The organism is Melaminivora jejuensis, assembly GCF_017811175.1.
Taxonomy (GTDB): Bacteria; Pseudomonadota; Gammaproteobacteria; order Burkholderiales; family Burkholderiaceae_C; genus Melaminivora; species Melaminivora jejuensis.
This window is the reverse complement of record NZ_JACWIJ010000002.1, coordinates 3,480,172-3,537,842: the sequence shown is the minus strand read 5'-3', so window position 1 is coordinate 3,537,842 and position 57,671 is coordinate 3,480,172. Positions and strand designations below refer to the sequence as shown.

The following is a 57,671-nucleotide window of genomic DNA, read 5'->3' as shown; positions in this document are numbered from 1 at the left end:
GACGCCAACTACCTGGCGCACGAATACTTCAACCGCAACTGGTGCCCCATGTACTTTGCCGACATGGCGCGCTGGCTGGAGCCGGCCAAGCTGCAATACGCCGGCAGCGCCCAGTTCCTGGACATCGTGGACGCCTTCCACCTCACGCCTGAGCAGCAGGCCCTGCTGCGCGACATCGCCAACCCCATGTTCCGCCAGAGCGTGCGCGACTTCATGGTCAACCAGCAGTTCCGCCGCGATCTGTGGGTCAAGGGCGCACGCCGCCTGAACCCGCTGGCGCAGGCCGAGGCCCTGCAACAGCAGCGCGTCATGCTGGTCACGCCGCGCGGGCAGGTCTCGCACACGGTGCCCGGCCTGGGGCGCGAGGCCACGCTGCGCGCCGAAGTCTATGACCCGCTGCTCGACCTGCTGGCCGACCACAAGCCGCGCACCCTGGGGCAGATCGCCCAGGCGCTGCACTCCGTCAGCCCGGTCTTTACCCAATGGCTGCAGGCAGTGCTGGTGCTCAGCGGCGCAGGACACCTGGCCCCGCTGGGCACCGAGCAGCCCAGCAACCAGGCCAACGAAGCCACCCGGCGCCTCAACGCCTGGGCCACGGCACACGCACGCGGCAGCGCCGAGGTCAACTACCTGGCCAGCCCGGTGACCGGCCAGGCCATCCCGGTGGGGCGCTTTCAGCAACTGTTCCTGCACGCCCGCAGCCAGGGCGCGCGCACGCCGCAGGACTGGGCCGCCTACGCCTGGCGCGAACTGGCGGCGCAGAACCAGCGCCTGGTCGGTCAGGACGGCAAGCCCATCGAAAGCGCCGAAGACAACCTCGCCGAGCTGACCCGCCGCGCCGAAGCCTTCGCCACCGACATGCTGCCCATGCTGCAGACGCTGCGCATCGCCTGAACAAGCCGCCTCGGCGGCTCCTGCCTGGCGTCCCCCGGTACTGATTCGCCCGCGTAGCGCTGGGCCGCGCCAACCACGTGGTCAGATGAAATCGCTGGCCTGGATGGTGCCGGTGCTGCCCACCAGCTTGACCATGAAATCGTCAGCCGACACGCCGTCGCCAGTCACGTCCTGCACCAGATAGATGCCGGCCAGCGAGCCGCCGGTCACCGTGACTTTGATGACATCGGTGGGTACAGCTGCGCCTACGTAGCCCGGCAGGCTGGCCAGCGCCGCGTTCACGTCGTCCATGAAAGAGAGCAGATCAGGCGCGCTGATGGTCACTGCGTAGTGGTTGCCCCCCGCGTGCGCCGTGCCAGTGCTCAGCTTATCGGCGCCTGAAGCATTGAAATCTTCGATGCTGTCCATGTACGCCAGGTAGTCAACCGTGTTCGTATTGCTGAGCACCAGTTCATCGTCGGCCGCGCCCAGCACATAGTGGTTGGACACAAAATTCGGAGCCAATTTGACCGTGCCACCACCCTGCGCGGCCCGGTACTCGATCTGGCCAACCAATGAGGTGAAGTCGAAATCCACCCGCGCCGTCGAGCCGGAGGCATCGATGAGGATGGACTCGCCCGACGACACCAAGGTGTTGACCGGCGCGTAGCTGCTGACCACCGCGTGGCTGATGTGAATGACCTCCACATCGTGAACGCCATCGAGGTCGTCGGATGCGCTATAGCCCGTGACATACAGCGTGTCCGTGCCAGCGCCGCCGTCGATCCCGTCATGCGCCTGCAGGAAGGTGCCCGCGTGGATGGTGTCATCGCCCTCGCCCGTGCTCACCGCCCACTTGGTGTCATGGCCCAGCGTGATCGTATCGTTGCCATTTTTCGTGCGGATGATCTGGAAGGCGTAAGGCGCGCCTGGCGTGATGGCCTCAACTTCCAGATCGTCGGTGGACGAGCCGGTGACCATCAGGCTGGAGTCTTCGATCAGGATTTTCAGCGCGCTACCGTTGTCCAGGTCGTTGCTCAGCGTCAGCGCTGCAGAGGCCACCAACTGCGTGGCGTTGATGGTGCTGAAGCCCTGGATGTTTCCGATCTCCACACTGCCCGTGCCCGGTACGAAGGCCAGCGTGCGGTTGCTGCCGGTGGCGATGAAGGTCTCGAAATACTGGCCATCCGTGTTGGCATCGATGGTCAGATCACCGGCCACCTCGATGGCGCTGAACCTGCCGTTGATCGTCTTGCCCGCCAGGCTTACCGTGTCGTTGACGGCCAGCGTGGGGTCTCCCGTGACGTTGAGGTAGTCCACATCCGCCAGATCGGCCGCATCCATGCGCAGCGCGAAGGCATCGTGGACATACAGCTCGTGGATGCCCGTCATGGCCACGCCGGAGAAATCAAACGCCATCGCCGGGTTGGTGCTGGTCAGCTCCAGCCTATTGACGTTGCCGGCATCGCCCTTGATGGCGGCAAACGACGAAAAGCTGTGCTCGTCGATCACCACGCCCGCGCCCCGCACCCGCAGCGTCTCGATGTCCGTGACGCGCACCCCGGCCAGGGAGATGCCGCTGGCTTCCAGGGTCTGCGCCACCCCTGCCGCGCCGCTGAGGTGCTCGACATCGTGCAGGCCGCCGCTGCCCGGCGCGAGCACCTCCACCGAGCCGTCCAGGTGGACGGTCTGCACGTTGCGCATATCGTCCAGGTAGGCCACCTCGCCCGGCGCCGCCGTGCCCCGGATGTACAGCGCGTTGCGCCCGCCCACGCCGTCGATGTGCGCGCCCCACAGTTGATCGACGTGGGCGTTGATCGTGTTGTCCTGCGCGCTGGTGGCAATGCCTTCGATGCTGTCGGCGGGGTTGGTGGTATCAAAGGCCGGCTTGTTGGCAGTGAACACCACGCCGGGGGGTGGCGGCGGCGGCGGGGGCGGGGGCGGCGGGGGCGGTATCACCGGGCCAGGCCCGGTGCCTGGGTCGCCACTGGGCGGGGGCGCGGGGGGCTGGTGGTAGTCCTCGAAAAACTCGGTGATGGCGCTGTTCCAGGCCAGCGCCGGGGCCTGGAAGATCTGCTGCTCGCCGCTGGCGTGCTCCAGCGTGGCCAGCAGCCGCGCCAGGTTCAGCACGATGGCGCCGCGCTCTGACGCCGGATAGGCCTCCAAGACCTCCACCCCGACCGTCAGCAGCGCCTCGTTGGGCAGCAGGCCCATGTGGCCCAGCACGCGCTCGGCCAGCGCGCGCGCGGGCGTGCTGGCAAAGGGCGCGGCGAACTCGTTGGCAAAGCGCGCATAGTCCTGCTCGGTGCTGCCGGCGGCGTGCATCTGGTGGGAAAAGAACTCCTGCGGGGGCGGCGCGTCGTAGAACGCGCGGTGCAACATGATGACCACGGCGGGGGCGCCGAACACTTGCTGGGGCATGGAAACCGTCTCCTGTGTAGTGCTGCGTCAAGGACGCAAGAAAAGCGCAACATGGAAAACGCCAAGAGCGCTGGCAGGCGGCCATGCTAGCGGCACGGGCGGCCCTGCGCCAATCGTTTTGGGCCGGTGCAGGGCCGCGCCACGCCGGGCAGGGCGGGTTTTCATGGGTCAAATCGGCCTCAAACCCTTGCCAGACAAGCGCTGACAGCTATCATTTTTGAAAGCCGCCAGCAGCGGGCTGTGGCGGTTCAGCAATCCTGAAATTCAGAAATTCAGCTTGACGGTGCCGTTGCCCGTGCCCAGCAGCGAGTCGATGTCCAGGCCCTGCAGGTCGGCGCTGGCGGCAGTGACGGCTGCCGGGTGCATGGCGTCCTTTCTGGCCAGCAGGCCGTTCTGCGTTCTGTGTAAATAAAAGTGAATAAAAGTGGGTGTCCTTTCATTCGGCGAGAGGCGGGTGGCCCACACCGCCTTGTGTGCTTGCCTTGCCGACCTCCAGATCCGCAGCCCAGACCGCCACACCCTCACTGCAGCCGGCTCCAGTCGATGCCCGAGAAGTCCAGTGCGTTGTCGCTGATCTGCACTTCGGCCGCACCTTGGTTGATGGCGGCCAGCAGGCCGTCTTCCAGGTTGGTCATGGACGCGAGCTGGGCATAGGCCATCTGCAGTGCGCCGCTGCGGTTGAGCTGCTGGAGCTGCTCGGCGCTCAACTGCGCCAGGGCAGCGGCGTTGACCACGCGCAGGCCTTCCAACTGCGCCGAACGGCCCGCAGGCAGGCGCAGGCGCAGGCTTTGGGCCTGCAGCAGCCCGGCGTCTTCGAGCTGCTGGCTCAGCACCTGGGTGCGCTGCAGGTCGGCCTGCAGGTTGGCCAGCACCTTTTGCACCTGCGCCAGCACGGGCGTGGGCTGGCCCTCGTCGTCGAACAGGCGCTCGCCGGTCTCGCTGCCCAGTTGCGGCGCGTCGGCGTCGATGGCCACCAGCAGTTGGCGCGTGCCAGCGGCATCCGTCGGCGCAGCCTCGTCATGCGGCATACCCACGAGCTGGAAGGGGTAGCGGCGCACGTGCGCCGGCACGTAGCGGCCCAGCCAGCGGCCATCGGCGCGCACGTGGGCGTTGCTGCCGCGCTGCCAGCCGACCAGCGCCGAGGGCGCCTGGCCCGGCAGGGTGGAGAACACGATGGGGTATTCGCGCGCGGCCATGGCGAGTTCGGACGCCACCAGCGGGATGGCCATCTCCTGCGCGGCGTACTGGTAGCGCTGGCGGGTGTCGAAGCGCAACTGGCGGTGTTGCACGCTGTCGAGCGGTTGGAGGTTCTTGAACATAGGTGTAGTGCTTAAAGGGAAGGCAAATGAAAAAGGCCGCATCCGGTTCAGGGATGCGGCCTTGGCAGGCTGCCAGCCGGTGGGGCCGTCAGGGCTGATGGTGTGCATCAGCCCCTGGGCCTTGGGCGCAAGCCGATCAGAAGTTGCCGAAGTTTTCTTCGGTCAGCTCGGCCTGGGTCACGCCGGTCAGCACGATGGTGAAGTTCTTGCCCTCGTTGGAGGTGATCACCAGGTCGTTGGCGGTCAGGGCACCGATGAAAGCGCCATTACCCTGAGCTGTATAGGCTGCAGCGTCGTACGTGGGGTCAGCCAAGAACGCGGTACCGGTCTGGATCTTCAGGTCGGCAAAGCCGTCCACGCCCAGCGCATCCAGGTTCAGGATCGACAGGTTGCCGGTGGTGGTGTCACCGCTGACCGCGTCGAAGGCCTGGAAGTCGTTGATCTGCCAGACGATGCCCTTGGCATAGGCGTCCTCGGTGAACGTGAACGAGGTGATGAACTGGGACACATCGTTGGCACTAGGCACACCGTTGGTCACCTCAGCCTGGACCGGAGCCACGTTTGCCGCATCTGCCGTGGCCGTGATCACCGCATTGGCAACATCGCCGTTGCTGCCGTTGGTCAGGCGCACATTACCAGCAGCACCGCTGATCGTGAAATTAGCAGGCTGGTTACCCAGCACCACGGTGTCGTTCAGGATGGCCTGGGCGATGTCAGCTTCCGCAATGGCCGCTGCCGTGTTGTTGGTGAACGTGTAGGTGTCGCCGTCGAACGTGATGGTCACCGATTCGCCACGCTGCAGATCGCCAAAGCCGACCCACGAGGTGATGGTCTGGACTTCAGGCGCGCCACCCGGATCAGGCAAACCGGCTGTGGTTTCATCAACCGTCACCAAAGCCGGAGCGTTGGCCAGGTTGGTGAACGCCGCAGCGGCATCGCCGGCTCCCGAGACTTCCACGTCATCCGTGGTCGTGAGCGTCAGCAGACCAGCGCCGTCCGAAGCAGCCGTGAACTCGGCAGGCAGATCGGCTGCAGCAGCGATGGCATCCACCAACTGAGCAGGGGTCATGTCAGCCGCGCCAGTGTTGGTGTAGGTGTAGCTGCCGCCAGCGTACGTCACCGTCACGCTGTCGCCGGGCTGCAGAGCGCCAGAAGCTGCGAAGTTCAGCGTCTGCTCTTCAGCCTTGCCAGCCACAACCAGCGCCGGGTTCAGCACATCCCAGGTCAGGTCATACTCGTTGACCACGATGGTGCTGTTCACGCCAGTGGTGCCAGCCCAACCGCCCTTGACGTCGCCATTGAAGCCAGAGAAGTCGATGTTGGTCAGCACGGTTTCGACCAGGCCCAGGTCGAGGGAGTCCACGCTGTGGTTAGCGCGGTTCTGATCCACGCCGCCGATCACGTTCAGCACCTTGGTTGCGACCTTGGTAGCGTCGTAGCCTGCATCACCGACTGCCTTGTCTTTGTTGTCAAGGAATTGCAGCGTCTGCTTGTTGGCCCAGCTGGCATCAGCACGGCCACCCAGATCCAGCGTGACTTCGCGGAAGTTCTGGATTTGCAGGTTGCGACCGCTGAAGTCGGTGTTGACAGCCGGATCAGTTGCGGCGTCCAGATCGCGGTACTCCACCGTGACCGAGCTGGAAGCGCCACCGCTGGCTGCGGCGAGCTTGAGGGTGTTGCCCTGCGTGCCCACCTTGTCGTCGTTGTTCACGCGCACCACTTCCGTGCTGCGCAGATCGATCAGGTTCAGGGTGCCGGTCTGGGCTTGCACGTCGTACAGGGTCACGCCCGAGACGTTGGTGGCGTCAAAGGTGCCCTGGCCGTTGAAGGTCACGGTCTCGAAGCCGCTGATGCTGGTGTCGTTGTCGGTCGTCACGCCGCCCAGAACGCGCAGCACGTCCTTGTCGCCAGCCGTGCCCTTGATGTTGACGAGCTTGTCGTCAGCGTTCAGGCTGGTCAGGATGGCACCGGTGATGCCGATGTCGGCCTTGCCGGTCAGCGCCGTGGCGTCGATCGACAGGCTGCTCTTCTCGGCGGCCTTGCCGGTCGAGTTGGCGGCAGAGGCGATGTTGCCAATCGTCAGGTCTTGCGTGCCGGTCAGGTCAAAGGTGTTGACCATGTTGCCGTTCAGCGTGTTGACGGTGTTGGTGGTGTTGCGCGCGCCGTTGGAGGCGATCTCCAGCGTGCGGATGGCGCTGGCGTCCTTGAAGCCATCAACGGCAACGGTGGCGTCATCTACTGTCAGGGTGGTGACCGTCAGCTTGCCATCCAGGCGCGCCGTGTTGTCCAGCGTGACCCTTTGCGAGGCGGCGTTGGAGCCAGCCAGGCGGACGGTATTGAAGGTCTGCGCATTGTTGGACTCGCCCGCGCCGCTGGTCTGGTTCTTGCCCGACACGGTCAGGCCAGCGCCATCAGCCAGGTCGAACACGGTGGTGGATTTGTTGGCTTCCGTGGCCACCACGACCTGCTCCAGGCCATTGACGTTGGTCACCTTGTGGTTGGTGTCGGCATTGGCCTCAACCTCATAGACCTGGAAGTTGTCGATGGACTTGAAGGTGTTGGCCTTGGTCGTGCCTTGGCTTTGCGACAGGGCCAGGGTGTTGGTGCCCGTGCCGCCATCGACAGAGACGTTACTCACGGTCTGAACGTTCAGGTTCAGGCGGTCGTTGCCGGCGCCCAGATCGACGTTCATCGCGAAGTCCTTGTCGGCCGAGATGCCGCCAGCGTCCACGATGGTGATGTTGTCAGCCTTGGCGCCGCCTTCGTAGGAGAACACCACTTCGCCAGTGGCACCCTTCAGGTAGCGATCCACGGCGTCAGCGGTCAACACCACACCGTAGTTCAGTGCGCCCTTGAAGCCCGAGGCCTCGACGGTTTGCACGTCGGTCAGGCCATTGAGCATACGGCCATCGACGTGGTTCTTGTCCAGAGTACCGATCTTCAGGTCGCCGTTGGCGCCCTTGCTGGTCAGGTTCAGGGTTTCCAGGTAACGCTCGCCCGTGCCATACACGCCCTTCGAGTCGATGCTGCTCACCCAGCTAGCGCGATCCACCGTGGTGTTGAGCGTCTGGAGGCCGCCTGCGCCCATGGAGCCGATGTCCACGGCACCGCTTTCGCCGGTGCGGCCAGCGTTGTCCAGCTCCAGGTTGCCGGTGACCACGCGGTCTTGCATGGCAGGCTCGCCCACCATCTGGAAGAAGACGATGGCGCCGTCAGCGGGCACTTCGTCGTTGATGAACTTCCAGCCGCCCTTTTCGAAGGCGCGGCCCTGGGTGTCCTTCAGCACGATGCTGTTGGTGCCTTCCATGCTGGCGGTCACGCCGGCCAGTGCGGGGTTGGCGGCCAGCAGTGCCTGGATTTCAGCCAGCAGCTCGGCATGGTCGGCAGCAGCGCCCAGCTCGTCGGATTGCAGCGTGTAGCTGGCACCGGCCAGCTTGAAGGTGATGCCGTTGACGGGCACGGTGGACAGGTTGCCGGGGTCGGCGCCGTTGTCCAGGGTGACGGTCAGGGCAGAGTCAGAGGCCGTGGGCGTGTTGCTCAGTTGGTCGGGGTCGAAATAGACGCGCAGATCCACATCGCGGTCGGGGTCGGTGTTGCGCACACCCAGCAGGGTGTCTTCGGGGCGGGTGCGAACGTCTTCGATCACCAGCGCGTCGCGGCTGTTGACCGTCCACCATTCCCTGACGCCGGCGTTCTTTTGTGCATCGATGTGGGATTCATGGGTAACAACACCGTCAGCGGCTTCCTGCACGCGCAGCTCGACCACCTGGATGTTTTCAGTCGTGGAGCTGATGGCGGTGCCACCCGTCAGAGCACCATCCAGGATGGGCTTGAGGTCGGCCACCAACTTGTTGCCAGTGCCAGTGCCACGGATGACGTCGCCGGTTTCCAGCGTGTTGGCGATGCCGCCGATGGCGGATGCCTGCACCACAGGGGCAGTGAAGGTGGTGCCAGCCGTGTCGCTGAACAGGTTGTCCGTGCCCAGGCTCAGTTCGGTGCGGCCAGGGGTAGGAACGTGCTCGCCTTCGTGCGGGAGGGTGTTGGCGGGGTTGCTGGAGTAGTTGTAGGCGGCGCCCACTTCCTTGTTCCAGGCCTTGGCGGCGTCGCGGAAGATTTCCTGCTCGCCGGTGGCGTTTTCCAGGGTGGCGATGAGCTTGGCAAAGCTCAACACCACAGCGCCGTACATGCCTGGGCCATAGGCTTCCAGGGCTTCGACGCCGGCTTCGACCAGGGCGTCGTTGGGCAGCAGGCCCATGTTGCCGAGCACTTGCTCGACCAGCTCCTGGGCGGGCACGTTGGCAAGGCCAGCGGCGAACTGGTTGGCAAACAGGATCTGGCTTTCTTCGGTAGTGCCGATCTGCTGCACCTGGTTGTTGAAAATGGCGTTGCTGGGCGATGCGTTGTAGAACGCACGGTTCAGCATGCTGACTGCGGCAGCGGCGCCAAATACTTGTTGAGGCATGAGGTCTTCCTTTGCAAAGAATGAAGAAATGACAAGTTGTACAAGCGGCGCGCTGACGCGTCATGCACCAGCCGGCCCTCTCTACAAGTTTGCTCAATGATTATTGCATGTGGCTTCGTACCAACGACTCATGCAACCCGGACACCGAGCCAACTTGGAGGCAAGTGTAGCGATGGCACCACTGCAAATCGCGTGATGCGCGTCACAGCTTGCTAGCGTTTGCGCTGCGGGTTGCCGCTGGTTACCAATCCGGCTTGCCGGCTGGCTCACCAGTTGGCGTTCAGGCCCAGGTACAGGCCGCTGCTGCGCAGGCTGAACAGGGGCAGGTTGGATTGCTGCAGCAGGGTTTCGGTGCCGGCCAGCCATTGCAGGCCGGGGCGCAGGCTGCCACGGTATTCGGCACGCAGGGCCAGGCGCGAGACGTGGCGGCGGGCGTTGTAGTCCAGCAACGCACTGTAGCCGGTGGCGTCGCGGGTGTGGTTGAGCTCGCCCTCCAGGCGCCAGGCGCTGGCGCCGTCCAGGGGCTGGCTGTACAGGGCGCGCAGGGAGTATTCGTCCTGGGCGCCGCCGGGGCGGTCGGCGTGCCGGGGGGTGTCGCGCCCGGCGCGCAGGGCGATGCGCCATTGCGGGTCGAGCGCCTGGCCCAGGCAGTGCCATTGGCCGGACAGGCCGGCGTAGCTGCCCGACAGCAGGGGGTTGCTGTGCAGGGCGCGGCTTTGCAGCTCCAGGCCGGTGCGCCATTGGCAGGTGCGCTCGGGCGCGGCGGGGGTCAGCCATTGCAGGCCGGCACCAGCGGCCAGGCTGCGGTAGCGGGTGCCGCCCCGGGTGTCGAGCACGGCGGCGCCAAGGTTGAGGTAGTGGCCGATGCCGGCGCTGCCGGGGGGGGCGTCCTGGCTGCGCTCGATGGCGGCTTCGGCCTGGGTGGAGCCGGCTTCGTGCAGGCTGGGGGTGGTGCGCTGCTGCAGGCCCAGGCTGTAGTCCCAGCGCGAGCCGTCGGCGCGCACGCGGGTGTGGTCGATGCGGGCGTCGGCGCGCAGGTAGGCGCCGGGGCGGGGGCGGTGGCTGTCGTCCAGGGGCAGCAGTACGTCGCCGCTGGGCAGGGTCAGCCACAGGCTGCCGATGCGCGGGGCGCCGAGCAGGTTGTTTTCAAAGCCCCAGCGCAGGCCGGCCTGGGCGCTGGTGCTGGCGTAGGCGCGCTGCGCGCCGCTGGCCCAGCGGGCGCGGGCCTGCATGAGGCTGGCGCGCTGCTCGGGCGGCAGGTCGCGCCGGGCCAGCAGGGCGGCGACGAGCTGCAGGGCCGACAGCGCGTCGCCGCTGCCGGCCAGGGCGATGGCGTAGTCCATCTGGGCGGCGGTGGCGTCGGGGTCGAACAAGATGGCGCGTTCGAGGTGTTCGGTGGCTTCGGCGTAGCGCTGTTCGGTGTTGAGCAGGCGGCCCAGGCGGGTCAGGTAGGCCGGGTCGTCCTGGCACTGGTGCAGGTGGGGCAGGAGCTGCTCGGGCGTGGCCTGGGCGGGCAGCGCGACGGGGCACGGGGTGGGCGGGCGGGCGATGGCTGCGGCGGGGGCGAGGGAGGCGGCGGCGAGGAGCAGCAGGACGCGCAGCGGGCGACCGGCCAGCGCGGCCAGACGGTTGCCGGCCTTGCTCCTTCCCCCCCTGGGGGAAGGCTGGGATGGGGGCCGGCTGGCGGTGGGCGCGATGGGCTGGCTGCTGCGGCTTTCGCTCCTTCCCCCCCTGGGGGAAGGCTGGGATGGGGGCCGGCTGGCGGTGGGCGCCGTGGCTGGGTGGTGGGCCGCGCTGGCCCCCACCCCAACCCTCCCCCAGAGGGGAGGGAGTAAGAGGCAGCCTTCCCCCAGAGAGGAAGGGAGTAAGAGGCAGCCTTCCCCCAGAGAGGAAGGGAGTAAGAGGCAGCCTTCCCCCAGAGGGGGAGGGAGTAAGAGGCAGCCTCCCCCCAAAGGGAACAGGAGAGTGCCCCCGCGCTGGCAGGGAGGGCGCAGGAAGCACAAGGCTGGCTGCTGCGGCTTTCGCTCCTTCCCCCCTGGGGGAAGGCTGGGATGGGGCCGGCTGGCGGTGGGCGCCGTGGCTGGGTGGTGGGCCGCGCTGGCCCCCACCCCAACCCTCCCCCAGAGGGGGAGGGAGTAAGAGGCAGCCTTCCCCCAGAGGGGGAGGGAGTAAGAGGCAGCCTCCCCCCAAAGGGAACAGGAGAGTGCCCCCGCGCTGGCAGGGAGGGCGCAGGAAGCACAAGGCTGGCTGCTGCGGCTTTCGCTCCTTCCCCCCTGGGGGAAGGCTGGGATGGGGGCCGGCTGGCGGTGGGCGCCGTGGCTGGGTGGTGGGCCGCGCTGGCCCCCACCCCAACCCTCCCCCAGAGGGGGAGGGAGTAAGAGGCAGCCTTCCCCAGAGAGGAAGGGAGTAAGAGGCAGCCTTCCCCCAGAGGGGGAGGGAGTAAGAGGCAGCCTCCCCCCAAAGGGAACAGGAGAGTGCCCCCGCGCTGGCAGGGAGGGCGCAGGAAGCACAAGGCTGGCTGCTGCGGCTTTCGCTCCTTCCCCCCTGGGGGAAGGCTGGGATGGGGCCGGCTGGCGGTGGGCGCCGTGGCTGGGTGGTGGGCCGCGCTGGCCCCACCCCAACCCTCCCCAGAGGGGGAGGGAGTGAGAGGCAGCCTTCCCCCAGAGGGGGAGGGAGTGAGAGGCAGCCTTCCCCCAGAGAGGAAGGGAGTAAGAGGCAGCCTTCCCCCAGAGAGGAAGGGAGTGAGAGGCAGCCTCCCCCAGAGGGGGAGGGAGCGAAAGAACACCCCCGCGCAAGCGGAAAATTCAAGCCAAATCGGCCGCAAACCCTTACCAGGCAAGCGGTACCAGCTATCAAAATGTGATTGAGACACCCGGCGCGTCAAGGGGATAGGCGTAGATGTGGTGCGGCACGCGCAGGCCGTCGAGCAAGAAGGTGCCCATCGATTGCAAGGGCGCGCCACCAACCTGCCCGGCCAGGCCTTCGCCCGCCAGGATGGGGTGCGCAAGATCGGCGGTCATCTCGACCAGCCGGGAGGCGATGGTAACCGTTCGTCCCATGACCATGTGCGTGCGCCGGCTGGCCAGGCCGAAGCTGCCAGCCATGGCCGGGCCAGTCTCGATGCCGATGCCCAGGCCCAGCGGCTCCAGCCCGGCAGGGGCTGGGTCGGGCAGCACGCGGCGGCTGGCGGCCAGCAGTTCGACGGCGGCGGCCAGCGCCTGGTGGGCGTGGTCGGCCGTGCGCGTGGGGTCGTCGCCCTGCTGCAGCTCGGCGTTCCAGGCGGCCAGCACGGCGTCGCCCTGGAAGGCTTCGATGACCCCGCCATGCGCCTGCACGATGCGCGTGGCCTCGGAGAAGAAGGCGTGCAACACGGCAGCAGACTCCTCGGGCGGGCGGGCTTCGCAGTAGGCGCTGAAGTTGCGGATGTCGGCAATCAGGATGCTGACCAGGCGGTTTTCTGCGGCAATGGCGTCGCTGGGCGCCTGCAGGGCCAGGGCGGCGGCCACGGGCGCGGGCAGGTAGCTGGCCAGGTGGGCGTAGATGCGGTCGCGGTCGAGGCGGCTGCGGGCGTGCGCCAACATGCCCATGAACAGCCCGGCCAGCAGCAGCACCAGCGCCGGCGCCAGCCAGCCGATCCACAGGCTGGCCTGCAGCAGCAGCACGGCGTGCACGATGAGCAACGCCAGCGCCAGCCCCAGCGCCACCACGGGTAATAGATAGACGGGCAGCGCCGCCGCGCCGCCGCGCCGGGCCTGGCCGGCCTGGCCGCGCGAGGCCGGCAGGGGCGCGCGGGCCAGCGCCGCCAGGATGAGCAGGCCCAGGCCGGCCAGCGCCATCTGCAGCGCCGGGGCATACAGCGGGGTGTAGGGCGTGCGCCCGTCGAGCAGCGCGGCGATCAGCTGGGCATGGACTTGCAGGCCGGATTCGGTGCCGCTGTAGGGCGTGGCAATGCTGTCGTTGAGGCCGAAGGCGCTGCTGCCGACCAGCGCCCAGGCGCCCTGCAGCAGTTGCGCCGGGATGCGCCCGGCCAGCACGTCGGCGGCGGACAGGCTGATGAACTGGTCGGGGTGCAGGCGCCAGGACACGCGCAGGTCACCGCGCTCGTCCAGCGGGATGCGGCCCAGGGAGCCGGCGCCGAGCAGCCACGGCGCTTCGTGCCAGTCGCCCCGGGTCAGGGTCAGGGCGCGCTCGTCGGCGCCGTGCAGCAGCGCGGCAATGGCCAGGGCCGGGTAGGCCTGGTTGTCGTGGCAGATGATGGCCGGCTGGTGGCGCACCACGCCGTCGCCATCGACGCGGGGCGTGATGTGGCCGACGGCGGCCTGCGGCGGTACCAGGGCGCCCTGGTTGGCCAGGTAGCCGCCGGCCTGCTCGAAGGGCGCCGGGCAGGTGTTCCAGTCCAGCGCGCCGGCCAGCTGGCCGACTGCCGGGCTGCCGCCTTGCTGCAGGGCGAAGATCTGCGACAGCACGGGGCGCAGGCGCTGGATGGGGGCGGCCAGGGCGGCGTCGTCGGGCTGGGGGCTGGTGAAGACGATGTCCAGGATTTGCTGGTCGGCGCCGGCCTGGGCGAGTTGTTCGAGCAGCCGCGCCTGCAGCGGTCGCGGCCAGGGCCAGGGGCCGATTTCGGCGAGGCTGCGCTCGTCGATGTCGATGACGATCAGCCGGCGCTCGTCACCCCGGCCTGCGCCCAGTGTCCAGGCCCAGTCGCCCACGCGCTCCTGCACGGCGCCCAGGGTGGGCGCGGCCAGCAGCGCCAGCGCCAGCCAGGCCAGCACGGCGGCCAGCGCGCCGGCCAGGGCCACGCCGTGGCGCTGCAGCAGCAGGGCCAGCGGCGAGGCCGGTGCAGGGCGGTGGGGGGGTGGGGCGGCTGCCGAGCTGGGGCTGGCCGCAGCGCCTGTCTCCAATCAGCGCCCCCACAGGGTGATGCCACGCAGGCTGCCGGCGGCGTGCTGCTTGTCGAAGGCGTAGGCGGCTTCGCGGGCGTCGGCAGACAGGGCGCCGTCGATGGCGGTGCCGCCCTGGCTGGCGCGCAGGATGCCGCTGGCGCTGATGCTGCCGCTGGCGCGCAGTTCGTCGCGCCCGATGCTGGGGCTGCTCAGGTCGAGCATGGTGGCGAAGGTGGCGCGGGAAAAATCCACGCTCAGGTTGCCGCCCTGCACGGCCACGGCCTCGATGGGCGCGCCGCCAGCGGGCTGCAGGTGGGCGGTGGCGCTGGCCAGGCGGAAGCTGGCCTGGCCCTGGGCGGGCAGCTGGATGCCGTCCGCCGGGGCGCGCGGACGCAGCACGGCGTAGGGGCCGCTGCCGGCGACGTGCTCAAGGCCGGCGACGACGGCCTGCTCGAAGCGCTGGGTGAAGCTGTCGCCGGGCAGTGCCGGGGTGGCGCCGGTGCGTGCGGCCACCAGTTGGCCAGCCTGGGGCGTGGGCTGCTCAGGGACGATGCCGGGCACGGGGCCGGGGGCGCTGCCGGTGCTGGTGCCGGTGCTGGCCCCGGGCAGCGCTGGCGAGTCGCTGGCGCTGGGCGCGGCGGCGACGACGACGGTGGCGCCGCGCGCGTCGTTGACCAGGTTTTTGTCGGCCCCGCCGGCCACGGTGGCGCCGGATTCGCTGCGCGCGCCGTCCAGGGCGACGGCCTTGTCGGTGCTGGCGCTGGCGATCTTGTCGGCGCTGGCGCTGGCCTCGCCGGCAGCGCTGCGGGCTGCTGCCGCCGAGGCCACGGCGGCCTGGTGGCGCGCCCATTGCTCGATGGCGGGCAGCACGGCGGCGGTCTGGCTGTGGCGATCCAGCGCCACGATCAGGCCCTTCATGTCCTCGCTGAGCAGGCGCTCGCTGCCGTTGAGGCAGGGGCCGACCGAGGCTGCGCAGCCGCCAGTGAGCGGGGCGACGGTGATGGCGCCGCTGTAGATGGAGGCGGAGGTGGTGTCGCCGGCGGCGCGCACGATGAAGTCCGTGCCCTTGACGCCGATGGCGGCCACGGGGGTGTTCAGGCGAAAGCGCTCGCGCGCGGCCTCGCCCCAGGTGCCGGTGATAGAGCGCGCCACGCCTTCGTCGAGGCGGAACTTGATGGCGCCGAGCTGGGGCTGGGCGCTGCTGTGGCTGTAGCTTTCGATCTGCAGCCGGCTGTCGGGGCGCACGCTCAGGCGTCCGCCATCGACGAAGCGCAGGTGGACGTGGCCGCCGGCGCGGGTTTCGATGCGGTCGCCCACGCGCACGGCGTCGCCGCGCGCCACGCTGCGCGACTGGCCGTTGGCGTCGCGCACGGTGGCCGCGCCGATGACCAGGGTGGCCTCGCCGATGATGGCGCCATCTGCGGGGGCATGGGCTGCACTGCACCGCACGCGCCTGCAGCCAGGACGGCGGCGATGCCGGTGCCGATGGAGTGGGATAGTTTTCGCATAACAGGGATTGTCGCGCAGCGCGTCGCCCCCCGGCTGTGCCTGGGGTCACACCGGGCGGGCGCAAGGCGCCCGGCAAACGGGCTGCGGCGGCCCGGGCGTGGTCACAATGGCGGTCTTTGCGCGCCGCGCCTGCAGGGGCTGCGGCAGCGCCGCCTGCCTGCCCTGTCCACACTCCCTGCCCGCTTGCCTGCCTTTTGCCTGTTTTCCTGTTGGTTCGATGCCCGTTTCGGTTCAGTTGCTCAACCAGTTCTCGCTGCTGCAGCCGCTGCCGCAGGAGTTGCTGGCACCGCTGTCGGCGCGCATGGTGCTGCGCTCGTTTGCGCGCCGGGCGATGGTGGCGTCCAAGGATGCGGCGGTGCAGGAGCTGGGTTTTTTAGTCGATGGGCGGCTGCAGGGGGTGGATTTCACGGTGGATGGGCGCAGCGTGGGGCTGTATTTCGTCGATCCGGGGGATTATTTCGGCGAGTTGTCGCTGGTCGATGGCAAGCCGCCGTCGGAGCATGTGGTGGCGGCGGTGAAGTCCACGGTGGCCTTTCTGGACGGCGCGGCGGCGCGCGAGCTGATCCTGACGCATCCGCCGTTGGCGCAGGCGGTGATGGCGCGCCTGGCCCAGCGCGTGCGCGCCGGGGCTGCGCAGCGCACGCTGCTGAGCCTGCCCAACCCGTTCCAGCGGCTGTGTGCGCTGCTTCTACAATTGCCGACCCGCACCAGCGGCGGCGTGACGGAGCTGGAGCAGGCACCCACGCACCAGGAGCTGGCCATCATGATCAACGCCAGCCGCGAGACGGTGACGCGGGCGTTCCAGGTGCTTTTCCTGCACAAGCTGCTGGTGCGCGAGGGCAACAATCTGCTGTTGATGCAGCCGCAGTTGCTGCGCGACATCGCCGAGGGCCGGGCCGAGGCGCCCAAATGAGGTTTTTTCTCTTGCCTGCCGTGTTTTCTGCTGGAGGGCTGCGCTCCTTGATGGGCGTGGCGCCCGAACTGCCCCCTCACCCCACCCTCTCCCCCCAGGGGGCGAGGGAGCGAAGACCCCAGCGAGCAGCGCGGGAGCGCTTTCTGGCTCCCTCCCCAGCAGCGCGGGAGCGCTTTCTGGCTCCCTCCCCCTCTGGGGGAGGGCTGGGGTGGGGGCCAGCGCGGCCCGCAACCCAGCCACGGCGCCCACCGCCAGCCGGCCCCCATCCCAACCTTCCCCCAGAGGGGGAAGGAGCAGGGCAGGCAGCGCCCTACTGCTCTTTTCTCGGCAGCGCAGCGCCCTCCCGCGCCCCGGCCCGGCCTCCCTCTCCCACGTGCGGGAGAGGGCTGGGGTGAGGGTGTGCCCACCATGAAAGTCTCCCCTTGACCTCCCTGCTGTCCTACCTCTGGCCCTGGCGCGAGCGCGGCCTGATTGCCCGGCTGGCGGCGCGTGAAGTTCACGCCCGCTACCGCCAGTCCTGGCTGGGCCTGGCCTGGCTGGTGCTGACCCCCCTGGCCATGCTGTCGATCTACACCCTGGTGTTTCGCCACGTCATGCGCGTGCGCTGGCATGGCGTGGATGAGGGCAACCTGGCCTTTGGCCTGCGCATCTACGCCGGCCTGGCCGTGTTCAGCTTCTTCGCCGAGTGCGTGAACCGCGCCCCGGGCCTGGTGCTGGAGCAGCCCAATCTGGTCAAGAAGGTGGTCTTTCCGCTGCAGATACTGCCCTGGGTCAGCGCGGCCAGCGCGGCGCTGGGGCTGGCGGTGTCGGGCGCGCTGCTGGTGGGGCTGGCAGTGCTGGCCAACGGCAGCCTGCCGCTCACCGCCCTGGCGCTGCCGCTGGTGTGGCTGCCGCTGCTGCCGCTGGTGCTGGGCCTGTCGTGGCTGCTGGCCGGGCTGGGCACCTATGTGCGCGATGTCGGGCAGGTGCTGACCATGGCGGTGAGCGCGCTGATGTTCCTGAGCCCGATCTTCTTTCCGGTCGAGGCGCTGCCGGCAGCGGTGCGCCCGTGGCTGCTGCTCAACCCGCTGGCCTGGGTCATGACCGGCACGCGCGATGTGCTGCTGGCCGGGCGCTGGCCGGACTGGGGCGCCTGGGCGCTGCTGATGGCCGCGTGCCTGCTGCTGGCGCTGGCCGGCGCGGCGTTTTTCCGCAAGGTGCGGGTGGGGTTTGCCGATGTCGTCTGAATCTACACATCACGACGGCCTGGCCATCGAGGCGCGCGGCCTGGGCAAGCGCTTTTCGCTGTTCGAGCGCCCCAGCGACCGGCTGCTGCAACTGCTGTGGGGCGGGCGGCGCCAGTTCGCGCGCGAGTTCTGGGCGCTGCAGGATGTGAGCTTCGACATCCGCCGCGGCGAGGTGGTGGGCCTGGTCGGGCGCAACGGCGCGGGCAAGTCCACGCTGCTGCAGCTGGTGTGCGGCACGCTGGCGCCGACCACCGGGCAGCTGGCGGTGCGCGGGCGCGTGGCGGCGCTGCTGGAGCTGGGCGCGGGCTTCAGCCCGGACTTCAGCGGGCGCGAGAACGTCTATATGAATGCCGCCCTGCTGGGCCTGCCGCGCGCGCAGATCGACGAGCGGCTGGACGACATCCTGGCCTTTGCCGACATCGGCAAGTTCATCGACCAGCCGGTCAAGACGTATTCCAGCGGCATGTTCGTGCGCCTGGCGTTTGCCGTGGCGACCAGCGTGGAGCCGGACATCCTGGTCATCGACGAGGCGCTGTCGGTGGGCGACGGGGCGTTCGCGCGCAAGTCGTTCGACCGCATCATGGCGCTCAAGGAGCGCGGGGCGACGATCCTGTTTTGCTCGCACGCCATGTACCACGTGCAGGCGCTGTGCTCGCGTGCGCTGTGGCTCGACGGCGGGCGCGTGCGCATGTGGGACGAGGCGGCGCGGGTCACGGCGCAGTACGAGACCTCGCTGGTCATGGACGAGCAGGTGGCGCAGATCGGCGGCGGCACGCGGCCCCGGGAGGATGCCTCTGCTGCTCTTGGCGCTTCTGAAAGCATAGCTGATACCGCAGGCCCAGCAACGGTTTCAGCCAGTTTTGATGCTCAAAACATCACCCCGGCAGGGCGCCGGGCGCCGGGTGGCACGGCGGTGCTGACCGGCATCGAGGCGCGCGCCGATGGCGTGGCCGGGCGCGAGTTGGCGATTCACTCGGGCCAGACCACGCTGGAGCTGCGCATCGCCTTTGCCAGCGACCCTGCCCTGCCCTGCCCGTCCGTGGGCATCGGCATTGCCCACGCCAGCGGCATCACGGTGGCCAGCGCCAGCAGCGCGGGCGACAAGGCCGAGCTGACGCGCGATGCCGACGGCAACGGCGTGGCCCTGCTGACGCTGCCCCGGCTGCCGCTGCTCAAGGGCGACTACACGGTGACGGTGATCCTGGTGTGCGAGCGCGGCCTGCACCCGTATGAAATCGTCGAGCGCGCCATCACCTTGCGCGTGGTGCAAAGCAGCCTGGAGCAGGGCCTGGTGACCTTGCCGCGCACCTGGCAGGCGCTGGCATCGCCAGGGCAGGTGGCTGCGGGCGCTGGCGTGGCTGTGGCGAGCGCCGGGGAGGCAGGCCAGGCATGAAGGCAGACACAACCGCCGAGATGGCCCACGCCGTGGAGGCCGCCCCCGCAGCGCCAGCGGCGCGCTGGCTGCCCGCCGAGCTGACGGCTGCCGACAGCGCCGATGTGCAGGCGCTGTTTGCCGAGGTCTTCGGCGCGCCCTTGCCGCCGGCGCTGTGGCACTGGAAGTATGGCGATGGCCGGGGCCGCGCCATGGGCACGCGCGCTGCGGGCGATGGCCGGCTGCTGGCGCACTATGGCGGCACGGCGCGCGTGCTGCAGGTGGCGGGGCAGCACCGCCTGCACAGCCTGCAGGCCGGCGATGTCATGGTGACCGAGAGCGCGCGCGGCATCCTGGCGCGGCGCACCGGGCCTTATGGCACGGCGGCGCTGGGTTTTCTGCAGCGCTATGTGGCGACCGAGGATGGCTTTGCCTGCAGCTTCGGCTTCCCGAACGACCGGGCGGCGCGCCTGAGTGAGGTGCTGGGCCTGTACGAGCGCACGGGCCGGGTGCTGCTGCTGCAGTGGCCGCGCCTGCCAGCCGAGGGCGCTGCCGAGGCTGGTCATCCCCATGCCGGGCGCTGGCATTGCGCGCCGCTGGATTGGGCCGATGGGCGCACGGCGCGCCGGCTCGATGCCCTGTGGCAGCGCCTGCGCTGCAGCGCCGAGGTGGCCGACTGCGTGCTGCCGCAGCGCGATGCGGCCTGGTGGCGGCACCGCTTCGGCAACCATCCGACGGTGGGCTACCGGTGCTTCTGGGTGCGCACGCGCTGGACGCGGCGGCTGCTGGGCGCGCTGGCGCTGCGCCCCAGTCCTGACGCCGGACAGGGCTGGGAGCTGCTGGACTGGCTGGCCCCGCTGGCCGATGCGCCGGCGGTGCTGATGGCGGCGCGCGGCTTGTGTGCGCGCCTGGGCCAGTGCGGCATGTCGGCCTGGGCCAGCGAGCCGCTGGCGCAGCGCCTGCTGGCCATGCCGGCGCTGGCCGACGCCAGCACGCAGACGGCCTGCGCCTTTGGCGTGAGCGTGCGCCGGCGCACCGAGCCGGTCGATCCGGGGGATCGGCGGCTGTGGTGGTGGCTGACGGGCGGGGATACGGATTTCCGGTGATGGCGCTGCCCGACCAGACCGGTGGCCGCGTGCCGCTGCTGCACCCGGCATCGCCCTTCAGCCGCTGGCTGCAGGGGCCGGAGTTCGACTGCTTCCTGCCCGCCCTGGGTCAGCTGCCGCAGCGGCTGGCCTACGCGCTGGCGCACGGGCGCGGACGCATCAATGCGCGTCACGACCGCGATTGGGTGTCGCTGGCCCATGCCCAGCCCCATGTGGCCGAGCAGACCCGCCGGGCGCTGGCCGAGCTGGTGCCTGCCGATCAGGTGGAAGGGGCGCTGCGCGAGCGCTACCGCACCCTGGCGCGCGAGGAGTTCGAAACCCGGCTGCTGGCCCGGCGCGGCCTGGCAGCGTTCGACGTGCAGTCCGATGCCGCGCTGGACGCGCTGGCGCAGCGCCCTGCCGGCTGCGGCCTGCTGCTGCTGACGGCGCATTTCGACAATTACCTGCTCGGCGTGGCGGCGCTGGCGGCGCGTGGCGAGCGGGTGCATCTGGCGGTGTCGGACGTGGTGAGCGACCCGCGCCTGCACCCGGCCATCCGCCGGCACTTCGAGCTGAAATACGCCGGGGCGCAGCAGCTGCTCAACGGCGGTCGCATCTGGCGCATCGAGCAGCACACGCGGCACTGCTACCGGGCGTTGAAGGCAGGCGAGGTGGTGGTCATGCTGACCGACGCGCCGGCCTTGTCGCCCGAGGCTGGCGTCTGGCTGCCCTGGCTGGGCCGGCGCCGCGCCGTGGCGCAGGGTGCGCTGCGCATGGCGGCAGGCACGGGCTGTGCGCTGGGCGGCGTCATCTGCCGGCACCTGGGCGGCAGGCGCCACGCGCTGGAGCTGTCACCGCTGCACCCGCCTGCTGCCGATGAGGCGGCGCTGGAGGCCGACCATGCCGTGGTGTTCGCCTTTCTGGAGCAGCACATCCGGCAGGCGCTGGGGCATTGGTGGGGGATGCACCTGCTGCCACACTATCCGCTGGCCCCTGCCGAGGCAGCCGCCGCAATGCCTGCCGGGACTGTTGTGGAGCATCGATAACCATGAGTAGCCTGTCGCCCGTGACGGCATCCGATCTGCTGTTCGTCAGCTGCGTGAGCAACTGGGACGTGGCGCGCCAGCGTCTGCTGGCTTCGCCCTGCCTGCAGCCGGGTGCATTGCCGCTGGTGCTGCACGCCAACGTGGCCAGCGCCGCCGAGGCCGTGAATGCCGTGCTGGACAGCGGCCCGCGTGCGCGCTGGCTGGTCTGGCTGCATCAGGATGTGCATCTGCCCGAGGGCTGGGAGGCGCTGTTCGTCCAGCGTCTGAACGAGGCCCTGCAGCGCTGGCCGCAGCTGGCGGTGGCCGGCGTCTATGGCCTGAGCGGGGCGCCGGGGCAGGAGGTGCGCGCCGGCCATGTGCTCGACCGGGGCCGGCTGCTGCGCGAGGCCGCCGCCCTGCCCCATCAGGTGGACAGCCTGGACGAGCTGCTGCTGGCGCTGCGGGTCGATGCCGGCCTGCGGCTGGATGCGGCGCTGGGCTTTGACTTCTATGGCACCGATCTGGTGCTGCAGGCGCAGCAGGCCGGCTGGGTGGCGGCGGCGCTGGACGCCTGCTGCGAGCACTGGTCGGGCACGCCGGCGCAGGGGCCGGTGGCGGATCGGCTGGTCGAGCGGATCGCGGCGAGCGCGGCGGTCTTCGAGCACAAATGGCGCCACCGCCTGCCGCTGGCCACGCCGTGCTTTGCCATCCGTCAGCCGGGCGACACGCTGGCCTTCATGGAATGGGCGCGCCGCCTGCCAGCCCTGCCGCCGGGGGCGTGAGGATGCGCCTGGGCATGGAGGCTGGACTTGTCAATTTTGATAGCTGCCCGCGCTTGACTGGCGTCCCGGCCTCGCCCCTTGGTGCTGGCGTCCTCCTCCTTCCCCCTCTGGGGGAAGGTTGGGATGGAGGCCGGCTGGCGGTGGGCGCGGCACTCGAACACAGATCATTGTGACGGCATGACTCCCCTCCCCACCCCCACAACCGAATTCGACTTCGTGCTCTGCGCCGGCCCCGAGCCGATCGCGCCCTCCGCCGAGTTCGCCGAAGGCCTGGCACGGCTGCACCAGCAGACTGGCCGACAGGCGCACTGGCTGTTCGCTGCGGCAGATACGCCGCCGCTGCCTCCCTGGCAAGCCCTGCGCCCCTTGCTGGAGCAACTGCTGCAGCGCGCCGACCAGTGCGGCGCCAGCGCGCAGGCCAGCGTGCTGCTGCTGGCCCATGCCCAGGTGCAACTGGTCGATGCGTCCATGCAGTGGCTGCGCGAGGCGGTGACGCTGCCGGCCCGGCTCCCCGGTCGCGACCAGGACAGCAGCACCGGCGCCGGCACAAGCAGCACCGGGCGCGGCAGCCCCCACGGCCTGTCCGACATCGCCCTGTGCTGGTCAGCCGCCCACCCGCCCCCCGGCCTGCCGCCGCACTACGCCACGCTGCGCGGCATGGAGCGCTATGTGCAACTGCTGCGCCAGGCCCTGCCCGCGCAGCCGCTGGCCCTGGCGCAGCCAACCCTGCCCGCCGGCGCGTTGGCCGCCGCCACCACAGTGCAGGCCGTGCGCCGCTGGCTGCAGGGCGAAGGCCTGTCCGGCGCCTGGCTGCCGGGCGGCTATGCGCATGATTTCTCCAACTACCACCAGGGCCACGAGGGCCGGCGCGACATGCTCGACTGGGTGCCGGCCACGGCGCGGCGGGTGCTGGACGTGGGCGGCGGCGAGGGGCATTTTCTGGCGCTGCTGCGTGCCGAGCGCGGCTGCGAGACGCATCTGAGCGAGTTCTCGCCCGCTGCCTGCGCGCTGGCTGCCGCGCGCGTCGATCACGCCTGGCCGGGGGATTTTCTGCAGCTCGCGCCCGCCAGCCTGCCCGAGGGCGGACGCGGGGCGTTCGACTGCATCACCTTCCTGGATTCGCTGGAGCACGCGCCCGAGCCTGGCCTGTGGCTGGACAAGGCCCATGCGCTGCTGGCGCCGGGAGGGTGCATCGTCGGCTCGGTGCCCAATGTCGGGCACTGGTCGGTCATCGCCGATCTGCTGGAGGGGCGCTGGGACTATTGCCCGGTGGGCATTCATTGCAATACGCATCTGCGGTTTTTCACGCAGCGCACGCTGACCGACCTGCTGGCGCGCCACGGTTTTGCCGTGCAGGCGCTGCAGGCCGTGCCGGTGCCGGCGCCCGAGCACTGGCGCGCCCACTGGCTGGCCACGCCGGGCCTGCAGACGCAGGGGGCGCAGCTCGATGCCTATGCGTTCGTCTTTCGGGCGGGCAAGGGGACGGGGCATTCCTCGCGTGCTTCCTCTCCCTTCGAGGGCGGGTCGTGATGGGGCAGATCGCCGACCGGGACGCTGCGCCCGAACTACCCCCTCACCCCCACCCTCTCCCCCAAGGGGGCGAGGGAGCAATAGTCCGCCCTGGCCTGGAGGGCGAGGGAACGATAGTCCGCCCTGGCCTGGAGGGCGGGGAGCAACACCACCAGCGCCGCTGGCCCATTCAACGCCGCCTGCCCTTCCCCGCTCCCTCTCCCGCGTGCGGGAGAGGGCTGGGGTGAGGGCGCTCGCCATGGACACCACATCCAAACTCCCCCCGCCCCCCACCCACCCCGTCTGCGCCATCGTCCTGGTCAACTGGTTCGGCGCCGAGGACATCGCCCAGGCCGCCCGCGCAGCGCAGCTTGATGCGCCGCAGGCGCGGATCATCGTCGTGGACAACAGCGCCAACGCCGCCGAGCACCAGCGCCTGCACGCCCTGCTCGGCCAGCACGCGCCCGGCACGCAGCTGCTGGACGCCGGCGCCAACCTGGGCTTTGGCCGGGCCTGCAACCTGGCTTTTGCCAGCACTGCTGCGCCCTTTGTCTTCTTCGTCAACCCCGACGTGCGCCTGCAGCGCGGCTGCACGGCGGCACTGGTGCAGGCGCTGCAGGCCGATGCCGGCCTGGCCGCCGTGGCGCCCCGGCAGTTTCTGGACAGCCGCTGCCAGTGGTACATGCCGCCGGCCTGGCTGCCGACCGCCGTGCGCGCCTGGGTACACGAGCACGCCCTGCGCGACGCCTGCGCCTGGCAGCGCCTGGGCCGCGCCGTGCGCGCCGAGAACCTGCGCCTGTGGACGGCGCGCGCGCCCGTGCCGCAGCGCGCCCTGTCGGGCGGGGCGCTGATGCTGCGCCGCAGCGCGCTGGCCCCGGGCGAGGAGCCGTTCGATGCGCGCTTCTTCATGTACTACGAGGACTCCGACCTGTCGCTGCGCCTGCGCCGCAGCGGCCAGCGCCTGGCCGTGGTGCCCGCCGCGCGCGCCATCCACGCATGGCGCAACCTGCCGCACAAGGATGGGCTGATGCGCGCGGGCGGGCAGGTGTATTTCGACAAGCACTGGCCAGCGGGAGCGGCCGGAACGCCAGGCCCGTGGCTGGCGCGCGCGTCTGCCCTGGCGGCCACGACGCCGGACTTCGATCCGCCCTTCACCGTCCATGCAGGCGCGCGCATCGACATACCGCCAGCGTGGCAAGGCGGCTGGCTGCTGGAGCTCAGCCCCAGCCCGCTGCTGCAGCCGTGCATCGGCCTGATCGCCGCTGGCGCGCAGGCGCTGGTGCCGCGCGAAGTGCTGCAGGCCTTCGGGCCGGCGCAGGTGCATGGCCGGCTGTCGGCGCTGGAGACCGGGCCGGGCGGGGCCGCCGTGCGCCTCGGCGCTGCCCAGCCGCTGCTGCTGCGCCAGGTGCCGGCGCAGGAGCAGGCACAGGTGCCGGGATAGCGCCATGCGCCAGCCAGGCCGGAGAATCGGAGCGAGGGCCGGGCACCAAAGGCGGCAAAGCTGCTCCAACCCCGGTCATCCACTCATTTTTCACGGTTCTTTCACTGTTTTATGGGTCAAATCGGCCTCAAACCCTTTACGAGCAAGCGCTGACAGCTATCAAATATGAAGCAATTATTCCTCTCCCTGACCACCTGCGCGGTCGCCACCGCCAGCATGGCAGCCAGCCCGGGCGCTGCTGCCCTGTCCACGCCGGCAACGCCGAGCGCCCTTCCCGCAGCCACTGCCCCTGTCATCCCTGCTGCCCCGGCGGCAGTCAACATGGCGCAGCTGGAGCACACCAACCCGTTCGACAGCCAGCGCCAGGTCTGGCCCGATCGCGTGCCGCCCCCACCCCCGCCGCCGCCACCCCCGCCGCCGACGCCGATCACCGAGCAGGATTTGCAGCTCTACGGCGTGGTCATCACCCCGACGGGCAGGCACGCCACGGTCAAGGTCGGCGGGCGCTTTGCCAGCCTGGCCGAGGGCGGGCGGCAGTTCGCCACCCTGCACGAGGGCCAAGCGCTGGGCGAATACACCGTGGCGCAGATCACGCCTACGCATCTGCTGCTGCAGGCTGCGGGGGGCAGCAGATGGTGCAGTTCACCAAGAAGGCGGATCGGACTGCATCGCCAGCCATCTCGTCACCGACCCCGCCGCCCGTCCAGGCTGCGACCGAAGCGACCATTAGCGCGCCAGGAAGCACAAATGGCGCAGTGGCGCCTCCCCCACACCCTTCTGGTGCTGAACCTATAGGAGGCGGGCGAGGTCACAGCCCCGATGTCAATTCAATTCCTCCAAGCACATCTCCATCATCTCCTGCGCAAACCGGTACTGGCAGAGCTGAGGTCAATCAAAACACTGTCCCGCCCCCTCCTGCAAGCAATCCCATAGCTGGCAGCTTGGCAGAAGCGTTGGCTGCCGCCCGCGCCCAGAGACTACAAAATAGCGCAGGAACCCCTCCTCCCCAACCACTTTTTACCAACCCCTTTACACAGAGGCAATGATCATCCAAGCTCAAATTGAAAGCAGCTGCCAATACTTAAATAATTTTTCCTAAGCCAGAAAAAAATAAGGGCGCATACAAAGCGCCCTTATTGCAAGAATCATTCAACCCCGGAAAAATTCAATCAAAACCCCCAGGCATCATTTAGTTGAATCCCAATAGTACTCGATCACCTGAAAATCTTTGTTTTCTTGCTGATATCCAAAGTGAATGGTGATACCGAATCCAGCAAAATCTGCTTTTTTGAAACCCAAGGGAACAATCAACTCCTGGCTATTTTGCACCAAAAACCTATCCTTGGCAAATACAACTGATACTGGAGAGGGAGTTGCCAATTGAGCCCACTGATAAAACCCTTCGGAGGCGGGTGTCAGATAAAACAACTCTTCGGGGCCAAAGAATGGATGTGCAGGGCGGACGGCGCCAACCCAATAGCTGACCTTCTTGTTTGGCCCAACGTCTGCAGTCTTGTGCTGGATAATGACTTTCAAAATCGCGTTGCCGTTGCTATCCGTAGACAACTCGACATCAGCAGGGCTAATGGTAGCCAAGTTGCTGGTGGCCGGAGCTTCAAGCCGGACGGTCGCGGTTTTCCCTCCACACTGCAAGATGACACTGGTATTCGCAGTTATCGCTCCTGGTTGCACCGTGAATTGAGCCGTTCTTCCATCAGAATTTTGCGTTGGACTCAACAAATCAGGCTTGCTGCTGGTACATGCCGGCAATGTGGCATTGGCGGGGCTGGGCACCACGTTGATGATATTGCTCTGACCAGGCTTCCAGCTCGTGACAGAGGGGGTGATGCCTGCAAGGGTTGTCGGGCTGCTGCTATCGCCTCCACCGGAGCTGCCGCTACAGGCATGAGTGGCTTGACTTGACGGATTGCCGCCAGCATCCCATGCGGCGTTGCTGAACCAATTTTGGTAGCATGTCCTGTCCACCTCGACAACGGTATCAAAGGACAAGAAGCGCTGTCCAGGAATGTCGAAGAAATTCATGTAGACGTAGCCACCCTCCGAGGCCGGCGTCCTATTGCCAGAGTCAGCATCCGACAATACCAGCACGCCGCTCTCCTCCGGGGCATAGACTTTGACTTCCTGACCTGCCCGCAGCTTTTCAAGGGTTTTACGGGAATCGAATAATCCAGAAGGATCAGGCACAACCTGTGCTGCCGAGGTTTCGGGAAGTGTGTTGAGCCGGGCTGCCACACGTCCAGGTTGATTCACTCTGTAAGTGATGATACTGGTTCTGAAACTGATTGTCCCCGGCGGCAGGAAGAGCTTCAATTTGGCTGCGGATAGTCCGGAGTGGCGTGTCCGCAGAGTGACCACGTTGCCCGAACCCGCCATCACATCCGGGTTGTACGCAGCTCTGAAATCGCTATAAGAATTTGTGCCGACCAGCCTGGTGTAATCATCAGTTGCGCCTTGCGCGTGGACGGCGGAAGCCATGAAGAAAATGGCAAAGGAAAGGCTCCACCTCTTCACAGTCCCTTGGGCGCCAACAAACATTTCGATACCCCTGTAACAATAATAATAAACACAAAATGCCACCAAGAAGACTTGGTGGCATTTTCTGTTAGGAAGGCAGTCAGCTATCAGTTAGCAGCGGGCCTGTAGGTCTTGGCCGCGTACTGCCAAGTGCCCTGCAGGCTACCACCGGTCATATCCCAGTGGATGTAGGTCGCCAGAGCAGGAACGCCTTGTTGGCCAAAATTGTTGTAGTTGGCGTTGCTACGCGTGTCCGAGACATCCGTAGCGATGGCAATGTTTGCCCAGCCCTTGTTGAAGCCCTTGGTGTAAACCACACCCGCATTGCTGTCGCCTTCGCCAGCGATGAATTGGACGATATTGAATTCGCGCGGCAGAGAGACAGTCTCGTTGGGCGTGCAAGGCGAGAACGAGCAACCGACGGTGCCAACCTTATGTTCTTCCTCATCGCGGATGTCATAGCCCACGGGAACCGCAGTACCGATATCACGCTCGCGGTCGTTGATCGCAGGGAAGAAAGCCGAATACTGCGAGTTCAGGCTCAGGTTGAACGTTTCTTTGGTCGGGAACGTGATCGTCGCAAAGCTCATGTTGCCAGCGCTCACGTTGTAAGGCACAGCAAAATCACGCGCCCACAGAGCATCTTCCACTTGCTGCTTCGATGCATCAGCGATGTTCGTCGCGAAGGCCGTCAGACCACCCACAGACAGGTAGGTACGGTTGTTGTAGTCAGCCAATGCGGTCATGCCGAGCGTCAGCTGGTTACCGTTCAAGGGGTTGGACATCGTCACGGAGCCGGTCAACACGTTGTCGGTGTCAGCATCCTCGATCGGAGTATTGGCCACGCAGGCAGCAGAGTAGGCCTTCAGAATGTCAGCCTTGTTGACAGTCCCGTCGGGCTGAACAGGCAGACCGCGCATCATGCGCGACTGGAACACGTTCACGTAGCCCATGGAAACGGGCATGGTGAATTGAGCTTGCTCAGGGTTAAAGCCCGAGACGCCCTGAGAGTCAGGACAGGCACCGGCATTGGCGACCGTGATGGAAGAGGCATCATCGCTCTTGACACCGACTGTGCCATTCGCGTTCTCAACCACGGAGCCAGTCCAGACATCGCCAGGGCTCAAGAAGATCAAGAAGTCCAGAACTTCGTCGCTGCGACCGGGAGCGTGGAAGACCACCTTGGCTACCGCAGAGTCAGTCACACTGGTGTTGATGACCTTGAGCTCAGACTGCCAGCCGTTCTTGACCATGAACATCGGGGCGATCAGCAGATCGCCCTTGCCGCCTTGGTTGACCTCAACCGCAGCAGCGGAGCCAGCCACGAGCATTGCGCCCAGTGCCACGGCCAGTGTTTTTTAACCATCACGTTATTCTCCTAACAGAATTTAAACGAAGTACCGACACAAGGTCCGATGCCAGCTTGCTGACAACGTAACAAGTCTACACCAGAAAAACAATCCAGCTGCTCGGGGCCAGCGATGCGCGAGGCACGGACTGTCGTCGAATAGTACCCAAAGTGCTCCAAGGCCACAACGAAATCGCTCGTACAACCTCGACAACAAGACAGACCCTGGACAATCTGTCGCCAGTTCGCAACATCATCATTGACGAATGCCGATCAACATCGGATCAGTCACCGTGTGTTGCCACTGCCTGCCATCGACCTGCTGCCAATGATCCTTTCTATATAGAGACTGCTGGCGTCCCTTGCGCGCTGGATCCTGCACACGAATGTGCAAAGTCAGTACGGCGGAGTCCTGCTCGAACTGCGCATCCACGACCTGGAGGGAGAGAACAGGCCAGGCCTTGCTGTGGTAAGCCGTGTAGAACTCTCTACTGGGCAGCTTGGTGGCGCTTTCCATGTCGAACAGATCGCTCCAACGCCTGTTGACATGCGCGCTCCAGTAAGCCTCGAACGCTGGCAGGAGCCCGGCGTCTGCAATGGCTTGACGGCCTGTTTCATCGACGTAATCGATCACCATGGCAGAGGTAGGGATCGCCTCTGCGGGATGCGCAGGTCTGGGCGCAGCATGTTCCACGCTGCTGCAACCTCCAACTGCCACAAGTGCTGCCAACAAGAAGGCTCTAGTCCGAAGAAGATTGATCATGTTCTTCACGTTTCATGACGTGTGTGAAAAATTCAGCTGCAAGCGCGGGTTCCACGCTTCATGAAAGGAGCAGCGGAGGATGCACCATCTGCCCGAACAGCACCTCTCCGATGTAAGCTCCCTGAACCTCTTGACCCCGAGTGCCCTGCGTTGTTGAATGGGTTGCATGAACGGCAAAGGCGAACTCTGCAGGATCGCCTGCTACCTGCCCATCCGCCGGCATGCAGTGACAGCGCATGGCAAGCCCCTGCTCATGCCGGCTGCCGCGTTCGAAGTCCGCCAGCACCACCGGGGTACCAGGCCGAGCGCGCAGCAGAGTGTAGATTGTTTGCAATGCGCGTTGGGCCAGTGTGGCGTTCTCGGGCAGGTTGATGAAATATTGCCCCCGGGCGGCGGCCTGGGCCTGCCGCAGGCGCTCACGACTGTCGGTGGAGTGGCTCGGCAGGCGGCGCACACGCCGGTCGAGCTGCAGGAAGTCCTGCAGCACGTTGCTCACCGTGACCGAGTGTCCCGAGTGCTCAATGACGATCAACTCCCAGCCCGTGTAACTCTGGTGGGTCAGCGAGAAAAAGGTCTCGATGAAGGAAGCTGCATCATCAGGGGCCACGATGATGCTGAAGAAAGGTGGCACCCCACCCGGCGAGGTGGCTGGTTTGGCGCTGCGCCAGCGGTGCATCCGGGCGCGCAACTCCAGCCACAGGCGCGGAGGCAGCAACAGCCGCACCAAGGCCTTCAGGGCAAAGCTCACCCGAGTCCGCAAGGCCAAAGAGGGCTGCAGGCGCACATCGACGTTGAAATAAGCCACCTGCGACAGATAGTTGCCCCGATCCACGGCGATGGTGCGCGCCTCGTGCAGTGCCTGCAACTGCTCGCGCAAGATGGCGATTTCCTGCCGTGCGACCTCTATTTGCCGGACATCTGCCATGCTGCCGCTGCTGCTAGCAGGGCTGCTCGCGCCGACTCCCATCACCCCAGGATCCGCCAGCTTGGCCGGGTTGCGTCCCTGGACGGAGACGCCGGCGGCCAGGGTGCGCAGCTCATGCGCCGGCAGCGCGTCGAGCGCCTCCAGCAGGACGGCATCTTCCGCCCCCGCAGAGCCAGCAGCCAGCATTTCGAGGGCCACCCGCACGCGCCCCAGGGAGGCATCCTGGGCAATGGCCGACTGCCGCTTGTCAAGCCGATCCAGATAGACGCTCAGGAACCAGCTCAATGCCCACTTCGGATGCTGGTAGGACGCAACCCCGCTCCACTCGATGTCGAACTCCCGGAACCAGTGCCGCAGGCCGGTTTCGGTGGCGTTGTAGAAGTGGTGCGGATAGCCGTGCTCGGGCTGCAGGAAGGCGGTGTCGATGCGCAGCGTGCCGTGCGGCTGCAGCACGCGGCGGATCTCGCCGGCTGCCGCCTCGGGGTATTGCAGGTGCTCGAAGACGGCCTGGCTGATGACGGCGCTGAAGGCGTTGTCCTTGAAGGGCAGGCAGTCGGCGGTGGCCACGACGTCGGTCATGGGGTAGCGGAAGATATCCACCTGCAAGACATTGTCCGCACTGTGCAGCTTGCCTCCTGCACCCAGATCGAGCACCCAGCCATCGCTGTGCCGGGCAATGATGTCCAGCGCCTCGGGCTGTAGGGGTGGCGCGAAACTGGGTCGTCAGTGTCGGCGCTGCCCACTCCCGGCTCTTGCATGGCCGCCGGCAGCAGGATGGGGACACCGTCGCGCACAGGGTAGCTGGCCTCGCAGGAGGTGCATTCCAGGATGTGCGGGCGTCCCTGACGCAGAGGGGCGCGGCAGGCTGGACAGGCCAGCAGCGGCAGGATGCGCGCCAGACGCGCCAGTCTGGTAGTCTGCACTCCCTCGGTCATTGCGCACCCAGTTGCTCAAGGTTGACGCTGGGCGGCCAGGCCAGCGAGAAGTCTTCTGCATGGGCCGTCAGGTTGGGGCTGTAGCAGGGGTCGCGGGCGATCAGGGCGGCCCAGCGCGACTGCAGGGTGTCGATCTCGCCCTTGAAGCGCTGTTGCTTTTCCGGCGTGTCCTCGTAGCCGCGCGTGACGGATTCGTGGTGGATCAGCTCAGCGTAGGGTGTCCAGTGGTTGCGATAGCCGGCCTGATGCACCTTCAGGCAGAAGTCCACGTCGTTGAAGGCCACGGCCAGGCTTTCGTCCAGCCCGCCCACTTCGTCATAGATGCTGCGGCGCACCAGCAGGCAGGCGGCGGTGACGGCAACGAAGTCCTGCGCCAGCACGGCGCGGCCCATGTAGCCATGTTGGCCTCTGTGCAGCAGCTTGTGCCCGTGGCCGGCCACGCCGCAGACCATGATGACGCCGGCGTGCTGCACGCGCCCATCCGGATACCACAGGCGCGCGCCGACACAGCCCACGCCCGGCTCCATGGCCGGGCCGACCATCTCGTCGAGCCATTCGGGTGGGTGATCTCGATATCGTTGTTCATCAACAGCACGAACTCGCCCCGGGCGGCTTGCTGCACGGCGCGGTTGTTCAGTGCGGAGAAGTTGAACGGGCTGTCGTCGCGCTGCACGCGGATCTGGCCGCTGCGGCTGCGCTCGGCCAGCAGCTCCAGCGTCGCTGGCTCGTCGCTGCCGTTGTCCACCACGATGACTTCATAGTGGGGATAGGCAGTCTGGCGCAGGCTGTCCAGGCACTGGCGCAGGATGGCGTGGCCGTTGCGCGTCGGGATGACGATGCTGACCAGCGGCGCGGGCTGCGGGCGCTGCCAGGTCACGCGGTACATGCCCGGGGCTTCGGCGGCCTCGATGATGTCGCCCGACAGCCCCCGGCGCTGCAGGTGTTCGCGCAGCGCGCGCTGGCCGGCTTTGAAGGCATAGGATTTGTTGCCGTGGCCGGATGCCGTGCTGCCCACCGCCGTGCGCCAGTGGTAGAGGATGCGCGGGATGTGGATGACGGCCTCGCGCGGCACGGCGTCGATGGCACGCAGCACCATGTCGTAGTCCTGCGCGCCCTCGAAGCCCTTGCGCAGCCCGCCCAGCTCGCGCATCAGGGCGTGCTGATAGACGGCGAAATGGCACATGTAGTTGTGCGAGCGCAGCAGGCCCAGGTTGAAGTCGGGCTTGAAATAGGGGTCGAAGCGCCGGCCCTGGCCGTCGATCTTGTCCTCGTCCGAGTACAGCACGCGCGCCTGCGGGTGCTGCTGCAGCGCCTGCGCCACACTCAGCAGGGTGTGCGGGCGCAGTTCGTCGTCCTGGTCGAGGAAGGCAATCCAGTCGCCCTGCGCCAGGGCGATGGCGGTGTTGCTGGCCGCCGAGATGTGCTGGTTGTGCTCGTGGAAGGCCAGGCGGATGCGCGGCTCCTCGGCGGCCTGGGCGCGCAGCAGCTCGCGCGTGCGCTCATCGGGCGAGGTGTCGTCGCAGATGCACAGCTCCCAGTGCGGATAGACCTGGGCGCGCACCGAGGCGATGGCGCGCAGCAGATCGTCGTCCTGTGGGCCATAGACCGGCATGATGATGGAGATCAGGGCCGGGCAGAGAGTTGTTCGTACTGGCGCTGCAGCAGGGCCAGCTCCTCAGCCCCCAGGGTGTCGTGGGCAACGACCCAGGCGGCGTAGTCGCGGGACGACGGCACTGGCGCCGCAGCGGTACCGCCACTGGCGCCCAGTCCCGCAGGTCTGTGCGCCGCAGGCTGAAGAATGCGCTGCACGCGCAGGCGCACGCCTGCCAGCCCTTCGTTGCGCCAGACTTGCAGGGTGCGGCTGGCCAAGGCCCTAAAACCCATGCCGCGATTGCGCGCCGTCCGCACAGCACGCGCGCCACGGATGGCTTGCCGCATTGGCTTCGTCCAACGCCAGGAGCGGCTAGCCAGCAATGCCGACATCTCCTGCTGCAAGCCGCCATTTTGCAAATGGGTGGTATCCAGCGCCTGCTGCGTCCTAGTCAGTGACGCCTGCAGGTTGTTCGCGTGCTCACGCGTCAGGCGCAACTCTTCCTGCAAGGCGGCAGAAAGGCTTTGCGCCTTCTCACGCTGGACATGCTCCTCGGCCCAGGCGGCCTTGGTGGCAGCCTGTTCAGCCCAGGCACGCCGCAAGTCCTGGAGGCTTTCATCACGCCCAGCGCAGGCCTGATCGTGCGCCTGGCGCAGTTGGTGAGCATCCTGGCGCGCCTGGTCGGCGGCCTGCTGGGCGTCCAGCGCCGCGCGCTGCTGCTTGTTCAGCTGTTGTAGCAACTCCTGCTGTTCACGCCCACTGCGGCCCAGCTGGCGCAACAGGGCGCGGCGCTCCACGGCGCGGCCTATCAATTCCGAGAAGGTCTGCGGCGCCTGCAAGACCTGCCACTTGGCATACAGCTGCGCCGTGGCGTTGCGCGAGCGCTGCGGATCGGTCTGCACCCCCTCGCCCGACCCCGCCTGGATGCGATAGGCCGCCGACACGCCCGGCACGAAGCCAAAGGGCGTGCGCTGCTCGACCTGCAGCCAGAAGTCCCAGTCCTCGTACAGATCGAAGGCCGGATCGAAGGCGCAGCCCTCGTCCAACAGGGCGCGCTGGAACAGCACGCTGTGGATGGGCAGGAAGTTGCCGTAGCGCAGCTCGCCCTCGGCATACGGGAAGTCGAAGATCTCGCCCTGCGGCTGGCCAGTCTCATCGACGCACTCGATGGCCGTGTGCATGGCCCGGAAAGCCGGACTGCGCCGGCTGGCCAGCACCAGCTTGGCGATGTGGTCGGGGTAGAACCAGTCGTCGTCGTCCAGGAAGATCAGGTACTCGCCCCGCGCCGCACGCAGGCCGGCGTTGGCGGCCTCGGCGCGCGGCAGGCGCTGGCCGGTGGAGACGCGCTGCACGGGCACGCTCAGGCCTTGCAGATCGGCGCCGGGCAGGCCATCGCCAGCAGCGTCCACCAAGACAATCTCCAGATGGCTGTAGGTCTGCAGGGCAATCGACGATAGCGTCTGCGCCAGCGTGGGCCGGCCCATGCTGCGCACGATGACCGACACCAGCGGCGCATCCTGCGGCAGCACGGCAACGCCGCGCGCCAGCAGCCGTTCGCGCTCGTTCTCGATCAGCAGACGGCCGCCGGAGTGCAGCTGCTGCGCCGACACACATTCGAAGGCCTCGGCCTGCGCCGCTGCCGGGTGCAGCGTCAGGGCGCGGAAGCGGTTCAGCGCGCCGATGAAGCTGGCGTAGGGCAGGTTGGCTTCCTGGCTGGCGAAGGCCTGCATGGCGGCCTGCTTGGCCTGCCAGACGGGCGAGATGTCCACCAGCCGGTTCGGACGCAGCGGGGCGCTGACTTCATATAGGTACAGGGTCGGTGCGCCACCGCCCACTGCGGTATCCGCAGTGCCTGCAGCGCCCAGACGCCGCACGGTCTCCAGCGCGGCCAGGCAGGTGGCGCGGTGGTCGGGGTGCAGCTCCCAGGGCGAAGGGGCGTAGATCACGTCGGCCTGCAGCTCGGCCACGGTGTCCAGCATTCGCTGCACCAGCGCTTCGTCGTAGTGGACGCTGCGATCGGCCAGCCCCCAGCAGACCGGGGGCGCCAGTCCCAGCAACTGCGCGGCCTGGCGGCTTTCCTGCAGGCGCGTGGCGGCGTAATCGGCACCGGCGCCTGGCTGTTCCTCGCCCTGTTGGTCGCTCTCCTGATGGCCTTCCTGGTGGCCGCCATCGGTCAGCAGCACCACATGCACCGGGTGCCCGGCACGCACATGCAGCGCCAGCGCGCCGCCGCAGCCAAAAATCTCATCGTCCGGATGGGGCGCGAACACCAGGACGGCGCGCGCTGCAGGCACCGGGCTGGCCTGATAGGGGGTGATATCTGCCTCGCTGATGTGCATGGCGTATGGAATGCGGACGAATGCCGGGGCTGCGGGCAGGCAAGAAAAGCAACGGGCTGCAAGCGCAGCCCTGCAAGCATGGAGCCGGAATGCACGAGCCGGGCTGGCGCTGCAGCGCCGCCTGGGCCTCTCGCCGCACCGCCTGCCGTGGGTGCGCGCCGCCTTGACGTAAACCCGCAATTCTACTGTTGACACCGCGTCTCCTTATCTGGACGTGCAGCATGGGGCTGGCAGCCGGTGGCGTGATCGCTACAATGCCCGGCTGCCCGAGAGCGAGGGGCGGCGAGCGGCTTTCTTTTTGCCGCCATTGCCTCTTCAGGCCCTGCCAGTACCGCTGCTGGCCCAGCTGCCCGCCCCGGTGCGGCCCACGGAAATTGCATCCACCCCATGAGCGCCCTGCCCCCGACGCCCAAGTCAACACCCAGGAGACTGAGCTGCTGGCGCAGTTCTCGCGCCACCTGCACGCGCCGCTGCTCAACACCATGGGCCACCCCCTGGCCAGCATCACTGCCGTGCCCGGCCTGTCGCCGGTGTTCCTGCGCACGCACGGCCTGCTGCCGCTGCAGGTCACACCAGACGCCGCCCATGTGGCCGCCGCCGTGCCGGTGCCGATGGCGGCGCTGGACGCCCTGCGTCAGTTCTTCCCGGTGCCGCTGCAGCTGTCGCTGGCGCCGCGCGAGTGGATCGCCTCGGGCCTGGAGCAGGCCTACCGCGCCGATGCCCTGGACGCGCTGGCCTTCGAGGCACAGGACGATGGCAGCGGCGATGCCGACGATGACCTGGAAACCCTCAAGGCGCTGGCCGAGGATGCCCCCGTCGTGCGCCTGGTGCAGTCGCTGCTGCTGCGCGCCGTCGAAAGCCGCGCTTCCGACCTGCACCTGGAGGTGTCGCAGCAGCGCTTTCGCGTGCGCTACCGCATCGACGGCGTGCTGTTCGATGCCGAGTCACCCCCTCGGCGCATGTACACCCCGGCGATCTCGCACCTGAAGCTGCGCGCGCGCATGAACATCGCCGAGCGCCGCCTGCCTCAGGACGGACGGATGCAGGCCGAGCTGGCCGGGCGGCAGATCGACATGCGCGTGTCCACCGTGCCCACGGCGCACGGCGAAAGCATGGTCATCCGCCTGCTCGATCAGGGGCCGGGGCTGATGAGCCTGGAGGCACTGGGCCTGGCGCCCGACCATCTGGCAGCGCTCGAAGAAGCCATCACCCAGCCGCACGGCATGATCCTGGTCACCGGGCCGACGGGCAGCGGCAAGACCAGCACGCTGTATGCGGCCCTCAGCCGCGTCAACCAGCCGGAAAACAAGATCATCACCGTCGAAGACCCGGTGGAGTACCAGATCGACGGCATCAACCAGATCCAGGTCAAGCCGCAGATCGAGCTGACCTTTGCCAGCGCGCTGCGCTCCATCGTGCGCCAGGATCCGGACATCATCATGGTCGGCGAAATCCGCGACCAGGAGACGGCGGAAATCTCCATCCAGTCGGCCTTGACCGGGCACCTGGTGCTATCGACCTTGCACACCAACGACTCCTTCGGCGCGCCGCACCGGCTGATGGACATGGGCGTGGAGAGCTATCTGATCGCCTCCTCGGTCGTGCTGATCATTGCCCAGCGCCTGGTGCGCGTGATCTGCCCGCACTGCAAGGAGGCCACCGCCCCCACCGAGGCCGATCGCCTGTTCATGGCCGAGGAAGGGGTGGATGCCAGCGCGGTGTTGCAGTTGTTCCATGGCCGGGGCTGCCACCACTGCGGCCAGTCGGGCTACATCGGGCGCTCGGGCATCTACGAGATGCTGCCCATGAGCACGGCCATCAAGGAAGCCATCATCAAGAAGCTGCCCGCCGAGGGCGTGCGCCGCGTGGCCCTGCAGGAGGGCGTGCGCACCATGCGCGCCGACGGCATCCGCAAGGTGCTGGACGGCGTGACCACGCTGGAGGAGCTGGCGCGCGTGACCCGCCAGGAGCTGGCATGAGGCCACGCCCGCGGGCCGATGCCGCCGGCCTGTCCAGCGCCGCGCCAGCCCATGCGCCGACGAGCCTGCCAACGCAGGGGCCTGTGAGGACGCCCGCCCAGGCAGCAGCGGCGAGTGCCATCCCGGCAGCTGCGCCGCCGTCCACCGGCAGCCCGGCGCTGGGCCTGGGCGCCAGCAGCGCGCGCCGGCGCGTGGCCATGAAGCATGTGCTGGCCATGACCGAGCAGCTGCTGACCCTGCTGGACGCCGGCCTGCCGCTCGACCGCGCGCTGCACATCGCCCAGGGCACCATCGAGCAGCCGCAGTTTCGCGCCGTGATGCAGGAGGTAGTGCTGGACGTGGAAAAGGGCAACACCCTGGGCGACGCCTTCCAGCGCCACCCCAAGGTCTTTCCGCGCCTGTACGTGAACATGGTGCGCGCCGGCGAGGAAGGCGGCGTGCTGCCCGTGGTCATGCACCGGCTGGTGGAGTTCTACACGCGCAGCATGGAGTTCCGCTCGTTCCTGCTGACCTCCTCCATCTACCCGGTGGTGCTGTTCATCTTTGGCGTCTGTGCGCTGCTGGGCCTGACGGTGTTCGTCCTGCCCAAGTTCGGCCAGATCTTTGCCGACATGAACCAGTCGCTGCCACTGCCGGCGGCGGTGCTCATCAGCACCGGCAACTTCCTGAAGACCTATGGCGCGCCGCTGCTGGCGCTGCTGGCGCTGGCCGGCTTCGGCTTTGCCTATGCGCTGCGCGACGAGGTCTGGCGCGAGCGCTGGCAGCTGGCCTTGCTGCGCCTGCCGGTGCTGGGGCCGCTGCTGCTGAAAGTGCAGCTGGCGCACATCTGCCGCACCTGGGGAACTCTGCTGGCCAGCGGCGTTCCGATACTGACTGGAATGCGCATCGTGCGCGAGCTGACCGACCACATCCCGCTGCGCCGTGCGCTCGACCGCCTGGTGCGGGCCGTGCAGGAAGGCAAGGGCGTGGCTGCCCCGGTGCGCGCCGACCCGCTGTTTCCGCGCCTGCTGGGCCAGCTGGCCACGGTGGGCGAGGAAGCCGGCTCGCTCGACAGCATGTTGATCCGCGTGGCCGACCAGTACGAAAAGGACATCCAGAAAGCCACGCGCAGCCTGGTGGCGCTGTTCGAGCCGGTCATGATCCTGGTCATGGGCGGCCTGATCGGCGGCATCGTGATTTCCATGCTGACGGCGATTTTTTCGATCAACGACATGCCCCTGTAGGGCGCCACGAAAGCCTATCCCTCATGAAACCCACCCGCCTGCCGCGCCGCGCGCGCGGCTTCACCCTGATCGAGCTGCTGATCGTCATGGTCATCCTGGGCCTGCTGGCCTCGCTGGTCGGCCCGCGCCTGTTCGGCCAGCTCGACGCCTCCAAGGTCAAGGCCGCACGCACGCAGATCGAGATGGCCGGCGCAGCGCTGGACACCTATCGCCTGGACATGTCGCGCTACCCCAGCACGCAGGAAGGCCTGGCCGCGCTGTCGGAGAAACCCGCCGACGCGGCGGATGCCGCCAAGTGGCGCGGCCCCTACCTGAAAAAGCGCGTGGACAAAGACCCTGGGGCAACAGCTATGTCTATAAGGCGCCGGGCGAGAAGGCCGACTACGAGCTGTCCTCGCTGGGCGCGGACGGCAAGGAAGGCGGCAGCGGCGACGCCGCCGACATCCACAGCTGGGAATGAGGCGCTGGCGCCAACCCGGCCCCGGCCTGCCAGCCCCTGGCAACCCCTGCCTCACAACCCCTGATCCATTGCGGCGGTGCGCATGAACTCCCGGAAGCGGGCGGCGGCAGGCTTTACCCTGCTGGAGCTGCTGCTGGTGCTGGTGCTGGTGGGCATCGGCACCGGGCTGGCGATCGCCTCGGTCGATCGCCTGAGCGCGCGTATGCAGGAGCGCCAGTGGCTTGACCGTACGCAACAGCAGCTCAAGCGCCTGCGCAACAAGGCCGTGCTGGGCGGCCAGCCCATCACCGGCGTGCTCGACTTCGACCGGGGCACGCTGGCCGGCCCGGGCATGGCGGCGCTGACGCTGCCGCCGGGCTACCAGTGGCGCAGCGTGCCCGAGGTCGAGCTGGACGAGGGCGCCACCTTGGAGTTGCGCTTCCTGCCCGATGGCACGCTGCGCCGCGACACTGCATTCGCCCTGCTGACCCCTTCCGGCCAGCGCCAGGAATTCCATCTGCGCGCCCTGAGCGGGCGCATCGAGAGGCTGCAAGTTGCCGCAGCCACACCCTGAACGCCGCCGCGCCCGCCAGCGCCGCCGCCACCGCCCCCTCCAGCAGCACTGCCAGCAGCAGGGCTTCACGCTGCTGGAGGTGCTGGTGGCCATGACGCTGGTCGGCCTCGGCCTGGCGCTGGCCTTCACCGCCATGTCGGGCAGCGCACGCACCGAGGAGCGCCTGGCCGTACACAGCGCCGCCCTGCAGCTGGCACGCGCCAAGCTGGACGAGGCGCTGTCGCAGCCCGACTTCCAGGTCGCCGCCGACCCGGGCGAGGAACACTACGCCGGCCATGACTTCGGCTACCGGCTGCGCCTGACGCCGGTGCCGCTGCTCACCGAGGCGCAAAGCGCCGCACTGCCGAGCTTTGCCGGCAAGCTCGAACGCCTCGAGATCGAAGTCTTCTGGGGGCCAAAGGGGGCGCAGCAGTCCTATCAGCTGGCCACGCTGCGCGCCAACCTGCCGCCGGCGCCGCCCCCCGGCCCGGGCAGCCAGGGCAGCCAGGACAGGCCCCGGGCCAGAGCGCCAATCCGGGGCAGCCGCCGGCCCTCCAGCCGGGCACGCTGCGATGAGAGCCGCCATGCACAGGCCGCCCCGGCAGTGCGCGCTGCCTGCCCCGTCCTCTCCGTCCGCACGGACGGCACCGCCGTTGCCGCTCGCCGGGCGGCAGTGCGGCTTCACCCTGCTGGAGCTGATCGTCGCCCTGGCCATTGCCTCGCTGGTGGCGCTAATGGGCGCGTCTGCGCTGTCCGGGATGCTGGATTTCCAGCACCGCAGCGCCCAGCGCAGCGAGGCGCGCGAGGAAGTGCGCGCCGCCGAGCGCATCATCCGCCACGAGTGGCAGGGCCGGGGGCCGGCCATCCAGTCCGACGGGCAGATGCTGGAGTTCGACACCGCCCATCCGCTGTCGGACATCGGCGCCCCGGTCGGGGTGGCGCGCGTGCGCCTGGCCTGCGAGACCAGCGAAGACGGCGTGCTGGAGCTGTCGCACGCCCTGATCCCGCTGGACGCGCCGGTGCGCCCCGGCGCGGCGCAACCGGCTTGGCAGGGCCGCCAGGTGCTGGCCACGGGCCTGCAGGTCTGCGCCTTTTCCCTGCTGGCCCAGGTGCCCGAAGCCGATGGCAAGACCTATCCCAAGTGGGTCACGCGCTGGGACGACAAGACGCCCGCCCCACAGCTCATGCGCCTGGCCCTGTCCGGCCTGCGCCCGGACATGCCGCCGGTGGTCTATGCAGCGCGCAGTGGAGGCAAGCGCTGATGCTGCACACCAAAATATCAGTCAAATATCGCTTAAACCCTTGCTGGACAAGCGGTGACAGCTATCAAAGAGATAGTTTGTTGAGTGTTGGACATGAGGGCCAGCAACGTTGGGACGGGGATACCCAGGAGGAGCGCTGCGCCCGAACTGCCCCCTCACCCCAGCCCTCTCCTCCAAGGGGGCGAGGGGGCAACGCCGCCAGCGCCGCCTGCCCTTCCCGGCCCCCTCTCCCGCGTGCGGGAGAGGGCTGGGGTGAGGGGGCCAAAGCTGGGCGCAGCGCCCGCAAGGAACACGGCTACGTCCTGCTCTTCGTCCTCGGCCTGCTGGCCGTGGTGGCCACGCTGGTGCTGGGCGCCAGCGTCAACCTGCGCCTGGACACCCAGCTGCTGGCGCGCGAGAAGGCCCGCCTGCAGGAGCACTACGCCCTGGAGGGCGCCGCCCAATACGCCGCGCTGCAGCTGGGCATCAGCCAGGCCGTGCAGGCGCTGCGCCTCGACCCGCGCGACCCCAGGCTGCGCGACTGGCCGCTGTGGCAGGCCGACGGCAGCGAGCACCAGGTCGATGTCGCCGGCACTGCCGTGGCCGTGCAGCTGCACAACGCCACCGGCCTGCCCGACGCCAACATCCTGACCGAGCCGCAATGGCAGCGCCTGCTGCTGCTGGCCGGCGTGCCGCGCGAGGAGGAGGCCAAGCAACTCGCCTCCGGCCTGCTGCTGCTGCGCGAGCAGTTGCGCAACGTGCGCGGGCGCACCGGCTTTGCCAGCCTGCAAGAGCTGCTGCAGTGGCCGACTCTGCCCCCGGCCGTGGCCTACGGCGACCCGGCCAAGGGCCGGCCCGGCCTGGCCGAGCTGGTCGTGGTCGGCAACGGCAACCAGCGCGTCGATCTGGATCACACGCCGCTGCCCCTGCTCAAGGCGCTGGGCAGCAACGTCACCGACGAGCACCTGAAAATCCTCACCGCCTGGCGCAGCGCCGGCCCGGTGAACGCCCAGCAGGCCCAGCAATGGCTGCAGGGCACGGGCCTGACCGCCCACTCCCCCGCCGCCGCCCCCAGCGCCGTGCTGGCCCGCCTGCAGCTGGCCGGCACCGGCCCGCAGGCACCAGCGCTGCTGGCCCTGATTGCCGGCGAAAATGGCAGCTTTTCCGTCCTCGACCGCTGGAGCGCCAGCGATCCGCCCGGGCACTGAGCCGCTGGAGCATTTGCACTGCCCAGGTCATCCAGCCCGACTCCTTTCCCGTTCTCCCCTCTTTCCCTGGCACCGCCCTTCATGCGCCTTCGCACGTTTTCCGACACCCCCGGACACCAGCTGGTGCTGTCGCTGACCCCCGAGAGCCTGCACCTGCTGCACCTGCAGCGCAGCGCCCTGGGCTGGCGCCGGGTACACCAGGAGCAGCGTCCCCTGCCCGCTGGCGACACCTTCCTGGCCGAGCTGCAGACGCAGTTGCAGCAGTGCGTGCAGCAGTGGCGCCTGCCGCCGCTCACGCGCGCGCACTGGGTGCTGGCCGGCGACATCCTGGGCCTGACGGCCCCGGCCCAGCCCGGCACCCCGGCCAGCGCCCTGCTGCCCTTTGCCGCCGCCGACATCCGCAGCCAGCCCGACCTGTTCGCCCGCAGCGAGCACCCGGCGCTGCTGTGGATCCACCGGGACTGGCTGGCCGAGATCGAGCGCATCAGCGAGCAATGCGGCCTGCAGCTGGTCGAGCTGTACGCCCGCGCCCAGTTGCTGCAGCGCGAAGCTGCGCGCGCCGGCAGTGCGCTGACCGTGGTGCTGGAGCCGGCCAGCGCGCCGACTGCCGAGCCGGCCAGCGCCCCGCCCCCGGCCTGCTGCACATCTACGGCCCGGGCGGCGCGCTGCTGCGCTCGCGCGTGCTGGAGGGCAGCGAGCGCAGCAGCGCCCTGGCCGACGTGCTGCAGGCCGAGCTGGCCGCCCTGCCCGGCCCGCCGCCGCACGAGGGCGCGCCGGCCCAGCTGCTGAGCGCCAGCCAGCCCCGGGCGACTGGCCGAACCTGCGCTGGCGGGCGCTGGCCGCCTTGAGCGAGGGCGAGCGCCTGTGGCGCCTGTGGCGCTCCGACCTGGAGGGCATCGTCGTGCGCGCCACGCACGAGGAGCTGTCGGGCAAGCTCAAGGCGCTCAGCGTGGCCCTGGGCATCCTGGGTACGCTGGCGCTGGGCGCCATGATCTGGCACGACGGCCAGCTGCAGCAGCAGATCGACGAAGACAGCGCCGACGTGCGCCGCGATGCACCGCGCGTGGCGGCAGCGCAGGCGCTCAAGCAGCGCACGCTGCACATGGCCGACAGCGTGCAGGCCTTCGAGGCGCTGCAGCAGGGCGGCAGCGCGCTGGACGGCCTGGCGCTGCTGACGCGCCAGTTCCCGCCGCCGCCGGCCACACTGCTGTATGTGCGCGCCGAGCCCGGCGCCCTGGCCTTTGCCGGCAGCGGCGACGAGGCCAGCGTGCAGGCCCTGCGCGAACGTGGCCTGCCCGGCTACGGCCCGCTGCAGGATCTGCCGGTGCCGGACTTCCTGGCCGACAGCAACCCCGCCATCCACCTGCAAACGCAGAAACTGCCGCCGCAGCCGCCAGCAGACACAGCCGCACCGGCAGCCGCAGCGGCGCTCGCTCCCGAACTCCAAAGGCCGCCCGCCCCATGAAACGCGACCTGAAACGCTTTTACCGCCAGCACGGCATCCGCCTGTTCGCCCTGCCGCTGGTCGTCGTGCTGCTGCTGGCCGTGCTGGCCGACCAATATTTGGGCAGCTATCTGGAGCACCGCGAGGAAGCCGCCGACCTGCAGGCCCAGCGCGAGCGCCAGCGCGAAATCCTGCGCCTGGACGCCAAGGTGCGGCGCAGCAACGAGGCGCTGGCTGCCAGCCACGCCAGTGCCGCCGCGCGCATGTACATCCAGCCCGACGCCGGCGCTGCCCAGGCCGCCCTGCAGTCCGACCTGGGCAGCCTGCTGCGCTCGCTTTACATGGAGAATGTCGAGTTTTTCGAGCCGCTGGCCACGCCCAAGGGTGCGGCCAGCCGCATCGAGGTCAGCGCCCGCTTCACCGCCGTGCCGCAGCAACTGCCGCGCCTGCAGTCGGCGCTGGCCAGCGCACCGCGCCTGGCGCAGGTGCAGTTGCTGGAGCTGCGCGTCGTGCCCGATCCGGTGCGCGCCAGCCAGCAACTGGCCGTGGTGGCCCGCTTTGCCGCCGTGCAGGCCGCGTCCCTGCCTGAAGCCCAGGAGCAGGCCGGCGCCGCCACCAGCAGCGCCCGCTCCGCCAAGCCCTGACCGCGCCACCCGCGCCACCACAGCCCCATTTTGGTGTCCCCGACAATGAAGAAACCCCTTTCCCCGTCGCTCCTCAAGCGCACCGCCACCGGCCTGCTGACCCCGGCGCTGGCACTGATCTGGGCCAGCGCCCATGCCCAGCAGCCGGTCAACCCGTTCGCTACGCTGCTGAACCAGGCCGGGCAGCAGCAGCCCGTGCCGCAGCAGCCGCCGTCGCAGGCCAGGCAGCAAGCGCCCCAGCAGACATCCCAACAGGTGCAGCAGCCGCAACCTGCAGCAGCAGCGCAAGCCGCACCTTCTGCCCCCCAGCCGGCAGCAGCGCCGCCAACGCAGCCCATGCCGGCGCCTGTCCAGCCCAGCCCGGCGCCCAGCCAGCCCGTGCTGGGCGCGCCGCCCCAGGCGCCAGCCTCCGTCCCCGCCCTCGCACAGCCGGCCAGCCGGCCTGCATCGGCCAGCCCGGCGGTCGAGTTGAGCAACACGCCCAACCCCGGCGTGACGCTCAAGTTCGACAACGCCGACCTGTACGACGTGATCCAGGTCATCCTGGGCGAGATCCTGAAGCTGGACTACATCATCGACCCCTCGGTGCAGGGTCGCATCACGCTCAAGAGCACCGGCGCCATCAGCATGGCCGACATCTTCAGCACGCTGGAGACGGCGCTGGCCACCAGCAACATCTCCATCGTGCGCCAGGGCAAGCTGTACAAGGTGGTGCGCGACGCCAACGCCTCGCGCGACGCCGTGGGCAAGGACGGCGTGGGGCCGGCATCGGTGGTCATGCAGATCATCCCGCTCAAATTCGTGCAGGCCAGCCAGATGGTCAACACGCTGCGCAACTTCGTCGGCCCGCAGGCGGCCATCACCAACGACCCGGCCAACCGGCATCTGATCGTGGTCGATCGCGCCGCCAACGTCGAGAAAATCATCGACATGGCGCGCACGCTGGACACGGACTATTTCAGCCAGGTCAACATCCGCCTGGTGCCGCTGCAGTATGGCGAGGCTGCCGAGCTGGCCAAGGAGCTGGATGCGCTGTTCAAGACCTCGGGCCTGTTCAACTGGACGGGCACCGACGCCGCCAAGGCCTTCTTCCTGCCGGTGACGCGCATGAACGCCCTGCTGGTGGCGACCAGCAACGACCGCGTCATGCAGGCCGCCGAGCAGTGGATCCGCACGCTGGATGCCGAACCCAAGGACGGCCTGGGCGCCTATGTCCACGTCTATCCGGTGGTCAACAGCAACGCCGCGCACCTGGCCAACCTGATCACGCAGATCTTCGGCGGCGCAGCCGCGCCAGCGCAGAACAACCAGGGCGCTGCAGGCCTTCCCTCGGCCAACAGCTCGGCCTTTGCCGGCAGCGCAGGTGGCGCGGGGGGCAGCACGGGCGCTGCCGGCGCCTCGGGCCTGGGCGGCGCGGCGGGAGGCAGCGGGCTGCAGGCCGCCGGCGCCTCGCGCACCATCGAGCGCGGCAACGTGCCCAGCCAGGCCGGCCAGCAGGGCGCGGGCAGAGGTCTGGCCGGCTCGGTGCAGGTCATTGCCGATGAGGTCACCAACACCCTGGTGGTGCGCGCCTCGGCACAGGACTACCAGCAGATCCGCAAGGTGCTGGAGCGCCTGGACAGCAGCCCGCGCCAGGTGCTGGTGCAGGTCATGGTGGCCGAGGTGGCACTCAACGACACGCTGCAGTACGGCGTCGAGTGGTGGCTCAAGTCCGCCCTGAGCCACGGCGGCAAGAGCTGGCCGGGCTTCATCGGCATGGATGGCGCCATCAAGCCCAATATCAGCGCCAGCGCCACCGACAGCACCGCCGGTGCGGTGCTGGGCACGACGCCGGCGGTCACCGGCGCTGGCTCCGGGCTGAACTACGCCGTGTTCGGCAGCGCCGGGCAGGTCATCGGGATGCTGAACCTGCTGGGCCAGGACACGGATGTGAACGTGCTGTCCACACCGCACGTGCTGGCCAGCGATGGCAAGGTGGCCAAGGTGGAGGTCGGCAACGAGGTGCCCGTCATCACCCAGACGCTGTCCACGCCCACGGCCACTTCCGGATTGACTACGGGCAGCGGGTTTTCCACCTCCAACTCGGTGCAGTACCGGCCTACCGGCATCTTGCTGGAGGTCAAGCCCAGCATCACTGCCTCCGGCCAGGTCACATTGAGCATCTCGCAGGAGGTCAGCAACGTCGGCAACAACATCGCTGCCGGCGGCACCGAATACCCCAGCTTCCAAAAGCGCAAGGTCACCACCGACGCCACCGTCGAGAACGGCCGCACCATCATGCTGGCCGGCCTGATCGAGGATCGCAACAACGACTCGGTCACCGGCGTGCCCGGCCTCAAGGACGTGCCGGTCTTTGGCGCACTGTTCGGCACCACGCGCAAGGTACGCAACAAGACCGAACTGCTGATCACCATCACGCCCTACATCGTGAGCAGCCGCGAGGAAAGCGAGCGCCTGGCCGAAACCTTCCAGGGCAGCCTGCGCCAGTTGCAGGGCCTGCTGCAGAAAAACAGCCCGCCCGACCTGCGCGAGGAAGCCGGCTTCACCCCGCCACCGCCCGCGCCGGCGCGCCCCCGGCCAGCGCCGCCGCAGCCGTCCTATCAGCAGCCGTACAAGGACATGCTGCCGCAGTGAGCGCTGCAGCCGGTGCTGCAGCGCCCAGCCGGGGCGCTCACCACAGCAGCAGCCGGCTCAGGCCATCGAGCAGCGGCCCGCCGTAGTAGCTACGCCAGCCCGCCACACGCCGCCGCAGCGGGCGCTCGCGCCAAGCGAGGTAGTCGGCCACCCAGGCACTGTCCTGGCGACGCTCATCCAGGCGCTGGCGCAGGGCAATGGCCTGCACCAGCGTCCCGCGCCCCAGCGCGCGCACCCGGCGCAGCACGGCGGGGCCTTCGCCCAGCAGGCGCAGCAGGCGCTGGTGCAGGCTGCGGCCCTTGGCGCCCAGCTGGTTGGCGCCGTGCTGGCGGTACAGCACCAGCGCCTGATCGACGAACTGCCGCCCACCGCCGGCAGCCAGCAGCGCACACCACCAATCGTGCATCAGCGCCGATCCGGGCAGCGGCAGGGCCGCCTGCAGCAGCGCGCGGTTGACCAGCATGGCGCAGCCGGTGACCTGGTTGATGCTCAGCAGCCCCACGTCGCTGCCCGGCACCGGCAGCAGGCGCTGGTGGCGCACGAAGGACGGGTGTATCGGCTCCAGCCCCGGCCCGACCACGGCCAGGTCGCAATGCACCAGGGCCGCAGCCGCCGCACCCCGGCGCTGCTCCAGCTCCTGCAGCGCCGCCAGCAAGGTAGCCAGCTTGGGCGGCAGCCAGACATCGTCCTGGTCGCAAAACGCCGCATAGCGGGCCACGCCATCGTCCAGGCTGGACTGCATCAGAAACTCGAAATTGCGCGCCACGCCCCGGCCCGGCGCCGGGTTGTCCAGCAGCACCATGCGTCCGTCAAAGCGCGGCAGCCACTGCTGCAGCAGCGCCTGCGTGCCGTCGCTGGAACCGTCGTCGCTGACCAGCAGGCGAAAGCGCTGGTGCGACTGTTCCAGCAGCGATTGCAGTTGCCCGGGCAGGTGGCGCACGCCGTTGTAGGTCGCCAGCAGCACATCAACCACGACGGGGCCGGCGGGCCTGTCCACGCTGCCGGTCATGCGCGCACCTGCTGCCGACCGGCCCGGCACTGCTCCAGGGCCAGCGCCTCGTAGCGGTCGGCGATCTGCTCCCAGGTGTAGTGCCGGGCAATGATCTGGCGCGCCCGCGCAGCGCGGGCGCGGCGCTGGGCCGGCGGTGTGGCCGCCCAGGCGGCCAGCGCAGCTGCCAGCGCGGCAGGATCGGCAAAGTAGTCCGCCGCATCGCGCGCCACTTCGCGGTTGAAGGGGTTGTCGTGGGCGATGACCCAGTTGCCGCAGGCCAGCGCCTCCAGCAGCGACGGGTTGGTGCCGCCCACCGAATGCCCGTGCAGATGGCAGGCGGCGTGCAGGCGCAGGCTTTGCAGCTGCGCCGGCTCATAGACCCCGCCGATGAAGCGCACCCGGGGCCGGCCAGCGCCAGCAGGCGGCGCTGGTAGTCGCTGCCATCGGCACGCACCTGGCCGACCACCACCAGCGGCAGGGCAGCGGGCTGCAGCAGGCAGCCTTCGATGATCTCCAGCACATGGTTTTCCGGCTCGGGCCGGGCCACGGCCAGCAGATAACCGCCCGGCTCCAGCCCCCACTGCGCCAGCCGCGCCGGGTCGGCCTGCCCGACCGGCTCGGCGCCGTAGGCGATGAAGCTGCACGGCGCGCCGCGCGGGTAGCGCTCCTGCATACGCGCGGCAATGGCCTGGGCGTCGGCAATCAGGCGCGTGGCCGTGCGCGGGGCCAGCCACTCCATGCAGCGCAGGTACAGGCGCGCCGGTGCGCTCCACTTGCTGCGCGCCCACTCCAGGCCATCGACGTTGATCCAGACCGGCGTGCCCAGCGCACGCGGCAGCCAGCACGCCCAGGCCGCGCCATAGCCCAGCATATAGACCAGGTCGTGGCCCCGGCGCGCGTCCCACAGGCAGGCGCTGTCGTACGCCAGAGTCGAGGCCGGCCCCCAGTGCGGTCGGCGGCGCTCGCGCACGCGCACGCCCTGGTGGCAGCGGTCGGGGCCGGGCGCGCGCCCTTCGGCCTCGGCATAGACGGTGACCTGGTGGCCACGCGCTGCCAGCCGCACGGCCAGCTGCTCGGCAAAGGTTTCAAAGCCGCCGTAGCCCGCCGGGATGCCGCGCGTGCCCAGGATGGCGATGCGCAATCTGGCCGTGGGCGTCCCCGGAGCCGGCACGGTGCCGGCTGCGCTCAAAGATCGGCCTCGGCCAGCAGCCGGCCCACCTGATCCTTGGCCGACAACTGCACCGCCACGCCGGCATCGGGCCAGCAGATAGCCAGCTGCGGGTCGTTCCAGGCGATGCAGCGCTCGTGCTCGGGCGCGTAGTAGTCGGTGGTCTTGTAGAGGAAATCCGCGCTGTCCGACAGCACCACGAAGCCATGCGCAAAGCCCGGTGGCACCCACAGCTGGTGCTGGTTGTCCTCGGACAGCTCGGCGCCCACCCACTGGCCGAAGGTGGGCGAGCCACGGCGGATGTCCACCGCCACGTCCCACACGCGCCCGCGCGCCACGCGCACCAGCTTGCCCTGGGGCTGTTGCAGCTGGTAGTGCAGGCCGCGCAGCACGCCCCGGCTGCTGCGGCTGTGGTTGTCCTGCACGAACTGATGGTGCGTGCCAGTGGCCTCGTCGAAGGCGCGCTGGTTGAAGCTCTCGAAGAAGAAGCCGCGCGCGTCGCCAAAGACCTTGGGCTCGATCAGCACGACTTCGGGAATCGCCAGTCGGGTGGCTTTCATGTCAATAGACCTTTTCTTTCAAAAGCCGCTGCAGGTACTGGCCGTAGCCGTTCTTGGCCAACGGCTGGGCCAGGCGCGCGAGCTGCTCGGCGCCAATCCAGCCGGCGCGCCAGGCAACCTCCTCGGGGCAGGCGATCTTCAGGCCCTGGCGCTGCTCCAGCGTGGCGATGAACTGGCCGGCGTCCAGCAGGCTGTCGTGCGTGCCGGTGTCCAGCCAGGCATAGCCCCGGCCCATGATCTCCACGCTCAAGCGCCCTTCCTCCAGATAGCGGCGGTTCAGGTCGGTGATCTCCAGCTCGCCGCGCGGCGAGGGCTGCAGCGCACGCGCGTAGTCCACCACCTGCGCGTCGTAGAAGTACAGGCCGGTGACGGCATAGCTGCTCTTCGGAACTGCCGGCTTTTCCTCCAGGCTCAAGACCTTGCCGCCCTCGTCGAACTCGGCCACGCCGTAGCGCTCCGGGTCGTGGACGTGGTAGGCAAAGACGCTGGCGCCGCCGGTGCGCGCGTCGGCGCTCTCCAGCAGCTCCTGGAAGTCGTGGCCGTAGAAGATGTTGTCGCCCAGCACCAGGGCGCTGGCGCTGCCCGCGAGGAACTGTGCGCCGATGATGAAGGCCTGCGCCAGGCCGTCCGGGCTGGGCTGCACGGCGTACTGCAGCGACAGGCCCCACTGGCTGCCGTCGCCCAGCAACTGCTCAAAGCGCGGCGTGTCCTGCGGCGTGCTGATGATCAGGATCTCGCGGATGCCAGCCAGCATCAGCGTGGACAGCGGGTAGTAGATCATCGGCTTGTCATACACCGGCAGCAGCTGCTTGCTGATGGCCAGCGTCGCCGGGTGCAGCCGCGTGCCGGAGCCGCCGGCCAGGATGATGCCTTTGCGTGGGGTGGTCATAGGGGTTAGGGTCGGTGTCAGAGGATTTCCGCCAGCATCCGCGCCACGCCCTGCTGCCAGGGCGGCAGCGTCAGGCCGAAGGTGCGCTGCAGCTTTTGCGTGTCCAGGCGCGAGTTGTGCGGGCGCCGCGCCGGCGTGGGGAAGCTGCTGGTGGGCACGGGAGCGACTTCTTGCACTGCAAAATTGATAGCTGGAGACGCTTGCCTGGCTTGGTCAAACACGTATTTTGCATAGGAATGCCAGGTCGCCTCACCACCGGCCACGCAGTGGTACAGGCCGCCGTCCTGGGGCCTGGCCTGCAGATGCCGGATGGCGTGTGCCGTGACGTCGGCCAGCAAGTCGGCGCCGGTGGGCGCGCCCCACTGGTCGTCGATCACGGTGAGGCGCTCGCGCTCTGCGCCCAGGCGCAGCATGGTCTTGGCGAAGTTGCCGCCGCGCGCGGCATAGACCCAGCTGGTGCGCAGGATCAGGTGCTGGCAGCCCGATTGGCGGATCAGCTGCTCGCCCTCCAGCTTGGTCGCGCCATAGACGGACAGGGGCGCGGGCGCGTCGTCCTCGCGCCAGGGCGTGCTGCCGCTGCCGTCGAAGACGTAGTCAGTGCTGTAGTGGATCAGCCAGGCTTTCAATCGCGCGGCCTCCTCGGCCAGCACGCCGGGCGTGCTGGCGTTGAGCAGCCGGGCCAGCTCCGGCTCGCCCTCGGCCTTGTCCACGGCGGTATGGGCGGCGGCATTGACGATCACCTGAGGGCGCAGCGCGCGCACCGTCTCGGCCACGCCCTGCGGGTTGGCGAAATCGCCGCAGTGCGTGCGGCTGTCATGATCCAGGGCGGTGACGCGGCCCAGCACGGCCAGGCTGCGCTGCAGCTCCCAGCCGACCTGGCCGCCGCAGCCCAGAAGCAGGATATTCATGGTGGCTGCCCTTCGCTTCAGGCCGTGGCGTACTGCTTTTGCACCCACTCGCGGTAGGCGCCGGACTGCACCTGCGCCACCCACTCGGGGTGCTCCAGGTACCACTGCACGGTCTTGCGGATGCCCGTCTCGAAGGTCTCGGCGGGCGTCCAGCCCAGTTCGCGCTCGATCTTGCGCGCGTCGATGGCGTAGCGCCGATCGTGCCCCGGGCGGTCGGTCACGTGGGTGATCTGGCTGGCGTAGCTGGCGCCATCGGCGCGCGGGCGCAGCTCGTCGAGCAGGCCGCAGATCAGGCGCACGATGTCGAGGTTGGCCTTTTCGTTCCAGCCGCCGACGTTGTAGGTCTGGCCCGGCTGGCCGGCTTCGAGCACGCGGCGGATGGCGCTGCAGTGGTCGCGCACGTACAGCCAGTCGCGGATCTGCTGGCCGTCACCGTAGATGGGCAGCGCCTTGCCGGCCAGGGCGTTGACGATGACCAGCGGGATGAGCTTTTCCGGAAAGTGGTACGGGCCGTAGTTGTTGCTGCAGTTGGTGGTCAGCACCGGCAGGCCGTAGGTGTGCGCCCAGGCGCGCACCAGGTGGTCGCTGGCCGCCTTGCTGGCCGAGTACGGGCTGTTGGGCTCGTAGTTGTGCTCCTCGGTGAAAGCCGGCGCCTGCGGCTCCAGCGTGCCATAGACCTCGTCGGTGGACACGTGCAGGAAGCGGAATGCTCCTTTTTCCGTAGCTGGCAGCGCGCTCCAGTATTGGCGTACAGCCTCCAAAAGCCTGAAAGTGCCGACTACGTTGGTCTGGATGAAGTCCTCCGGGCCGTGGATGGAGCGATCCACGTGGCTCTCGGCGGCGAAGTTCAGCACCGCACGCGGCCGGTAGCGGGCCAGCAGCGCATCCAAGAGCTGTCGGTCGCCGATGTCGCCCTGCACAAAGACGTGGCGCGCGTCGCCGGCCAGGCTGTCCAGGTTGTGGACGTTGCCGGCGTAGGTCAGCTTGTCCAGGTTAAGCACCGGCTCGTCGTGGTGTGCCAGCCAGTCGAGCACGAAATTGGCGCCGATGAAGCCGGCGCCGCCAGTGACCAAAATCATGGGTGGGAATCTCGTTTGCAGCAGGCCCGGCGTGCCCGGGCAAAGCCGGCGATTATCCCATTGCCCCGCACCGGGGCCGGTTTTTGCCCCGGCTCAGCCCGGCGCCGGCCCGAAGCGGCGCAGCGCCATCTCCAGCAGGCCATCAAAGATCAGGTTGTCCACCAGCTCGAAGGGCCGGGTCATGCTGGGCGCCATCTTCCAGCCCGCGCCGCCGGTCATCATGCACACCGGCTCCTGGCCGCAGTGGCGCAGCAGGTGCTGGTACATGCACTCCACGGCGCCGGCGATGGCGTAGGTGCCGCCGCTGGTCAGCGCATCGCTGGTGTTGGTCGGAAAGGGGCAGACCTCGCCGGTGGGCACGTGCAGGCCGGCAGTGCCCGATTCGAGCGCGCGCAGCATGATTCCGTGGCCGGGCAGGATCAGCCCGCCCAGGAAGCGCCCGTTGGCATCGAGCGCCTCCACCGTCACCGCCGTGCCGACCATGACCAGCAGCAGCGGGCGCGCCGGCCCCTGCGCCAGCAGGCGATGGCGCGCGCCGATCATGGCCACCCAGCGGTCGGCGCCCAGGCGCATGGGGTGGTCGTAGCCGTTGACCACGCCGGCCTCCTCGGGCTGGGGCACGACCCAATGCGGCACCACATCCCACAGCTCCATTTGCTCGGCCACGCGGCGCTTGACGGCGTCGCCGGCCACCACGCAGCCCAGCATGTGGGTGGGCGCCGGCAGCTGCGTCCAGGCACCCTCGCCCAGGCGCTCGATGTGCTCCAGGAACTCCACGCCGTGTGCCAGCGGCAGGGCGCCGGGGCGCGCAGCCTCGTACAAAGCCCACTTCAGGCGCGTGTTGCCTACGTCTATGGCCAAAAAAGTCATGGGGGCGGATTATCCAAAAAACCGACGCCTGCAACTTTTGTCAACGATGGTGAGGCAAGCCCCCGTCCGACAGCGCAGCAGGGACGGCAGAGGCTACAGTTGCCGGGCATTTGTTTCTTTTCGTGTATTGCAACCACAAGGAGTCCGATCATGGGTCTGTTCAGTTTCGTCAAGGAAGCCGGAGAAAAGCTGTTCGGCGGCAGCCAGGCACACGCCGCGCCAGCGCCCGCCCCTGCCGCACCGGCTGCTGCCCCGGCAGCGCCTTCGCAGGATGAACTCAACGCCCGCGCCGGCAAGGCCATCGAGGCCTATGTCGCCTCGCAGAATCTGGGCGTGAGCGACGTCAAGGTGCAGTTCCACGGCCCCGAGGGCAAGGTCACCGTGACCGGCACCGCCCCGACCCAGGCGGTCAAGGAAAAGGTCACGCTGTGCTGCGGCAACGTGGCCAGCGTGACCAGCGTGGACAACCAGATGGGCGTCGCCAACCCCGAGCCGGAAGCGCAATACCACGACGTGGTGCGCGGCGACACGCTCAGCGCCATCGCCAAGAAGTTCTACGGCGACGCCAACAAGTACCCGGTCATCTTCGAGGCCAACAAGCCCATGCTGACGCACCCGGACAAGATCTACCCGGGCCAGAAGCTGCGCATCCCGCCGCTGGCCAAGTAAGCCCGCCTGCCGAGCCGCGAGGCCCAAAAAAGCCGGCGCCCATCACGGGCGCCGGCTTTTTTGTCAGGGCGCCAGCACATGCACCAGCCGGAAGCTGCCCTGCTGCACCACCTGCTCTAGGTCTGCGCCATAGCCGACGAACAGCGCCGTGCCGCCCAGGCCGGCGCCGGCATGGCTCCAGTGCTCGAAGATGGGCACCTGCAGCACCTGGCCGGCCTGCAGCGGGGCATAGGCCTGGATGCCGGCGCTGGCGTGCAGCCACTGGCCCTGGTGCAGGGTGAACAGTTCATTGGTCGGCAGGACGGCCACGACGTAGGCGTTGAGCGGCGCACCCGTGCTGCCGGCGGGGGCCGTGATGGCGGCATGCACCGTCAGGTCGTGCGCGTCGCCCTGCACGCTGCTGGCGATGGCGTCCGCCGGCAGGCCGGCGCCGGGCAGGGCGTGCCAGGCGCGGGCGACGTCCAGGATGCCGTAGCCCCAGGCAACGTCGGCGCCCGCCGGGTTGGCCACCGCCGGGTCGTAGGCCGGCAAGTTGGCCGGGCTGTAGGCGCTGCGCTGCACATTGCCCAGCAGCAGCCGGCGCACGGCCGCCGGGTCGAGCGTGCGGTCTTTCTGCAGCAGCAGCGCCACGGCGCCGGTGACGTGCGGCGTGGCCATGCTGGTGCCCGCATAGGCCACGTGCTGGCCGTCGGCCTCCACGCCCGGGCCGGTGTGGCCCCCTCGGCGTCGTGGCCCAGGGCGGCGATGATCATGGCGCCGGGCGCCAGGATTTCCGGCTTGGCCACCATCGGGCACCTGGCGGGCACGCTGCAGGCACGGCGCGGGCCACGGCTGGAGAAGTTGACCACCTCGCCGATGGCGCCCAGGTCGGTGCGCGCGCCCTGGTAGCCGTTCAGGCCCTGCCACTGCTGGCGCGTGACGTAGGCGCCCACGCAGATCGTCCCGGTGGCCGAGCAGGTGTCGGTCAGGATCTGCCGGGTCTCGGCGCTCGTGTGGTCGGTGAAATAGGCGTCGCTGCCGTCCTCGGCGCCGATCAGGCTCACGGTGCCGCTGCCCTGCTCGGAGCGCACCTCGATCGTCCAGTCCCCATCGGGGCGCTGGCCGAGCTGGCCGTCCTCCAGCCAGATCTGCACCTGCCGGTCGCCGTTGAGCGGGCTGGCATCGTTGTTGGTGATGCCCACGGTGCCGCAGGGTGTGCGCACCTCGTAGTCGTCCGTGCCTGCGCCCACCCAGGCCGTGGTGCAGCGGCCCTGGCTGACGCGCACCGACCAGCGGTGCGTGCCCGGATACCACATCTCCAGCTGCTGCTCGTCGCCGGACGGGTTGCGGTAGCCGATGCGCACCGTCTGGCCCTGCCTCAGTTCGGCCTCGGCGCGAATCGGCACATCGCCCTCGTTGCCGGCGGCGGCGGTGATGATGAGGCCCGGGCCGACGGCGTTGGTCAGCGCGGTTTCGTAGTTGGACGTGCCGTCGCGGCTGCCGTAGTAGCTGCCCAGCGACAGGTTGACCACCGCCGGCTGGCCCAGCGCCTGGGCGCGCGCCTTGACGTAGCGCACGCCATCGATGACCGAGTTGCTGGCCGACACATCGTCGCCGATAGCGTTGGCCACGATGATGTCGGCGCGCGGCGCCATGCCGACGTGGCGAAACGCCGCCAGGCCGTTGCCCGTGGCCTGGCCGTTGCCGGCGGCGGTGCTGCCCACGTGCGTGCCGTGGTTGCCGCTCGATGGCTGGGTGCAATCGCGCGAGGACGGGCCGGCGGCAATGGCGCGGTTGAGCTGCGCCACTGTGCATTCGTTGCCGTAGCGAAAGCCTGCCGGCGGCGTGCCGGCGATGCCCTCGCGCATGTCCCACAGGCCCAGCAGGCGCGTCGTGCCATCGGCATTGAGGAAATCGGCGTGGCGAAAGTCCAGCCCGTCATCGACGATGCCGACGATCACGCCCTGGCCGGTGGCGCCCGTCCACTGCATGGGCGCGCCGCTGCGCAGTTGCGTGGCGCCAGTGGCCGGCACGCTGAGCGACAGCCGCTTGGGCAGGCGGCGCGAGGCCTCGACGAACTCCACGCCCTCGACCTGCGTGAGCTGGCGCAGCTTGCTGCGCGGCACCTGGGCGGTGACGATGTTGCCGCTGGTAGCGCCCAGCTTGACGCCCAGCGCCTGCAGGGCGGCAAAGGGCGTGCCGGAAAAGCGGATGGTCACCGGCACCAGATCGGCCTGCGCCTCCTGGCTGTTGCGCGCCAGTTGCCGCGCTGCCACGGTGCTGCGCTTGCTCGCCAGCATGGACAGCGTGGCGTCCATGCCGGGGGCGGCCTGTGCCGGCAGGCCGGCGCCAGCCAGGCAGGCACCCACCAGGGGAGCCAGCCACAGCCGGGGAGAAATCGGGGAGATCATGAAGGGGCTCCTGAAAGGGCAAGGGCCGGCCTGAATGCCGGTTGGGCGCACATCCTGTAGCAAGCTGCAAGCGCTGGCAAGCGTTTGTTCTCACCCGGGGGCTGCGTGTCGAGCGCGCCCTCAGCCCTGCTGCCAGGGCAGGCCGCGCAAGCGCCAGCCGCCGCGCCGCCCGCGCTGGCCGCGCGCGTCGCGCTCGCCCTCGAAGCCCTCCAGGATGTTGTAGGCCTGCACGCCCAGCTCGGCGGCGCAGCGCGCTGCCGCCACCGAGCGCACGCCGCTCCTGCACAGCAGCAGCACCGGCACGCCCGCCGGCACGGCCTCGCGCAGCTGCTCGCCAAAGCTGGCGTTGAGCGCCATGCCCGGCCACTGCTTCCAGGCCACGGCCAGCGCGCCGGGCACGCTGCCGACCCATTCGCGCTCAGCGTCGGTGCGCACATCGACCAGCACGGCGCGGCCCTCCTGCGCCCAGCGCCAGGCCAGCTCGGGGCTGATGTCGCCGGCGTAGCCCGGGGCGGGCACGGGCTGCCCGGGCAGGGTGGCCAGTCCAGCGGGTTGATAGGGCTGGGGCTGGGGCTGGGGCTGGGAAGTCATGGCGGCTCTCCTGGTGTCTCGTCTGTGGGCTGTGCTGCACTGTCTCCGTCCGTGGCCGCTCAGCTCACGTCCACGGCGGTGTGGGTTCGTCGCGCAGGCGTCGGCGCAGCTGCGGCCAATCGGGCAGGGCGGCCTCGACCGTGCTCCAAAAACGCGGGCTGTGATCCATGACGCGCAGGTGCGCCAGCTCATGCACCACCACGTAGTCGATGACCTCGGGGGAGAAATGCATCAGCCGCCAGTTCAGCCGGATGGAGCCATCGGCGCGCGCACTGCCCCAGCGCGAGCGCGCGCCCGACAGCGCCAGCCGCGTCCAACGCACCTGCAGCCGGGGCGCGAAATGATCCAGGCGCTGCGTGAAATGCGCGTGCGCCTGACGCAGCAGCCAGGCCTGCACGGCATCGCGCACCTGGCCGGCCTGGGCGCTGCGCGCCAGCGGCACATGCAGCACGCCAGCCACCAGCAGCGGTGCGCCCCCTGTGGCCAGGTGGTGCTCCGGATCGAAGCGCACGGCCAGCGGCGCGCCCAGGTAGGGCAGCACCGCGCCGTCGCCCCAGGCGATGCGCGTGCTGTGCTGGCGCTGCGCCCAGGCCTGCTGCTCGGCCAGCTTGCGCACAATCCAGCCGGCCTTGGCCTGCAGGGCGCCTTCGATGGCTGCAAGGCTGGCCGCGTGGGGCGCGCGCACCGCCAACCCATCCTCATCGACGCGAAAGCCGATGCTGCGCCGGCGCGCGCGGCGCAGCACATAGGCCACTTGCGCGCCCTCCAGGGCGATCTGGCGGTTGGCCTGCGGGTGGCGCAGCACGTTGGCCGGCGGCATGGCCAGGGGCGATGCGGGTACTGCTGGCGTTTGTCCTGGGGATGCCTGAATTTCTTTTTTGATAGCGTCCATCGCTTGCTGGGAGCCGCTTTCAGGCCGATTTGGCACAGAATCC

44 protein-coding genes and 4 pseudogenes (1 of these 48 running past the window's edge) are annotated in these 57,671 nt (G+C 68.7%); 21 read left to right on the top strand and 27 right to left on the bottom strand.

Annotated elements, in window-relative coordinates; all coding sequences use genetic code 11:
* Positions 1–894 carry the 3' portion of a class I SAM-dependent methyltransferase gene (locus IDM45_RS16505; RefSeq protein WP_209423801.1) on the top strand. 654 nt of this gene lie to the left of the window's left edge, so only the last 894 of its 1,548 coding nucleotides appear in the window; the start codon falls outside the window, past its left edge; it ends in the stop codon at positions 892–894.
* An 81-nt stretch (positions 895–975) separates the two neighbouring features.
* Here the strand turns inward: IDM45_RS16505 and IDM45_RS16500 are convergent, their stop codons facing one another.
* From IDM45_RS16500 to IDM45_RS16475, 6 genes are all read right to left on the bottom strand, one after another.
* Positions 976–3,294 (bottom strand): hypothetical protein, encoded by a 2,319-nt coding sequence (locus IDM45_RS16500; RefSeq protein WP_209423800.1) that lies wholly within the window; start codon positions 3,292–3,294, stop codon positions 976–978.
* Between the two features lie 521 nt (positions 3,295–3,815).
* Complete coding sequence (locus IDM45_RS16495) at positions 3,816–4,613, bottom strand: SapC family protein (RefSeq protein ID WP_209423798.1); 798 nt, start codon at positions 4,611–4,613, stop codon at positions 3,816–3,818.
* A 136-nt stretch (positions 4,614–4,749) separates the two neighbouring features.
* Positions 4,750–9,075 (bottom strand): beta strand repeat-containing protein, encoded by a 4,326-nt coding sequence (locus IDM45_RS16490; protein ID WP_209423796.1) that lies wholly within the window; start codon positions 9,073–9,075, stop codon positions 4,750–4,752.
* A 266-nt stretch (positions 9,076–9,341) separates the two neighbouring features.
* Positions 9,342–10,880, bottom strand: a complete 1,539-nt coding sequence (locus IDM45_RS16485; RefSeq protein WP_209423795.1) for a hypothetical protein — start codon at positions 10,878–10,880, stop codon at positions 9,342–9,344.
* Positions 10,881–11,927: 1,047 nt separating this feature from the next.
* On the bottom strand, positions 11,928–13,976 hold the full coding sequence (locus IDM45_RS16480; RefSeq protein WP_209423794.1) for a CHASE2 domain-containing protein: 2,049 nt from the start codon (positions 13,974–13,976) through the stop codon (positions 11,928–11,930).
* Entirely contained in the window at positions 13,977–15,407 is a 1,431-nt protein-coding gene (locus IDM45_RS16475; RefSeq protein WP_209423793.1) for a FecR family protein, read from the bottom strand. It lies immediately after the preceding gene.
* Between the two features lie 277 nt (positions 15,408–15,684).
* Here IDM45_RS16475 and IDM45_RS16470 point away from each other — a divergent pair, with 277 nt between their 5' ends.
* The 9 genes from IDM45_RS16470 (at position 15,685) to IDM45_RS16430 (ending at position 25,615) form a co-directional block, all read left to right on the top strand.
* Entirely contained in the window at positions 15,685–16,380 is a 696-nt protein-coding gene (locus IDM45_RS16470) for a Crp/Fnr family transcriptional regulator (protein ID WP_209423792.1), read from the top strand.
* Between the two features lie 422 nt (positions 16,381–16,802).
* Positions 16,803–17,606, top strand: coding sequence for an ABC transporter permease (locus IDM45_RS16465; RefSeq protein WP_209423791.1), 804 nt, complete (start codon positions 16,803–16,805; stop codon positions 17,604–17,606).
* Positions 17,596–18,999, top strand: a complete 1,404-nt coding sequence (locus IDM45_RS16460; protein ID WP_209423790.1) for an ABC transporter ATP-binding protein — start codon at positions 17,596–17,598, stop codon at positions 18,997–18,999. The genes IDM45_RS16465 and IDM45_RS16460 overlap by 11 nt, the downstream gene beginning before the upstream one ends.
* Positions 18,996–20,084: a GNAT family N-acetyltransferase gene (locus tag IDM45_RS16455; RefSeq protein WP_209423789.1), complete on the top strand. Its 1,089-nt coding sequence runs from the start codon at positions 18,996–18,998 to the stop codon at positions 20,082–20,084. The genes IDM45_RS16460 and IDM45_RS16455 overlap by 4 nt, the downstream gene beginning before the upstream one ends.
* A complete protein-coding gene (locus IDM45_RS16450) occupies positions 20,084–21,109 on the top strand; it encodes a lysophospholipid acyltransferase family protein (RefSeq protein WP_209423788.1) in 1,026 nt (341 codons plus the stop codon). Before IDM45_RS16455 ends, IDM45_RS16450 begins: the two co-directional genes overlap by 1 nt.
* Positions 21,110–21,111: 2 nt before the next feature.
* Positions 21,112–21,870, top strand: a complete 759-nt coding sequence (locus IDM45_RS16445) for a glycosyltransferase family protein (protein ID WP_209423787.1) — start codon at positions 21,112–21,114, stop codon at positions 21,868–21,870.
* A gap of 177 nt (positions 21,871–22,047) precedes the next feature.
* Positions 22,048–23,400, top strand: coding sequence for a class I SAM-dependent methyltransferase (locus IDM45_RS16440; RefSeq protein WP_209423786.1), 1,353 nt, complete (start codon positions 22,048–22,050; stop codon positions 23,398–23,400).
* A gap of 238 nt (positions 23,401–23,638) precedes the next feature.
* The gene (locus tag IDM45_RS16435; RefSeq protein WP_209423785.1) at positions 23,639–24,820 is read left to right on the top strand and encodes a glycosyltransferase; all 1,182 of its coding nucleotides are present in this window, start codon (positions 23,639–23,641) and stop codon (positions 24,818–24,820) included.
* Between the two features lie 165 nt (positions 24,821–24,985).
* Entirely contained in the window at positions 24,986–25,615 is a 630-nt protein-coding gene (locus tag IDM45_RS16430; RefSeq protein WP_209423784.1) for a hypothetical protein, read from the top strand.
* 390 nt (positions 25,616–26,005) lie between these two features.
* Here the strand turns inward: IDM45_RS16430 and IDM45_RS16425 are convergent, their stop codons facing one another.
* The 8 genes from IDM45_RS16425 to IDM45_RS16395 form a co-directional block, all read right to left on the bottom strand.
* Positions 26,006–27,316, bottom strand: coding sequence for a hypothetical protein (locus IDM45_RS16425; protein ID WP_209423783.1), 1,311 nt, complete (start codon positions 27,314–27,316; stop codon positions 26,006–26,008).
* 146 nt (positions 27,317–27,462) lie between these two features.
* Complete coding sequence (locus tag IDM45_RS16420) at positions 27,463–28,701, bottom strand: hypothetical protein (protein ID WP_209423782.1); 1,239 nt, start codon at positions 28,699–28,701, stop codon at positions 27,463–27,465.
* A 258-nt stretch (positions 28,702–28,959) separates the two neighbouring features.
* Entirely contained in the window at positions 28,960–29,340 is a 381-nt protein-coding gene (locus IDM45_RS16415; protein ID WP_209423781.1) for a hypothetical protein, read from the bottom strand.
* A 184-nt stretch (positions 29,341–29,524) separates the two neighbouring features.
* A complete protein-coding gene (locus IDM45_RS16410) occupies positions 29,525–30,970 on the bottom strand; it encodes a methyltransferase domain-containing protein (RefSeq protein ID WP_209423780.1) in 1,446 nt (481 codons plus the stop codon).
* Positions 30,967–31,326 carry a Trm112 family protein gene (locus IDM45_RS18160; protein WP_325168992.1) on the bottom strand — a complete coding sequence of 120 codons (360 nt, stop codon included), beginning with the start codon at positions 31,324–31,326 and terminating at the stop codon, positions 30,967–30,969. The genes IDM45_RS16410 and IDM45_RS18160 overlap by 4 nt, the downstream gene beginning before the upstream one ends.
* Positions 31,323–31,661: a glycosyltransferase family 2 protein gene (locus tag IDM45_RS16405; protein ID WP_209423779.1), complete on the bottom strand. Its 339-nt coding sequence runs from the start codon at positions 31,659–31,661 to the stop codon at positions 31,323–31,325. Before IDM45_RS16405 ends, IDM45_RS18160 begins: the two co-directional genes overlap by 4 nt.
* Positions 31,580–32,938: a glycosyltransferase family 2 protein gene (locus IDM45_RS16400; protein ID WP_209423778.1), complete on the bottom strand. Its 1,359-nt coding sequence runs from the start codon at positions 32,936–32,938 to the stop codon at positions 31,580–31,582. Before IDM45_RS16400 ends, IDM45_RS16405 begins: the two co-directional genes overlap by 82 nt.
* Positions 32,939–32,949: 11 nt before the next feature.
* A complete protein-coding gene (locus tag IDM45_RS16395) occupies positions 32,950–35,256 on the bottom strand; it encodes a PIG-L family deacetylase (RefSeq protein ID WP_209423777.1) in 2,307 nt (768 codons plus the stop codon).
* Between the two features lie 374 nt (positions 35,257–35,630).
* Between IDM45_RS16395 and IDM45_RS16390 the strand changes: the two genes are divergently transcribed.
* From IDM45_RS16390 to IDM45_RS16365, 6 genes and pseudogenes are all read left to right on the top strand, one after another.
* Positions 35,631–37,235, top strand: a complete 1,605-nt coding sequence (locus IDM45_RS16390) for a GspE/PulE family protein (protein ID WP_209423776.1) — start codon at positions 35,631–35,633, stop codon at positions 37,233–37,235.
* The gene (locus IDM45_RS16385) at positions 37,232–38,458 is read left to right on the top strand and encodes a type II secretion system F family protein (RefSeq protein WP_209423775.1); all 1,227 of its coding nucleotides are present in this window, start codon (positions 37,232–37,234) and stop codon (positions 38,456–38,458) included. The genes IDM45_RS16390 and IDM45_RS16385 overlap by 4 nt, the downstream gene beginning before the upstream one ends.
* A 23-nt stretch (positions 38,459–38,481) precedes the next feature.
* A pseudogene (gene gspG, locus IDM45_RS16380) lies at positions 38,482–38,918 on the top strand (type II secretion system major pseudopilin GspG).
* Positions 38,919–39,000: 82 nt separating this feature from the next.
* Positions 39,001–39,471 (top strand): prepilin-type N-terminal cleavage/methylation domain-containing protein, encoded by a 471-nt coding sequence (locus IDM45_RS16375; RefSeq protein WP_209423774.1) that lies wholly within the window; start codon positions 39,001–39,003, stop codon positions 39,469–39,471.
* Positions 39,452–39,589, top strand: a pseudogene (locus tag IDM45_RS16370) (prepilin-type N-terminal cleavage/methylation domain-containing protein); the annotation flags it as partial. The gene IDM45_RS16375 and the pseudogene IDM45_RS16370, both read left to right, overlap by 20 nt.
* A 445-nt stretch (positions 39,590–40,034) precedes the next feature.
* Positions 40,035–40,712, top strand: a complete 678-nt coding sequence (locus IDM45_RS16365; RefSeq protein ID WP_209423773.1) for a PulJ/GspJ family protein — start codon at positions 40,035–40,037, stop codon at positions 40,710–40,712.
* 155 nt (positions 40,713–40,867) lie between these two features.
* Here IDM45_RS16365 and IDM45_RS18295 read toward each other — a convergent pair whose 3' ends face one another.
* Positions 40,868–41,896, bottom strand: a complete 1,029-nt coding sequence (locus IDM45_RS18295) for a hypothetical protein (RefSeq protein ID WP_209423772.1) — start codon at positions 41,894–41,896, stop codon at positions 40,868–40,870.
* Positions 41,897–41,980: 84 nt separating this feature from the next.
* On the opposite strand from IDM45_RS18295, the gene IDM45_RS16355 reads away from it, so the two are divergent.
* The 4 genes from IDM45_RS16355 to gspD are packed head-to-tail and all read left to right on the top strand — an operon-like array spanning position 41,981 to position 46,621.
* Complete coding sequence (locus IDM45_RS16355) at positions 41,981–42,688, top strand: hypothetical protein (protein WP_209423771.1); 708 nt, start codon at positions 41,981–41,983, stop codon at positions 42,686–42,688.
* 55 nt (positions 42,689–42,743) lie between these two features.
* Positions 42,744–43,364 (top strand): hypothetical protein, encoded by a 621-nt coding sequence (locus IDM45_RS16350; RefSeq protein WP_209423770.1) that lies wholly within the window; start codon positions 42,744–42,746, stop codon positions 43,362–43,364.
* A complete protein-coding gene (locus IDM45_RS16345) occupies positions 43,361–43,987 on the top strand; it encodes a hypothetical protein (protein WP_209423769.1) in 627 nt (208 codons plus the stop codon). The genes IDM45_RS16350 and IDM45_RS16345 overlap by 4 nt, the downstream gene beginning before the upstream one ends.
* 45 nt (positions 43,988–44,032) lie before the next feature.
* Positions 44,033–46,621 (top strand): type II secretion system secretin GspD, encoded by a 2,589-nt coding sequence (gene gspD, locus IDM45_RS16340; RefSeq protein WP_209423768.1) that lies wholly within the window; start codon positions 44,033–44,035, stop codon positions 46,619–46,621.
* Positions 46,622–46,658: 37 nt separating this feature from the next.
* Here gspD and IDM45_RS16335 read toward each other — a convergent pair whose 3' ends face one another.
* The 8 genes and pseudogenes from IDM45_RS16335 to IDM45_RS16305 all read right to left on the bottom strand — a co-directional run bounded on the left by IDM45_RS16335 (position 46,659) and on the right by IDM45_RS16305 (position 53,086).
* On the bottom strand, positions 46,659–47,630 hold the full coding sequence (locus tag IDM45_RS16335; protein ID WP_209423767.1) for a glycosyltransferase family 2 protein: 972 nt from the start codon (positions 47,628–47,630) through the stop codon (positions 46,659–46,661).
* Positions 47,627–48,010, bottom strand: a complete 384-nt coding sequence (locus IDM45_RS18290; RefSeq protein ID WP_411828440.1) for a glycosyltransferase family protein — start codon at positions 48,008–48,010, stop codon at positions 47,627–47,629. Before IDM45_RS18290 ends, IDM45_RS16335 begins: the two co-directional genes overlap by 4 nt.
* 230 nt (positions 48,011–48,240) lie before the next feature.
* A pseudogene (locus tag IDM45_RS18285) lies at positions 48,241–48,783 on the bottom strand (DUF1972 domain-containing protein); the annotation flags it as partial.
* A gap of 14 nt (positions 48,784–48,797) precedes the next feature.
* Entirely contained in the window at positions 48,798–49,340 is a 543-nt protein-coding gene (gene rfbC / locus IDM45_RS16325) for a dTDP-4-dehydrorhamnose 3,5-epimerase (RefSeq protein ID WP_209423766.1), read from the bottom strand.
* 1 nt (position 49,341) lies between these two features.
* Positions 49,342–50,229, bottom strand: a complete 888-nt coding sequence (gene rfbA, locus IDM45_RS16320) for a glucose-1-phosphate thymidylyltransferase RfbA (protein ID WP_209423765.1) — start codon at positions 50,227–50,229, stop codon at positions 49,342–49,344.
* Positions 50,230–50,246: 17 nt separating this feature from the next.
* Positions 50,247–51,137 (bottom strand): dTDP-4-dehydrorhamnose reductase, encoded by an 891-nt coding sequence (gene rfbD, locus IDM45_RS16315; protein WP_209423764.1) that lies wholly within the window; start codon positions 51,135–51,137, stop codon positions 50,247–50,249.
* Positions 51,138–51,154: 17 nt separating this feature from the next.
* Entirely contained in the window at positions 51,155–52,216 is a 1,062-nt protein-coding gene (rfbB, locus tag IDM45_RS16310; protein ID WP_209423763.1) for a dTDP-glucose 4,6-dehydratase, read from the bottom strand.
* Between the two features lie 93 nt (positions 52,217–52,309).
* Complete coding sequence (locus IDM45_RS16305; RefSeq protein ID WP_209423762.1) at positions 52,310–53,086, bottom strand: type III pantothenate kinase; 777 nt, start codon at positions 53,084–53,086, stop codon at positions 52,310–52,312.
* A 150-nt stretch (positions 53,087–53,236) separates the two neighbouring features.
* Between IDM45_RS16305 and lysM the strand changes: the two genes are divergently transcribed.
* A complete protein-coding gene (lysM, locus tag IDM45_RS16300) occupies positions 53,237–53,755 on the top strand; it encodes a peptidoglycan-binding protein LysM (protein ID WP_209423761.1) in 519 nt (172 codons plus the stop codon).
* 63 nt (positions 53,756–53,818) lie between these two features.
* Here the strand turns inward: lysM and IDM45_RS18015 are convergent, their stop codons facing one another.
* The 4 genes and pseudogenes from IDM45_RS18015 to IDM45_RS16285 all read right to left on the bottom strand — a co-directional run bounded on the left by IDM45_RS18015 (position 53,819) and on the right by IDM45_RS16285 (position 57,556).
* On the bottom strand, positions 53,819–54,265 hold the full coding sequence (locus IDM45_RS18015; RefSeq protein ID WP_325169013.1) for a hypothetical protein: 447 nt from the start codon (positions 54,263–54,265) through the stop codon (positions 53,819–53,821).
* Between the two features lie 254 nt (positions 54,266–54,519).
* Positions 54,520–55,725: pseudogene (locus IDM45_RS18010) on the bottom strand (S8 family serine peptidase); the annotation flags it as partial.
* A 540-nt stretch (positions 55,726–56,265) separates the two neighbouring features.
* Entirely contained in the window at positions 56,266–56,736 is a 471-nt protein-coding gene (locus IDM45_RS16290; RefSeq protein ID WP_209423759.1) for a rhodanese-like domain-containing protein, read from the bottom strand.
* A 64-nt stretch (positions 56,737–56,800) separates the two neighbouring features.
* On the bottom strand, positions 56,801–57,556 hold the full coding sequence (locus IDM45_RS16285; protein WP_325168990.1) for a M48 family metallopeptidase: 756 nt from the start codon (positions 57,554–57,556) through the stop codon (positions 56,801–56,803).
* Positions 57,557–57,671: the final 115 nt, after the last annotated feature.

Excerpts from the sequence above, each read along its gene's own strand:
- IDM45_RS16500 (WP_209423800.1), bottom strand. The coding sequence starts at position 3,294 with ATGCCCCAGCAAGTGTTCGGCGCCCCCGCCGTGGTCATCATGTTGCAC.
- IDM45_RS16495 (WP_209423798.1), bottom strand. The coding sequence starts at position 4,613 with ATGTTCAAGAACCTCCAACCGCTCGACAGCGTGCAACACCGCCAGTTG.
- IDM45_RS16490 (WP_209423796.1), bottom strand. The coding sequence starts at position 9,075 with ATGCCTCAACAAGTATTTGGCGCCGCTGCCGCAGTCAGCATGCTGAAC.
- IDM45_RS16470 (WP_209423792.1), top strand. The coding sequence starts at position 15,685 with ATGCCCGTTTCGGTTCAGTTGCTCAACCAGTTCTCGCTGCTGCAGCCG.
- IDM45_RS16460 (WP_209423790.1), top strand. The coding sequence starts at position 17,596 with ATGTCGTCTGAATCTACACATCACGACGGCCTGGCCATCGAGGCGCGC.
- IDM45_RS16455 (WP_209423789.1), top strand. The coding sequence starts at position 18,996 with ATGAAGGCAGACACAACCGCCGAGATGGCCCACGCCGTGGAGGCCGCC.
- IDM45_RS16450 (WP_209423788.1), top strand. The coding sequence starts at position 20,084 with ATGGCGCTGCCCGACCAGACCGGTGGCCGCGTGCCGCTGCTGCACCCG.
- IDM45_RS16445 (WP_209423787.1), top strand. The coding sequence starts at position 21,112 with ATGAGTAGCCTGTCGCCCGTGACGGCATCCGATCTGCTGTTCGTCAGC.
- IDM45_RS16440 (WP_209423786.1), top strand. The coding sequence starts at position 22,048 with ATGACTCCCCTCCCCACCCCCACAACCGAATTCGACTTCGTGCTCTGC.
- IDM45_RS16435 (WP_209423785.1), top strand. The coding sequence starts at position 23,639 with ATGGACACCACATCCAAACTCCCCCCGCCCCCCACCCACCCCGTCTGC.
- IDM45_RS16430 (WP_209423784.1), top strand. The coding sequence starts at position 24,986 with ATGAAGCAATTATTCCTCTCCCTGACCACCTGCGCGGTCGCCACCGCC.
- IDM45_RS16425 (WP_209423783.1), bottom strand. The coding sequence starts at position 27,316 with ATGGCTTCCGCCGTCCACGCGCAAGGCGCAACTGATGATTACACCAGG.
- IDM45_RS16415 (WP_209423781.1), bottom strand. The coding sequence starts at position 29,340 with ATGGTGATCGATTACGTCGATGAAACAGGCCGTCAAGCCATTGCAGAC.
- IDM45_RS16410 (WP_209423780.1), bottom strand. The coding sequence starts at position 30,970 with ATGACCGACGTCGTGGCCACCGCCGACTGCCTGCCCTTCAAGGACAAC.
- IDM45_RS18160 (WP_325168992.1), bottom strand. The coding sequence starts at position 31,326 with ATGACCGAGGGAGTGCAGACTACCAGACTGGCGCGTCTGGCGCGCATC.
- IDM45_RS16400 (WP_209423778.1), bottom strand. The coding sequence starts at position 32,938 with ATGCCGGTCTATGGCCCACAGGACGACGATCTGCTGCGCGCCATCGCC.
- IDM45_RS16395 (WP_209423777.1), bottom strand. The coding sequence starts at position 35,256 with ATGCACATCAGCGAGGCAGATATCACCCCCTATCAGGCCAGCCCGGTG.
- IDM45_RS16385 (WP_209423775.1), top strand. The coding sequence starts at position 37,232 with ATGAGGCCACGCCCGCGGGCCGATGCCGCCGGCCTGTCCAGCGCCGCG.
- IDM45_RS16375 (WP_209423774.1), top strand. The coding sequence starts at position 39,001 with ATGAACTCCCGGAAGCGGGCGGCGGCAGGCTTTACCCTGCTGGAGCTG.
- IDM45_RS16365 (WP_209423773.1), top strand. The coding sequence starts at position 40,035 with ATGCACAGGCCGCCCCGGCAGTGCGCGCTGCCTGCCCCGTCCTCTCCG.
- IDM45_RS16355 (WP_209423771.1), top strand. The coding sequence starts at position 41,981 with ATGCGCCTTCGCACGTTTTCCGACACCCCCGGACACCAGCTGGTGCTG.
- IDM45_RS16345 (WP_209423769.1), top strand. The coding sequence starts at position 43,361 with ATGAAACGCGACCTGAAACGCTTTTACCGCCAGCACGGCATCCGCCTG.
- gspD (WP_209423768.1), top strand. The coding sequence starts at position 44,033 with ATGAAGAAACCCCTTTCCCCGTCGCTCCTCAAGCGCACCGCCACCGGC.
- IDM45_RS16335 (WP_209423767.1), bottom strand. The coding sequence starts at position 47,630 with ATGACCGGCAGCGTGGACAGGCCCGCCGGCCCCGTCGTGGTTGATGTG.
- rfbC (WP_209423766.1), bottom strand. The coding sequence starts at position 49,340 with ATGAAAGCCACCCGACTGGCGATTCCCGAAGTCGTGCTGATCGAGCCC.
- rfbA (WP_209423765.1), bottom strand. The coding sequence starts at position 50,229 with ATGACCACCCCACGCAAAGGCATCATCCTGGCCGGCGGCTCCGGCACG.
- rfbD (WP_209423764.1), bottom strand. The coding sequence starts at position 51,137 with ATGAATATCCTGCTTCTGGGCTGCGGCGGCCAGGTCGGCTGGGAGCTG.
- rfbB (WP_209423763.1), bottom strand. The coding sequence starts at position 52,216 with ATGATTTTGGTCACTGGCGGCGCCGGCTTCATCGGCGCCAATTTCGTG.
- IDM45_RS16305 (WP_209423762.1), bottom strand. The coding sequence starts at position 53,086 with ATGACTTTTTTGGCCATAGACGTAGGCAACACGCGCCTGAAGTGGGCT.
- lysM (WP_209423761.1), top strand. The coding sequence starts at position 53,237 with ATGGGTCTGTTCAGTTTCGTCAAGGAAGCCGGAGAAAAGCTGTTCGGC.
- IDM45_RS16290 (WP_209423759.1), bottom strand. The coding sequence starts at position 56,736 with ATGACTTCCCAGCCCCAGCCCCAGCCCCAGCCCTATCAACCCGCTGGA.
- IDM45_RS16285 (WP_325168990.1), bottom strand. The coding sequence starts at position 57,556 with ATGCCGCCGGCCAACGTGCTGCGCCACCCGCAGGCCAACCGCCAGATC.